The following is a 57,671-nucleotide window of genomic DNA, read 5'->3' on the forward strand; positions in this document are numbered from 1 at the left end:
GCTCTCCCGCGTTTTGGGACTGAAAGTATATAATATTCCTACCCTCTTGTCAAGAGTTTTTTCCTCTTTTTTAGGAAATTTTATGAAATTTTTTTGAAAATTAACATTAAACGCCGAAATCTGGGAGTTTTTCTTTGAAGAAAATTTTTAAAAATTAATTACATTTACTTTGAAAGACTTCACCACTTGGAGTAATATTTAATCTAATACATTCATTACATACATTATCTCTACATAAATCAATTTTTATATTATTTGTTACTAATACTCTTTCATTTTTATAAAGAGGATATTCATTACCTACATGGTTTATATTTCCTTCACTTAAAAATAAATTACCAAAATTATCAAATAGGATTCTTTTTGAATTAGTTGAAGAAGAAATTACTGTGCCATTAAATTTAATTAGTTTTATTCCATAAGTTTTGGTTAAATTTAATTTTTTATTAGCAGTAGGAGTATTATAATTACCATCCAAATATTTATGGGTAAGCGGATCTCTAGCAAATTCGCTTACAGGGTTCCCAATATGATCGAAATAAGTAGTGCTCTTAGTTGAATCGCTAAATATTTCATAAAAATATTCATTATTACTATTTACACTAAATCTTATTTGCCACCACTGCATAAACCAAAATTTACTTTGATTAGTATCAGCAGATGAAGTACTTTTAGGGAAAGGTTGATATTTATCATCTTTCATCGCAAGTGATTCTGTATAACGAATATGATTTTCAACTTGGTCGGCAGCGACTTTGAGATTGTTGTCGAAGAAATTGAAATTTATCGTATAAGCGATAATTCCAATAATTATTATTACAATGATTAATTCAATAATAGTAAAAGAAGGCTTAAGAGCCTTCATATTAAAGTTCTTCCGCTTTGTCAACTTGGTAAAGAATGTCATCCCATGGATGTCTATACATTGGCATACCAAGTCTTTTTTCATCAAGGATATGTCCGATAAATCCGATACTTCTTCCTAAGATAAAGAATGCGTTAAGAGTACCTGATTCAATAAATTCTTCGATTTCTTTTTCAGAATATCCTAACGCTCTCCACATATCAACCATTAAAATTCCGATAGTACCGTCAACGTTAAGAATTAAGTTTTCTTTTTTAGAAGTTGTTTCTTTTTCAACTTCTAAAGCATAATCAAGTAATGGTGTTGCAGGGAAGAATTCAGCCGCATATTTTTTAAGACCTTCAACCCTTTTATCAGGATTTCTTACAGATTTGATTCTATGTCCGATTCCAGGAATTGGAATACCTTGTTTTTTCATATATGCTAGGAATTCTTTCGGACTCATTCCGTTATCATGAGCATATTTGAAATATTTAGCTGCACCGTCAATCGCTCCACCGAATCTCGGTCCGATTGTTAAAAGTCCTGTTACAAGAGATTCAACAACAGATTTTCCAGCTCTTGCAGTAACTTTTGCATTGTGAGCACCAGATACCGCAGGACCATGGTCTGCAACAGTTTTAATTACAGTTTCGATGAAATCAGTTGCCCATTTAGGATATCTTTTTTTGAACCATAACAATGTAATAACATCACCGATACTATATCCTGTATCTGGAGTAGCAACTTGTGAAATTGGAATACCTGCATATACTGCCTCTTCACCTCTATCATCAGAAATAGTACATACGAAGTTTCTTGGTTTTCTAATTTTTCCTTTTGCAAGTGCTTTTGCATAATCTTCAGGAATAGTAGGTACTTCCGGTTCTTCGATATCTTGAATTACACCTTCACCTTTAAGTTGTTCATAAACTCCTCTAATTACATGCGGTAAGTCGTTGAAGTTATCTGGTACGTGAATTCCAGCTTCTTTCATAGCTCTGTTTTTAGCTTCCGCTGTTTCTTCTTCAGCATTTGCACTCGCACCTGCGTGTCCGAATTGTACTCCGCTTGAGAAATGTTTAGCAATTGTACCGATACACCATCCGATTACAGGTTTTGTAATTTTACCTTCTTTAATTGCTTCAATAATTTTGTATTCTTCTCTACCACCAACTTCACCAAGTAAAATCATATATTTAACTTGAGGGTTTTTCTCCATTCTAAGCATATGATCGATAAATGTAGAACCTACGAATCTATCACCACCGATTGCAACACCTTCGGCAATACCGTCAGCATTAAGTGCAACGATATTTGAAAGTTCGTTGAAAAGACCACCACTTCTTGTTACAAGTCCTGCACTTCCAGGTCTATGAAGTTTTGATTTTACGATATTTTCAATAGTACCACCAATGTTCGCAACTTTGAATGCACCCGGAGTAATCGCACCAACAGTTGCAGGTCCGATAATAGTTACACCTTTTTGACGAGCTTTTTTATTCATAAGTCTAGCAAGTCTCTCAGGAATACCCTCAGCAGTAATCATAATTACTCTGAACTGATCCATATCAAGAGCTTCGTTTGTTACGTCATAAGCCGTTCTGAATGATGCAAAGTTTAGAAGTACGTCAGCATCCGGATGATTTTTTACAGCTTCTGCAGTACTTCTATAAATAGGAATCATAACTTCGTCAGTTCCGAAAAAGAATTTTTCGAATTTATTGCTGCTTGTAGGAGCTACGATAGCAGCAATTGACGGTTTTTCTCTTTGAATTACATAATCATAATCAAGCATTCTTTGAATTGCAGATTTATTATTATTCCAGAAAATTGCTTGTGTATCCCTCGTAAATAGTGCGTTACTCATTATTTCGCTCCTTTTTTATCATCTTCAAGTGCCATTCTTACGATATCAGTAATATGTGTTTCCGGTCCAAATACTTTAATCGGAAGACCAAGTCTCTCAGCCGCTTCTTTAATATCTTTTAGACCTTTTTCGTAGTTTGGTCCACCTCTTCTTACGTAAATTCTCACACCAACGTCTTTCATTTTATCAGCGTATTTTTCAAATGCTTGGATGATACCTGTAAATGTTTTAGCAACGTCAGTAAAGTTCGCAATAGCCCCACCGATAATTAAAATCTTATCTCTACCTTTAGGGTCTTTTTCTCTTGTCATTAAATCAAGTACCGTTTCAGTATAAAATCTTGTTTCATCAGTTGTAGGACCACCTGAATATTCTCCGTAGTTCGCAAGGTCTTCAACTCCACCTGCAAGGTCGGCAATAGTATCAGCATATACAACCGAAGCACCACCACCCGCAACAAGTGTCCAAATTCTACCTTTTGGATTAAGTACCGTTAATTTTAATGATGCACCTGTTTTAGCGTCTGCTTCAGCAATTGCTTTTTCTTCAGGTGATTTTTCAGGCATACCGAATGGTGTAGGGAATTCGATATCACCCCATTTGTCTTTCATCATAAATCCAGCAGTATCGTCAAGTCTTGCAACAAGGTCAAGAAGATATACGTTATCACCAACGATAACTACCGGGTTAATTTCAAGATATGCAAAGTTTAAGTCTCTAAAGAATTTATAAAAGTTAATTGCAAATTTTTTATATACTTCTTTTTTATCCGCCGGGATATCAGCAGGAATATTTTCAGAAATAATTTTTTCAATTTCTTCATCAGTCGCATCGATAGGAATTTTAACTTCAGTTACTTTATCCCAATTTTCTTCAACTTCCATACCACCGTGCGCTGACATATAAAGTACGTCATAGTTTTCATCAAGAGTAGTAGCAGCAATATAATATTCTTCATCTTCTGTATGCGGTGTAAACGGTTCTACGATAAAATGAGTCAGTTCACCTTTTGCCCCGCTTAATAAAGTAACTTCACCGCTTCTTTTTTCATCAATCCATTTAGCTGCGTCTTCAAGCGTAACGTCACCTGGTTTGTTTACTTTGAAAAGTACGAGGTTGTTTTTACCTCTTTTACCGAAAAGCATATCAGGTTTTGCAACAAGAGGTTTTTCCTTTAACCACTCGTATCCTGGTTCGTTTGCTTTTGCTTTTAATTCATCTCCACTTGTTACTAAAACACTTTCAAATGGATAATTTAGACCTTCAAAATATTTATCCCAATTTTCTTTGAAAAGTCTTTTTCCGTCATATTCGCGTATTGGTTTTTGAGCCATTAATACTCCTTAGGATTTTTATTTTAGAAATTGTAACATTTTGTATAAATTATTATTCTTTTTGTTATAAAATTTTTTTATAAAGTGTTTAAATTCGAAACATTAATTTCATAAATTTTTCTTTTTTTGTGAAAAATCGAAACTTTTTGTTCACTTTTTGAATATTTCAGATAAAACTCTTCGCCTTTATTTATTCCGTAAAAGTACAAACTTTTACACAAATATTTATTATTGCAAGCTATATAATCTATCTTTTTATCTTTTAAAATTTTAACAATAGGCTTGATAAAATAGAAACTGTTACTCAAATTTTTAGCGGGAGTATATCTGTTTAAAAAGATTGCAATATCAAAAAGAATCAAACTACCGAAAAGAAAAGAAAATATTATTTTATAACCTCTCCTAAATTGAGGAAGTCTTACTCGATATGAATTCAAAAAAATTTTTACCATATAGATAATATAAATAAGAGCAAACGGAGCATAATCATCTATACGAATATGTTGTCTAAAAGATAAAAGTATCGATAATAAAAAAGTGAGAGCCGAAATATAATAAATTATATCTTTTTGTAAAAAAGCACCTTTATATAAAGTATAAACATAATAAACAAATACAAAAGGAGAAAAAATCAAAAAATACGTTCCCAAAACATCTAAAAAATAACCTCTTGGTTTACCGCCTATTTCATAATTAAAAATATTTGCATTTATTGCAAAAAGAAACAATACGAAAAATAAAAACTTCGTATCTCTTTTATAAATCGCATAAAATATTAATGCAAAATATAAATTTATAAACGCATAATCTATAAAAGCATATGAAAAAAGCAACAGATAAGAAAACAATTTATTCTTTTTATATGTATAAACAAATATAATTGTCAAAAAAATTAAAAAAATAGATTTATTTACGATTAAAGATGAAATTATAAAACCCGGTATCAAAGAAAAAATAATTACATCAAACTCCAAATCTTTTTGTTTTTTAAAATAATTCTTGGAAAGTAAATAAAAAATAATTACACTTAAAATACTAAAAAAAACAGGAACTATTCTTAATGTAAGGTCATTTTTACCTAAAAAAACGAAAAAAATTTCATAAATATATTTTAAAAACCAAACTTTTTCATAAGATTGAACTTCTACTATTGAAAAAGATAAAAAATTCACTCCATACCATAACAAGAAAAGATAATAAAAAAAGAAAAAAAGAAGAAGTCTCATAACTCTAAAAAGTTTTTAATAATCTCTTTTCCGTATTCACTCATAATCGATTCAGGGTGAAATTGTACTCCGTAAATAGGTTTATCTTTTACACGCAGAGACATTATCTCTTTGTCATCTTTCGAAAAAGAGGTAGGAATAATATTTTTAGGCAAATTTTCAGGATTAACTACCAAAGAGTGATATCTTGTTACTCTGAATTCATTTGGCAAATCTTTGTAAATATCGTCTTTTATTGTAATATGAATATCACTTGTTTTGCCGTGCATCAAATTTTTAGCTCTTATGATTTCGCCACCGAATGCATAAGCAATTGATTGATGTCCCAAACAAACACCCAAAATCGGCTTTTGTATTTTTTTTATCACCTCGACACTAACACCGGCTTCTTTAGGAGTGGAAGGTCCGGGAGAGATAATTATTTTTTCCGGGTTTAACTTTTTTATCTCTTCCACACTCAATTCGTCGTTTCTGATAACCTTTAGATTAGCTCCTAAATCAAGGCAATATTGAACGATATTATAAGTAAAACTATCGTAATTATCAATCATTAAAATCATAAAGTGCCTTTTTTAGAGCTATTTTATCAAATTTTTTTAAGCTTTATATAGCCTCATAATCGAATCAAGTTTATTTACAGAGTTATCCAAACTTTTAATAGCCATATTAATTTCTTCAATACTTTTCGTATTATCAAGTGAAATTTTTAATAAATTATCCATTTTTTCACTAACTTCTTGAATTAAGTTAGTAACTTCTTCAAAATCTTCTACTAATACTTCGACTTTTGAAGTAGAACTTTTCATCTTATCCAAACTACTTAAAATTTCCTCTTTTGTTACATGAGTTTCATCTGACAAACTTACGATTTCTTTTGAATTTTCATTTATATCTCCGCTCGCTTCTAAAACAGATTTTACTATTAAATTTAAAGTAGCATCAATTTCTGTCAATGAATTTTGAGTCTTTTCCGCAAGCTTTCTTACTTCATCTGCAACAACGGCAAACCCTCTTCCATGCTCTCCTGCTCTTGCCGCTTCAATAGCCGCATTTAAAGCTAAAAGATTTGTCTGGTCTGCAATTTCACGAATAACATCCAAAATAGATTTTACGTTTTGAGCTTCTTGACTTAATTGTTTTATTTTTTCCGCTAATTGACTTTCTTTGTCAGAAATTATCAAAACTTTTTGAGACAATTTATCAATTTGATTACTTGCATTATCCAATTCATCCTGCGTTGAAATAATATCGGTTTTTGTTGAAAGTGCGAACTCTTTTGAATTTTCCACTTTTTCTAAAATGGCTTTTAAAGCATTATCAATTTTTTCAATATATTTTGATTCTTCTATAATTCTTTTTTCAACTTTAGCAGAATTATCAGCTAATGCATTAGCCGTACTTGCGTTTTGATTACTTAAATTTTTAGTCTCAAGAATAGTTTCTTGAAGTTTTTCAATAAGAAGATTCATATTTTTTGCAACTTCACCTATTTCATCATTACGTTTAATTTCGATTCTTTTCGTTAAATCCCCTTCACCGTTTACAATATTTAAAATATTTTTATTTAATAAATCAAATGAATTCATTAACCTTTTATAAATATAAATCATAGCACCGCCAATTAACAATAACAATATCAAAAATAGTACAGAAATAACTATAGTCGTATTCAACACTTCATTATCTACTTTTTTTAATATATTCACGAGTTTAACTTCATGCTTTTTAATAAACTTATTTAAAAAACTTGTTAGTTTTTCGGCATATATATCTACTTGTTCCATAAGCTTATTTTTTGTTTTTATATGTCCTTGAATGTAAACATTTACCATTTGAAGGCTCAATTTATAAAATTTATCCAAATCTTTTTCAAATTGTAACAACAACTGATAAACTTTTGGATTATCAACTTTATGAACTTTTTGAAGCTTTTTAAGAATTTTTTTTGCATTTAAATAATGCTTTTGAGCCTCTTGCAAACTAGTTTTGTCGTTAGTTAATGCCGCATCCGTAGTAAACTGTTGTATTTGGACAATATTGTCTTTTAATGCATAAAAACTCAATAACGAAGGAATCACATGTTCGATTGAAACATCAATTTCTTTTTTTACATTTGAAGAAAGAGTGTAAAGAAATACACCGCTACCCACAATAAAAACAAACACTACAGCACCTACTGTCTGAAAAAATCCTCTGATACTCATCACCAACCTTTTTCTTTTTTTTACATAAGTCTTACATATGTTAATATCGTCATTTAGATAATTTTTTTTATAAACTTTTGGTAAAATTTTAAGAAAAAGGCAATTGATGCTAAAAGAGAAGTTGAAAGACAAAATAATTACACTAGAAACAACCCCGCCAAAATCGCCGACTCTTAATGAAATGCTAAAAAAACTCGAAGATTCAAAAGCATACGAATACATTGACGGCTTTTCTACTACGGATTGTCCTTTGAGTAAATTAAAATATAATTCGATAATTGCAGCTTACAGACTACAAGAAAAGTTTAAAAAACCCGTAATTGCTACTATGACTATGAGAGACAGAAATAAAATCGCTCTTCAAAGCGACCTCTTAGGAGCAAACGATTTGGGAATAACCAATATTTTAGCACTAACAGGAGACCCGGCAAAAATGTCTGACCAGCCGAATGTAAAAGGTGTTGTGGAAGGTAGTAGCTTATTACTGCTTGAAATAATTAGAGCTTTTAATAACGGAATGGATTACGGTGGAAAAGAATTCAAAATCAAACCAAAGCCAATAACTCCTTTTGCGGTTAGCAATTCATACGCAAAAAACTTCTCGACTATCGAAAGAAAAATATTTAAAAAAGTAAAAAATTACGCCGTTGGTATCATTACTCAGCCTGTATATGATATTGAAATAGTTGATAAAATGATAGGAATAAGAAATAAAGTCAGAAAAGAATTTGAAGATGAAAGAAAAGAGTTTGAAATTATTTTCGGATTTTTCCCAATTACAAGGCTTAAAACCGCACAATTTTTACATTCTCACGTTCCGGGAATATACGTACCCGATAAATGGATAGAAAAACTTATAAAAGCACATAAAATAAGTGAAGAAGAAGAATACAAAGTAGGACTTGAACTTAGCAGAAATCTTTTTCAAAAACTTTTAAAAATTCATCCTAAAATTCATATTATGACTGCAAACAGATTCGAAATCGTAAAAGAGCTTTTTTAAAAAGCTCTTGAATACGATAATAAATAAACTGCTGAATTCACATCAACACCGTCTTCTTTAAAACTTGAATATGTAAATCCTACACCGAAAGTATTTACTTTATCCCATGTATATTTTACATTTACTCCGAAGCTGTTTTTATATTCTTCTCCAAGATTATATACCACAAAACCGCCGTTTTCTACTCTATAAGCACTTTTTCCAAAATTAGCACTAAGTGTTGTAGTCCAGTTTTTAATGTAATTACTTAAAGTAATATTATAATTTCTATAATTTTGTCTTCCTGTAACACCTTTATCTGTAATATGAATTAGATTTGCTTGAAATTTTAAATAAAAACTTCCGCTTGGCGAATAATAATTTCCAAAATTAAATCCGACATAAGGAGAAACTTGCTTAACGTTAAATCCATCATAATAAGAAGCATAATAATCCATTCCTGCATTATATTTTAGATATTTATAATATTCTAATCCCACAATATATACATTATCAAAACTATCATTATTGTTTTTTTGGTCTATAAACATCGAATGAGCACCTAATTTAAAAGCAAACTTATCACCTAAATAAAAATTTATAATCCCAGTAATATCATTTTGATTATAATCGTTATTATTATAATCAACATTTGCAATAGAAATTTTATTATTTCTTGCATATTTTGCATATGACTTATAAGTAATATACGTATGTTCCGCGTCAAGTTCAAGTTTTATTTTATTAAAAAATTTACTGGCATATACACCGCCTACAAAACCGTAATCTTTAGCCGCTTCTTTTGAATAATCAATATAAGCCCCGTATGGCATTACAACTGTTCCTGCAGCAAATACACTACTCGCAAGTAACGCTGTACTTAAAATTAGCTTTTTCATCATTTACTCCTTTAATTTATATCCTAAATTTTTTACGTTTTCTATTTCAAATCCTAATTTTCTCAAATTCGAAATTATCACTTTTATCGAATTAATACTATCGATACTCTCACTCATAGCCGATATATCTTCTTTTGAGAGATATTTATTTCTATTTTTTATCAAAATAGCCAATACATCACTTTCAGCTTTTGTAAGTCTTAAAGGTTTAGAGTTTTCATATAATTGATTAGTACTTAAGTTAAAAATAAATTTTTTATATTTAAAAACTCTCGATTTTAATTTTATTACTTTTTTTTCTAAATATTCAAGTCTTATCTTAAGTTTATAAAGTTCATCATATGAATAACAATAATTCGCTACACTTAAAGCTTTTTTATAAATAAACTCATCACAAACTTTACAAACGAATATAATTATAACATCATCAGCTAAAAATTTTTTAATTTCGACTAAAGAAGGATAAAAATCAAAATTTAAAATAATTACGTCATATTTTTTTTCTATTACTCTTGTATAAAAATCGTCTTCGTTATTTACAAACTCTTTTTCAAAATCATAAATGTCCGTATAATCGAATACCAGTATTCTCATTTTTTCAAATACTCTTTCGCTATAACGTTATTCGGATCTAATATAAGAACGTCACTAAATATTTTTTTAGCCGTATCTTTTTTACCCATATACCAATAGTTTTCCGCTAATAAATTCAAAAACAATACGCTTGTAGGATATAGCGTAAGCATTTTTTGAGCAAGCTCGGAAGCTACTTTATAGTTTTTTTTACCCATAAGCGCAACTATTTCATAATAATTTCCGTAATAATTATAATAGTCGGTTTTAAGCAAAGAATTTCCGATTTTCAAAGAATTATCATAATCTCCAATAGTATTATAAACTCTCATAAGACCGAGTTTCGGCTCTACAGAATAAGGCAAAATCATTGCTGCTTTTTGATAATGTTTTATTGCGTTTTGATAGTTTTTGTTTAAATAAAAAAGCCAAGCAAGTCTAAGATTTATCGTATATCCGTCCGGATATTTTTTATATACGGGAATCAATACTTTAATAGCGTCTTTATAATCTCCCATTTTTTCATAATTATACGAAGAATAATACGCCTCTTTTATATCAAGTGCAAATAATGATAGTGTCAAACTAATAATTGCTATGATTTTTCTCATTAATTCTCCTTAGTTCAAAATTTTTTCCTTTAATTAGTGAAAACCCTTTTTCATAAAAAGAAAAATGTACTTCTCCGTACTTAGAAAAAACTTTCAATTTTTCTTTCGTATATTCCACTTTTTGGTTAAAAAATTTATGATTAAAAGAGCTTATAAACTGCATAATAGCAAGTTTGTGTAAACGAAACCTAAATTCTAAAGGTAACACATCAAAATATTTTACATTTTTGTTTATTAAAGGCAATTTCGGTAACAATTTAAAAAGCTCTTTTAAATACGACTCTCCACCTTTATAGTCGTAAAAATAAAAAAGTCTCTCGGCCGTATAAAAATAGAGCTCGTTTTCTCCATCAGTTAAGAAAAACTCACCTTTATCGTTCATTTTTACTTTAAAAATCACTTCTTTATTATTCGAATCCCTATATTTAAATTCATCATCCAAAATAAAATTAACTCTAAGTTTCATAGAATTATCAAGTACCGGTGCTTCTATACTTTCATATTCTTTTGGCAAATCATAATAATACAATTTTCCGTTTTTTATAAAATCCACAAACTTAAAAGGTAAAGTTTCACTTCCTAAAACCGCGTATTTTTGGACTTGGATATGAATATGAGGTTCGGGTGAATAGCCGCTATTTCCGCATTTTCCTATAATATCCCCTACTTTTACGTAATCTCCTACATTTACATTGATAGAATTTTGCATAAGATGAGAAATTTCTACATAATATCCGTAATCGCTTTTTATAATTATATAGTTACCCCAATTATTCACTCTATCTACGTTACCTATAAAATTATCGGGCAAATCGTCTCTTTTTGCAACAACATATCCGTTAACGGGTGCCAATACCGGTTTGCCAAAAGCATAATAATCTTCTAAAAAAAGGCCGTCGTTTTGGTATGTTTTTCCATTCTTTTTTATTACGAAATCATAAGCGTATTTCCATTTTCCTTTATGAGTCCATTTCCCTTCAAATCCTTGATATACAAACCATTCTCCCGAAAATGGAAGATAAATTTTTATTCCGTCTCCTCCGAACCTATAAATTTTGCTCAAATAATAACTAAGCGACTTTTCAGGAGTTTCCTTTATATAATAATTAAAATATTTATATCCGACCCAATAAAGCAAAATCAAAAACGAAACCACAATAATATTAAAAGGAAGCGTATAAACAGGCAGTGAGTAGATATTAAAAAATACTTGCATCGCATCTATAAAAACGACACTTATAATCACTCCTATTAAAGCTAAAAGGTAGTTTTTCGGATGTGGAATCAAAAATATTCCCCCAAGAGCCATAGCTATAAGAATAAAATTAAAGTTATAAATAGAACTCACCGCTTCGTAATAAGGTACGAAAATAGCATGTGTGTAAACACCGACTACAAACCCTAAAACAGCCATAAAAAACATTATTCTCGATATTGAAAAAATAATGATAGAAATTACAACTCCCGCTATTACATAAGGCAAAAACAGTATCGTTCCCATCGATTTAAAAAAAGAATCTATAAAAACATTATGGAAACTAAAATCGATAAAAGGAGTTCGGTGAAGTAGATTTGATAAAAGATTGGTGTATTTTAAACTCGCAAGATAAAAAAGCATACTTACTACCGCAAACGGAAAAGATAAAATCGGCACGTTAAACCAAGAAAAAAATTTGTTTAATGAAAACGAAAATAAAAAAGTAATAATTGAAAGTAAAATAGTTAAAATTATAGCCGCATAACTTATATCAAAAAAATATCCTACTCCCATACCTACAAGTAATGAGTTGTATAAATAAAATCCGTATTTTAAATATTCCTCTCTTATTCCTACGATTTCCGCAAAAGCAATAGTCGAAACTATTGAAATAATCGCATAAAAACCTACACTCGGCAACAAAAAAGATAAAATAAAAAGAAAAATCCCCACCCACCAATAATTTAAAAAAATTATGGCTGAGTAAGGTTTAAAAAAGAGTTTTATCTTCTCCATTTTACTTCAAATACTCCGGAAGCACTTCTTTTTCAACTACATAATCCAAGTCATCAGCTTCTCTTATGAGATGAGGCGTTCCGTTCGTATCTATCAACACGGCTCTTGGTCTGTATCTAATAAACTGCATAGATTGTGTAATATTATAAGCCCCAACAGGCCAAATAGTAAGAACACTTCCTCTATCAAGCGGAGGTAAAGTAATATTTTCCGCTATAACGTCAATATTCATACAAAGCGGTCCGTTTATTTGGCTCGGTTCGTTAAGACCTTCGTATCTTTTATCAAGGAAAATATTAAAGTTATACCAAAACGCAGTATATAATAGATTCACACCCGCATCAACGATATAACTTTTCTTTCCGTCAGGCAATCTTTTACTCGCAAATACTGTTGTCAATAAATATCCCGCTTCATCAATCAGAGCTCTTCCGGTTTCAAGATATAGTTTCGGAAGTTTTCCTTCGTTGTATTCGTAAATCGCGCTTGTAATAGCTTCCGCATACTCTTCGGCAGTAGGCACTACCACTTCCGGAGCTTGATAAACTCCTTTTAATCTGTTTTTACTTGCAAAACCACCGCCTACGTCGATGTATTCTATTTCATATCCGAAATCCTTTTCGACTCTGTTTTTGAGCTGAATTAATTTTTTCGTTTCGTTTTTGTATGCTTCGGCACTCAACATAAATGTTCCGATATGAGAATGAAGACCGGTTAAGATTAATTTTTTACCCTCATAAATTCTTTTTACGGCGTCATAAGCTTCGCCGTTATCGATATTAAACCCGAATCTACTCCAAGCAGGATAAACTCCCGTATCCATATTGCATCTGATAGCTACTGGAATTTCCATTCCGAGCTCATCCGCTATCTCCTCAAGGTCGTTAATCTCATACCAATGGTCGATATGAATTTTCGCTCCCTCTTTTACGGCAACTTTAAGTGCATCTTTAGGTTTATACGGTCCGTTGAAAATAATATCTTTTCCTTCAATACCAAGACGTCTTGCTTTTTGATATTCAAATTCGCTAACCACCTCGGCTTTACTTCCCAATTTATGATAAATCTTACAAATAGCGTCAAGATAATTGGTTTTATAACTCCACCAAAATTCAACTTCAGGATATCTGCTTGTAAATTCTTCTTTGAATTCTTTATATTTCTCTTCAATCACTCTTTGTGAAAAAACAAAAAGAGGAGAGCCGAATTTTTCAGTCAATTCGTGAACGTCCACTCCGTCTATTTCGCTTTTTATTCTTTGAGTTTTAAGAGGACTTCCGTATTTACTCGCAAGTGCGAAATCCACTCTGTTTATTGTTGGTTTTTCATATTTCATATTTCAGCTCCTTATAGCTCTTTTGTTGATAATAATTTTGAAAAATCACTAAAATCTCTCACAGTCTCTTCTACATATCTTACATACATTTTCTCAACCGGATACTCAAGATTCGGCGTTACTTTTTCGCCTTTTATAATATCCACCATCATTTTAGGAAGATTAATTCCAAGCATTGTCGCAAAATATACCCAAGCCGGAAATCTCGGATTAATTTCTATCAAATATACGTCGTTTCCGTTTGCTATAGCTTCAAGCTCGAAAGCTCCTCTCCATCCGGTAACTTCGACGAATTTTTTCGCCATTTCCAAAAGTTTTTCGTTTTTAATACTAACGGCACTCCAAACTTTTCCAAGGTCCGTAGTCGTTAGTTTTTTAATACCCACACCACCTAAAAGCTCTGCGTTTGCAAGTCCTACGTAGTTTATCTCTATACCGCTGACAACTTCTTGAACCAAAAGAGGAAAACCCCATTCGTTTGAAATTTTGTAATAATATTCAATCGCTTCGTCAAGATTATAAGCGATATAAGCTTTATAATAATTTCCTTTTACCATTACAGGAAAACCAATCTCTTTTGTCGCTTTTATCAAATCGTCAAGTGAAATTATTTCGATTGTTTTCGGGTGTTTTACACCGAGTTTTTCACTAAATTCGGGAAGTCTTTTTTTCTCCCTCATCTCAAAATTCTCAAGAGTCGGTAAAAAGGTCTTTATTCCCATTTTTTCAAGTTCGTTTTGATACTTAATATACATCGGAAGTTCGGCATCAAGATTCGGTATTAAAATATCAAGTCCGCTTTTTTCTTTTATTTGGTTAAGTCTTTGTTTCGTATCTTCCCAGCCGACACTCGGAAACGGCATTAAATAGACTTTTTCAAAAAGTCCTTGATAAATACCCGGTTCGTTCGGATCGTAACTCAAACCGATTAAATCATACTCGCTTAAACTTTTGGCAACAGGTACTCCGGGAGCGGGGTTGTCCGTGTTATTAAGACCGCTAAGTGCTATTTTCATTGAATAAGTCCGTAAACTTTCAATTTAATAAAAAAATCCTCGACATCAATATAAACTTTTCTCCAATCCTCCCCGCTCTCTTCGGATAAAATCTTAACAATCTCCTCTTTTGTTTTTCCCTCTTTTATAAGCTCAACTATTCTTTTTGCCGTTGAATTCAACTGAAAGCTCGTTCCCAAAGACGGAATAAATCCCATATTATTCTCGTCGATTACCATTTCGTTAATAAGCATAAACGCTCCTTTGTTTTATTTAAGGATATTATAAGAAAAAAAAGTAAAGAGAAGGTAAACGGCTTAGGCTTTTTGAGCTTTTTGCCAGAAGAAAATTACCGCCCATATCACCAAACCGATAGCGTAAGAGACGTATTCGTTAGGCAAATGTAAATATTTCACCATTAAATTAGGCAGCATAAAAAGAGGAACGGCTGCTAAGAAAAGAAGTCTTTGGATGATATTGATTCTTTTTAGGAAATAGCCCTGAGTTGCGGATGAGAAACTAAACATACCAAGAAGAGCCGTTATGAAAATAATTGCGATTTTTATCGGGTCGCTTATAAAAGTAAATTCGTTGTAATCCCATTCGTTTGTAGATGCTATAAGTAAAAGTTCCGTATTAAAGAAAAACATAAAAGGTAAAATCGCCGTTCTTATGTCATACGCAAAACCTTGAAGTCCGGTTTTTATAGGGTCTGCTTTTGCAATCCCCGCAGCCGCGTATGCCGCAATACCTACAGGAGGAGTATCGTCAGCTAAAATACCGAAATAAAATACGAACAGGTGTGCAGCAATTGCAGGAATCAAAAATCCGTTATCTTGAGCGAGTTGCAACATAACGGGAGCCGTTAAAGACGCAACTACGATATAGTTTGCCGTAGTTGGAAGCCCCATACCCAAAATCAAAGAAATAAACGCAGTAAGTAAAAGAACGATTAAAATATTTCCGTTTGATAGAGTGTCTATTACGTCAAGAAGCACTTGACCGATACCCGTAAGTGTAATACTTCCCACAACAATACCGGCAATAGCCGTTGCAAGTGCGATAGGCACCATATTTCTTGCTCCGTTTACCATTCCATGGAAAATATCGATAAAACCTTGGATAAAGTCTTGTTTTTGAAGTTTTCTTTTTTCGATAAATAGTGCATAAAAAGGATATTGAATAATCATAATCACCATCAAAAGCCAAATTGCGCTAAAAGCCGCCATTTGAGCCGATTGTCTAAGAACGATAAGTACATACATCAAATAAACGACAGGAATCAAATAATGAAGACCGCTTATAAACGTTTTAAGTTTCGGCGGAAGATTTCTCGGGTCTTCACCTTTTAGACCCAATTTTTTAGCTTCCAAATGAACGATATATAAAAGCGCTAAGTAACTCACAACCGCTGGAATTGCAGCGGCTATAATCACATCCGTATAAGCAAGTCCCAAAAATTCCGCGATAATAAACGCTGCAGCTCCCATTACAGGCGGCATAAGCTGTCCGTTTGTAGAAGCGGCGACTTCTACGGCCGCAGCTTTTTCAGGTGGAAATCCTGCTTTTTTCATAAGAGGAATTGTAAATACACCCGTAGTAACTACGTTAGCCGTAGAACTACCGCTGATAATCCCGGTAAGTCCGCTTGCAACGACACTCGCTTTTGCCGGACCTCCGCTATATTTACCCAAAAACGCATACGCAAGCTTGATAAAATATTCACCTGCCCCGGCTCTCTCAAGCAAACTACCGAATAATACGAACAAAAACACGAATCCCGCCGATACGCCAAGAGGCACGCCGTAAATACCTTCGGTAGTCAAATACATCTGAGCTACGATTTTTTCGATACTCGCTCCCTTATGAGAAATAATCTCCGGCAAATACTGACCGAATTTATCATAAAGCAAAAAGACTATAGCCACGATACTTAAAGCCATACCGATAACTCTTCTCCCCGCTTCCAAAAGAATAATTATAAAAATAACTCCGATAACGATATCTCTTGTCAAATAATCACCGGGTCTATTAGAAAGACCGACATAGTCAATAGCAATATACGCAGCCCCAAGACCCCCGATTATCGCTAAAATCCAATCCCACCATTGAATGTTTTTTAGAAATTTCGGTTTTTTGGCAATAGGATAGATTAAAAATGCCAAAACCATTGCAAAAGCCAAGTGAATACTTCTGACAATAGTAGAATTTACAGGAAAATAACTGACGTAAAGTTGATATAAAGACCATGCGAAAGCTATAAGCGCAATCAACCAATAATAAACACTTTTTGGAGGAAAGTTTCTTTGACCTTCAAGCTCGGTTAATATCTTCTCTTCCAAATCCTTATCGACTTTACCCTCTTTAAGAGCTTCTTTTTCTACTTCGTCCACCTCTTTTTCAAGATTAGGATCGGCATCGAAAACTTCAGGTTTTGACATGGCTACTCCTTTTAAATTTGAAAAAAATAAAAAAGGCTTTTACCTTCTTTATTTTTTTCAAAAAAAGAAGGGGAAAAATTATAGAAGTCCCGCTTCTTTGAATGCTTTTACTGCTCCAGGGTGCATCATATTATGATCGAAACCTTTTAGTAAGTCTTTTTTAGTTAAGTTTTTATATGCAGGGTGCATTTTTTTGAATTTGTCAAAGTTGTCAAGAATCGCTTTTGTTAGATAATATACGGTTTTTTCATCCATTTTGTTACTTGTAACAAGGATAGCTTTAACTCCGTATGTTTTTGTAGGATGATTTACACCTTTGTACATTCCAGCAGGAATCACTCCCCATGCATAATAAGGTTTTTCAGCTACAAGTTTTTGAGCCGCAGGTACGTTATCAAGAGAAATCAAATCGATTGCCACTGAGTTTGCCGCGTCTTTGATATTTGCAGTTGGATGTCCTACCATATAGAAATATCCGTCGATTTTTTTATCTTTAAGAGCGTTCGGACATTCAGCCGCTTTTAGTTGCTCTACTTTGATATCTTTTAAATTCATTTTTTTGCAGTAATCAAATAATGTTTTTACAGCAGCTTCGTTACCGCTTCCAGGGTTTCCGATATTGATTCTGTGACCTTTTAAGTCAAAAAAGTTTTTAATTCCGCTATCTTTTCTAACTACAAGAGTCAAAAGTTCAGGGTGAATTGACATAACAACTCTTAAACCTTTAAACGGTTTACCTTTAAATTTTCCCTCTCCGTTGTATGCTTGATATACTACGTCTGATTGAGCGATACCGAAATCAAGCTCACCTTTTTTAATAGCGTTGATGTTATATACGCTTCCTCCCGTACTTTCTACAGTACATTTAATACCTGTTTGTTTTTTCATCTTGTTCATAATTCTACAAATTGCTCCACCTGTCGGATAATATACTCCCGTTACTCCACCAGTTCCTATCGTGATGTATTCATAAGCAAACGCACTCGTTGCTAATACTGCCGCAGATAATGCGCCTATAACCAATTTTTTCATTGGCACTCCTTTTAAATAAATTGTTATTCATTTTATTATATCGAAAATTTAACATATATTAAAGAAAAATTAAGATATAAGTAAAAATAATGAAAAAGAGGGAAAGTTATAAGTTTTATTGATGATAGTTAGGAGCCTCTTTTGTGATAGTAACGTCGTGAACGTGAGATTCTTTAAGTCCTGCGCTTGTAATTTCCACGAATTCCGCCACTTCTTGGAATGTAGGAATATCTTTTGCACCGCAATACCCCATAGATGCTCTAAGCCCGCCGATTAATTGATGAATTACATCGGCAACTTTTCCTCTATAAGGTACCATTCCCTCAATTCCTTCCGGTACCAATTTATCAGCAGCAGTTCCCTCTTGGAAATATCTATCGTTACTTCCTTTTTGCATAGCGCCGATACTTCCCATACCTCTGTAAGATTTGTATTGTCTTCCTTGATACATAATAGTTTCACCAGGAGACTCTTCAGTACCCGCAAGCAAGCTTCCTATCATTACGCTGCTCGCACCTACAGCCAATGCTTTTGCGATATCACCGGAATATTTGATACCTCCGTCTGCTATTACAGGTACTCCGTGTTTTTTAGCTTCTGCGGCACATTCGTCAATCGCACTGATTTGAGGCACACCAACACCAGCAACGATTCTTGTCGTACAGATACTTCCTGGACCGATTCCAACTTTTACAGCATCCGCTCCGGCTTTGATTAAGTCTCTTGTAGCTTCTGCGGTAGCAACGTTTCCGGCTACTACATCAACGTCAAATCTCTCTTTTATAGCTTTTACCAAATCCAAAATTCCTTGAGAATGTCCGTGAGCCGAATCGACAACGATTACGTCAACTCCGGCTCCTACAAGTGCTGCCGCTCTTTCTATTCCGTTACCGACTCCAACAGCCGCCGCAACTCTTAATCTTCCGAATTTATCTTTGTTTGCATTAGGATATTCTTTTTTCTTTTGGATGTCTTTAATAGTAATAAGACCTTTTAAATACCCCTCATCATCAACAATCGGAAGTTTTTCGATTTTATGTTCGTGTAAAATATCTTCGGCTTCTTCAAGAGTAATTCCCTCTTTTGCGGTTACAAGAGGCATTGGAGTCATAAGCTCTTTAACTTTTTTAGAGTAGTTTTTTGCAAATCTAAGGTCTCTATTTGTTAAAATCCCTACAAGTTTTCCGTTTTTATCAACAACAGGCACACCTGAAATTTTATAAGTCGCCATAATATCAAGAGCTTTTGCAATAGTGTCATCCGGAAAAACTTTTACAGGATCGATTATAATTCCACTCTCGCTTTTTTTAACTTTTTCAACCTCTTTTGCTTGAGTAGCGATATCCATATTTTTATGAATTACCCCGATTCCTCCGAGTCTTGCAATAGCAATAGCAGCCCTTGCTTCCGTAACTGTATCCATAGCCGCCGATACGATAGGAATATTAAGTTCGACGTTTCTTGTGAATTTTGTTTTTAAATCCACTTCTTTTGGTAAAACGTTTGAATATTTAGGTACTAATAATACGTCTTCGAATGTCAGTGCTTTGTATTTGATTCTCATTTGCTTTCCTTTACGATGTTTTCTACTATTTTTGCTCCGTCAAATAGAGTTTGTTCGTCAAAATGTTTTGCGATAAGTTGCAAGCCTATTGGCATATTGTCTTTATCTTTTGCGATAGGAAGAGAAATTGCAGGTACTCCCGCTAAGTTTACGCTAATAGTATAAATATCGCTTAAGTACATTTCAAGCGGGTCTTTTTTGCTTCCGAATTCAAAAGCCGTAGTAGGAGTTACGGGTGTAAGTACCAAGTCCGCTTCGGCAAAAAGCTTATCGAATTCGTTTTTGATTAAGTGTCTTACTTTTTGAGCTTTTAAATAATATGCGTCGTAATATCCGCTTGAGAGAACGAAAGTTCCGAGCATAATTCTTCTTTTTACCTCTTCACCGAATTGCGCTCTTGTTAATTTATAAGTTTCTTTAAGGTCTTTTCCTTCGATTCTATGTCCGTATCTCATTCCGTCGAATCTCGCAAGGTTCGAGCTAGCTTCGGCTGTAGCTACGACGTAATAAGTCGCAACGTCGTATTTTGAGTTCATAAGAGTTTTGTGAATTATAGTATGCCCCTCTTTTTCAAGCTGAGCTATAACGTCTAAAATAGCTTTTTTGATATCTTCGTCCGCTTCTTCTATGTAGTTGTCGATTACGGCGATTTTAAGTTTTCTATTTTCGTTAATTTCTATTTTTTTGTTTTCTACAGGAGCTGAAGTCGAATCTTTAGGGTCGTGTCCTGCGATAATATTGTATAAAATAGCCGCATCTTCTACGTTTTGGGTAATAGGTCCGATTTGGTCAAGAGAGCTTGAAAACGCAACAAGTCCGAGTCTGCTAACTCTTCCGTATGTAGGTTTCATCCCCACAACACCACAAAACGCGGCAGGTTGTCTGATAGACCCACCCGTATCGCTTCCAAGAGCGGCAATAGCAAGCCCTGCTCCTACAACTGCAGCACTACCACCGCTACTACCACCCGGAACTCTATTTGGATTATGAGGATTTAGGGTTTTTCCGTATTGGCTGGTTTCTGTCGAACTTCCCATAGCGAATTCGTCCATATTACATCTACCGTACGGACTAAGCCCCGCGCTTAACATTTTCTCAATTACCGTCGCGTTATATGGAGCAACATATCCTTGAAGAATCTTCGAACTACAAGTAATTTCCCAATCTTTTACGTTGATATTGTCTTTGATAGCGATAGGCACGCCATCACCCGCTTCGCTTAAATCAACACCCAAAAACTGCTCGATATATCCGCCCAAATTTTTATTTTCTTTTGCTTTTTTATTAATCTCTTTTTTTATTTCTTTTAATTCTTCTTTTGGTAAATTTAATGCTTCTTTAAGAGTTATCATTCTCATCCTTTATATCTATTTTTAAACTTTTAAGCCACAAATAAATCAAATAACTACCGCCTACAAGTACGATAATCGTAAATAGGACAAACCAAAAAGGTACAGGTTTATCCATTAAGAGCCTTTTGACATCTCTCACAAAGCTCGTTTTCTTCTTTTGATAAATATCTCCAACATCTCGGACATTTGTGAAGAGGAGATTTTTTAACTTTCACTACGAATTGCTCATCTCCCACATGGAATTCATCAAGCGTTTCACCCTCTATATTGTCACAAATCATACTTACGTTAAAAAATTCAGCCATTTCATCTACCAATAGTTTATCGTAATTAGTCTCAATAGCAAGCTCAAGAGTGTCTTTTATTACTTTTTCTTTTTTGAGTTTATCTACGATTTCGTAAAATCTTCTTCTGATTTCCAAAATATCCTCATCAATAGGATTCTCAACAGCCGCAAGCGGAGTATAGATAAAATCGAAAATATCACGTGCGTCTTCTTTAATTACTTTAGGAGCATGCTCTACCGCTTCGTCCATAGTATATGTAAGCACAGGCGCTAAAAGCGGCAGCATCTCTTTTAAAATAATCGCCATTGTACTTTGTGAATTTCTTCTTTTTGGCGAATTTAGAGGTTCACAATATAATCTGTCTTTACATACGTCAAGATAAATAGCGCTAAGTTCCGTTACGATGAAGTTATTTAGAATATTAAACGCTTTTGAAAAATCATATTTTCCGAAAAGATACACAACCTCATCAAACACTTCTTTCGTTCTGCTTAAAATCCATTTGTCAATCATTGACGGATTATCAAGTTTTATCTCTTCAAGGTCGTTTACGTTAGCAAGCAAGAATCTTATTGTATTTCTTATTTTTCTATATTGTTCCGCCACTTGTTTTAGAATATTCTCACCAAGTTTGATATCTCCGCTATAATCGCTCGTAGCAACCCAAAGTCTAAGAATTTCGGTACCGAATTTTTTTGCCACTTCGCTCGGAGCTACTACGTTTCCTTTGGACTTACTCATTTTTTCACCTTTTTCATCAACGGTGAATCCGTGAGTAAGAATGGATTTATAAGGAGCTCTGTTTTCTACCGCTGTAGATACTAAAAGCGAACTTTGGAACCATCCTCTATGCTGGTCGCTTCCCTCAAGATACATACTCGCAGGATATTCACCGGCGTCGTATCTGCCCGATTTAAGCACAGCAAACCAAGTCGAGCCGCTATCGAACCATACATCAAGAATGTCGTTTACTTTTTCAAGATTAGGAGCAAGAGATTTTTTTGATTCCGGCAATAACTCTTCAATACTCATATCATACCAAGCATCGGCGCCTTTTACTTTAAAAATATTATAAATATGCTCGATAATCTCATCGTCTATTAAAAGCTCTCCCGTTGTTTTATCTCTAAAAAACGCAATCGGCACACCCCAATCTCTCTGACGGCTTACACACCAATCAGGTCTGTTGCTAACCATCGTAGATAGTCTGTTTTTACCGCTTGGAGGTGTAAATTCTACGTTTTGAATCTCTTTTAGGGCTTTGTTTCTTAAAGTATCGCCCTCATACTCTTTATCCATTACGATAAAAAATTGTTTGGTCGCGCGGAAAATAACAGGATTATGACATCTCCAACAGTGCGGATAGCTGTGTGTGAATTTTGAAGCTTTGATTAAATTTTCACCTAAAATCTCTAAAATTTTTTCATTCGCTTCAAAAATATGCATACCTACGAAATTCTCAGGTAAAAGACCTTCTTTTACGATAATAGGAGAATATTTTCCTTCATCATCAACAGGTTGTAAAATCTCTTCGTATCCGTATGCTCTCCAAACTCTGTAGTCTTCTTCACCATGCCCCGGAGCCGTATGAACGCATCCCGTACCGCCGTCCATTGTTACGTGCTCTCCAAGAAGAATTACCGATAATCTATTGTTTAGAGGATTTACGGCTTTTAGTCCTTCAAGCTCTTTAGGATCGAATTCTTTTACGATTTCGCCGTTTACCACACCCTCTTCTTTTAATCTCTCATAAAGAGGTTTTGCAACTATAAAATTATCACTCGTTAAAACATAAGGAGTTTCAGGATTCAGAGCAATTCCCATATTCGCAGGAAGCGTCCATGGCGTAGTAGTCCAGATGATAATTTTCGCGCTTTTAGTCCCGAGTGCTTTGTTTGCTTCTTTGCTTAGAGGAAACGCTACGTAGATTGAATAATCTTCTTTGTCTTCATATTCAACTTCCGCTTCCGCAAGAGCGGTTTTATCGTGCATACACCAAAATACAGGCTTACTTCTCTCTATTAAAAGACCTTTTTTGGCAATTTCGGAGAGTGCTTTATAAATGTCGGCTTCAAATTCGAAATCCATAGTTTTATATGGATTTTCCCAATCACCGATAATTCCCAACGATTTAAACTCTTCTTTTTGAATTTCGATAAATTTCGCGGCGTGTTCGCGGCATAGTTCTCTGATTTTTGTTTTCGGAAGGGTTTCTTTTTTCTCTCTACCAATCTTTTTTTCCACTTGTTGTTCTATTGGCAGTCCGTGACAATCCCAACCAGGTACGTATCTGATATCGAATCCTTGGAAATAGTAATATTTATTAATAATATCTTTTAAAACTTTATTAAGTGCGTGACCGATATGAATATGTCCGTTTGCATACGGAGGTCCGTCGTGTAGATTGAATTTGTCGTTTCCGCGTCTATTTTCTTTCATTCTTTCATAGACGTTTTGACTAAACCATTTTTGGTATCTTTTAGGCTCGTTTTGTGGAAGATTCCCGCGCATCGGAAAAGAGGTTTTAGGCAAAAGGAGAGTCTCTTTATAATCCATTCAATTGTCCTTTTTACGCAGTATTATATCAAAATTATCCGGCGTTTGTTATAACTTTTACTATGTTCGGGTCGGCTTCGTAAAAATATTCTTTGTCAGGATAATCGAACTTGCTTAAAATGTATCTTATGACGTTTATTCTCGCTCTTTTTTTATCATTCGCATCCACTTCAACCCATGGAGCATATGGCGTAGCGGATAAATCGAACATCTCTTGTTTATATTTTTGATAGTCCTCATAATGCTTATAACTCTCCCAATCAAGAGATGAAAGTTTCCAATTTTTAAGAGGGTCGTTTTCTCTTGCTTTGAGTCTTTTTTTCATCTCTTTTTTTGAAATTTGAAGCCAAAACTTAATAAAATATATCCCCTCATCCACAATCAAATCTTCAAATTTAGGCACTTGTCTTATGAATCTGAGATACTCTTCGTGAGTGCAAAAATTAAAAACCCTCTCCACAGTCGCACGATTGTACCAGCTTCTATTAAAATAGACCATCTCTCCACCTGCCGGAAAATGAGGCACGTATCTTTGAAAATACCACTCAGTCTTTTCTCTGTCGCTCGGTTTTGGCAGTGCTACGCTTCTGGCTACTCGAGGATTGAGATGCTCTAAAATTCTTTTAATCGTGCCGTCTTTTCCTGCGGTATCGACTCCGTCGAAAGTTACCAACATTCTTTTTTTATTATTTACTATCCAAGCTTGAAGTTTTACAAGTTCTACTTGGAGTTTTAAGAGCTCTTTTTCATAAAATTTTCTTTTTAACTTTCCGTTGCTTTTAAAAACTTTCTCTTTTGGAAGTGTGTATTCGGGTAGTTTTGTTTTCATAGCAGCTCCTTTTGTTATAATTATTATAACACAAAGGAGAGAGCATGGAAGTAATTTTTGTCGGTAAAGAGTGGAGATTCAAAAAAGCGCTAAAAGAAGAGCTTTTCAGATATATCAGCTTTGACGCGATAAAGTATATCGATAGTTTCGATATCGATTTTAGACCGAGCAGCGATACGTTAATTGTCACAAACCAAAAAACTTATCCTTTGGTTACGAGAATAATCGCAAGGCTTGCAAACCAAAACATAGTGGTAAAAAACGACATTTTAGTACCGGAAAAAAGTAAATTTTCTAAAAACAGCTTTTTAGTGGAGCTCGGTGGTAAAAACGTAAACGTAATATTGTTGGAAAAAGAGGTACCGGAAATATTTATAATAACCCCGTCTTTTGAGAGAATAAACGTATTCAAAATGGACAAAGATACGGCTTTAATGTTTTTGGAGCCTATTTTAAACGCCCACAAACTCGATTATACCATATATGAAAACGAAGGAGGATTTGTAGAAATCGTCACAGAACCTTTAAGCGATACGATAAAAAAAGAGATAATTTCGACAATTCCTTATGTTGTCTTCGGAAATCTTTTCGAACATATCGTTAAAACTCTCCCTCCTAAAAAAATCACTTTTGCCGAAAGCTGCACGGGAGGGCTTATTGCAAGTCATCTTACTAAAATAAGCGGCTCAAGCAATTGTTTTGACGGAAGCGTAGTAACATACGCAAATAGAATAAAACACGAATGGCTCGGAGTGGAAAACTCAACTCTCGAAAAATACGGAGCAGTTAGCGAACAGACGGTAAAAGAGATGCTCTTAGGAGCTATAGAAATCAGCAAAGCCGATTTTGCTATTGCCGTTAGCGGAATAGCCGGGCCTACGGGTGGCACTCCGACAAAACCGGTAGGTACGGTTTATATAGGAGTCGCGGATAGGAAAAATCTTCAAGTCGAACTATTACACTTAAAAGGCGATAGAAATTACATTCAATACCAGGCTATGATGAATGCTATCAGACTTTTTATAAATTTCGCAGGGCTATACGAAACTAATTGATAGTTTCGTTTTTGTCGTATTTTCCGTCATTATTCGTATCCAAATACAAACTTAATTTTCCATTTTGATAATTCGCAAGTCCGTTTGAATTGTCAAATAAAAATTTATTTTCGAACTCCACCAATTCTCCGTTTTGAGACAAAAAGTCTTTTGTAGTTTCGGAAATTAATGCATAAGTGTTATCATCAAAAATAATTCTTCCTCCGTTATATTTCCAAGTAACGTTAGAATCGTTTATTTGAGAAATTATATTTGCATTTTCAAGTTTATAGCTGTTTGAATTCTTTAAAAAAGTTACATTCTCATTTAAAGAAAGATTCGTTATATCACAATTATCATTAATGGTATTTACCAAATCGATAGTCGAATCTTTTGAAAAAATAGTATTATCCAATTTAAAATCACTCAAAAAAGTATATTTTTTATCTGTACAAATACCACATACGTCGCAATTACTAGCATCTACTGACAACGTTCCGTCTAAAAAATGAGAATTTAATTGACAATTGTCATAATTTATCACATATCCGCTTGTAGTTTTACTAATCTGTGCCAATCCTCCGTTATCACACGCAATATTCGAAGAAACTTTCGTAGATAACGTAGATGTCGATAAAAGGTCACTATTAATACTCTGTAGAGTTATAACGTCAGTAACATCGTTGTTTTCCAATGTTTCGGCACTTTGTTGAACTTTTTCCAATGAAGCGTTTGCCATTTGCGTCACCATATCGACACTATTACTCGAACTACCCCCACACCCAATCATAAAAACACTAAACAATCCCAATGTTGATGTTATTACATTATTCACCCCGACCCCTTTTTTTTATGAGATAATAAACTATATAAATTATGCAAAAATGACAAAAATTTCTAAAAGTATATATTTTGATAAAATTACGAAAAAAAGGCCTTTGATGTCAGAAGCAATTGAAAGAGTTAAACAAGCGATCGAAGATATAAAACAAGGCAAAATCATAATTATGATTGATGATGAAGATAGGGAAAACGAAGGCGATTTGGTATATGCCGGAGTGTTTTCGACTCCTGAGAAGGTAAATTTTTTAGCAAGTAAAGGAAAAGGGCTTATTTGTGTGAGTATCACCAAAGATATCGCAAAAAGACTCGAACTAAACCCGATGGTTCCTCAAAATCAAGAGAGTTTTTCGACGGCTTTTACAATAAGTGTTGATGCAAAAGAGTGCAAAACGGGAATAAGTGCTTTTGAGAGGGATTTGACTATCAAAAAACTCTCATCCCCTACCTCAAAACCGGATGATTTTGTAAAACCGGGACATATTTTCCCGCTTATCGCAAAAGAAGGAGGCGTGCTTGTCAGAACCGGTCATACCGAAGGAAGCGTAGATATCTGCAAACTTGCGGGCGTATTCCCAAGTTCCGTAATATGCGAGATTATGAACGAAGACGGCACGATGGCAAGAAGAGACGATTTGAAAAAATTCGCAAAAGAGCATAATCTAAATATCGTCTATATCTCCGACATCGTAGAATATAGAATGCAATTTGAAAGCTTAGTCGAAAAAACGGCTGAAGAAGAAATAATCCTAAACGACGTCAAATTTAAAAAAATAGTCTTTAAAGACCATTTGGGACAAACTCACTACGTAATAGCCAATAATCCAAAAGAAACAACAAACGTTAAATTTTACAAAGTCACCAAAAACGTAGATTTTTTACTAAACGATTCACTGATGAAAGAGTATCAAAAAGTGCTCGAATATATAAAATTCAACAACGGAGTTATCGTATTTATCGATTCTAACAGCAAAGACAATAAAGAATTCGGAATCGGAGCGCAGATATTAAAATCTTTGGGTATTAAAAATCTGAATCTAATATCAAAACACAAAAGCGAATTAAACGCTCTTAAAGGTTTCGGAATCAATATCAAAGATTACGTGGAGATAAAATGAAAGCGATAATACTACACAATATGGGAGGGGCCAGAAGCGAAAAGGAGCTTAAAGAATTTCTTTATAATATGTTTAAAGACAAAAGAATAATCAACTCTCCAATCCGTCATATCTTAGCTCCTCTTATCTCAAATATAAGATACAAAAAAGTATGGAAAAACTACGAAACAATTGGCGGTAGCAGACTTCACAAAGTAACCGAAAGTTTATGTGAAAAAATGAAAAACGAAAAATACGACGTAATTTATGCTATGAGATATACCGCTCCTTATTTAAAAGATTCGATTCATAAATACGATGAAATTATTTTTATTCCGATGTACCCTCATTACTCTTTTACGACAGTAGAAAGTGCTCTGGATGATTTGAAAAACACCAATTTCAAAGGTAAGGTTAAAATAGTAAAACCTTTTTATCAAAACGAAGAATTTAATGAAATTTTAAAAGAAAATATATTAAATTCCGTTGAAAATCCGAGTGAGTGGAATTTGATATTTTCAGCTCACGGACTACCTAAAAAAATAATAGAATCCGGAGATAGCTACGAAGAAGAAGTAAAAAAACACGTAGAAATTTTAAAAGAGAAACTGCCTCAATTCAAATCGGTCAGTTTGGCGTTTCAATCAAGATTTGGCAGAGGAGAATGGTTACAGCCTTATCTTGATGAAAAATTAAAAGAATTTAAAAATGAAAAAGTGCTTATTTATCCGATATCTTTTATGATAGACAACAGCGAAACAGATTTGGAATTGAAAGTGGAATATAAACATTTAGCGGATGAAATAGGAATAAAAGAGTATAAAGTTGTAGAATGCCCTAATGATAGTGAAAAAGTGGCCCAATTTTTATTAAAACTTGCGGAGGAAGCATGAAAGCGGTAATCCAAAGAGTAAAAAAAGCAAGTGTAAGCGTTGAAAATAAACTCATCAATCAAATAAATGAAGGAATTTGCGTACTTATTGGATTTGAAAAAGAAGACACCGAAGAGAAACTTAAAAAAATGGCGAAAAAAATTGCAAATTTAAGAATTTTCGGTGATAGATTCGAAAAAAGCGTTATCGATATAAATGGTGAGGTTTTACTCATACCGAATTTCACAATCCCAGCAATTACAAAAAAAGGCACAAGACCGAATTTTCAAAACTCGATGTCACCAGAGAGTGCAAAAGAATTTTATGCTAAAATGATAGAAGAACTTAACCGATATATTCCGACAAAAGAAGGAGTTTTCGCAGCTCATATGGAAGTCGAAATCTTAAACGACGGACCCGTTACCTTAATCTTGGAGGTTTAAATGAAAAAATTACTCTTAACTTTACTTGCGGTAATCGCTTTTGCTTATGATATTAAAGAGTTCGTAACTTGCAAAAAAGTGGTCGATTTAACACCTCAACAAATTACCGACACATTTACGACAAAAGACAAAAAAGTTTATGCTTTTGCTTATTTTACCAATATTAAAGAAAACAGACTCATCGACTTTGTTTGGGAAAAAAATGTAAACGGCGTTTGGAAAATCTATGCCGACGTTCAATTACCTATATACACCGGTTCGAGATGGAGAACATACTCAACTATCAATATTCAACCGTGTTTTGTCGGAAAATGGAGAGTAAGTATCGTTGATAACGATCAGGTAGTCGATTCTAAAGAATTCAATATTACAGATGAAAACACGAGTGAATAAACTAAAACAAGAAATTTTAACTTTAATTAACAAAAAAGCAAACGTTGAAATTGCAATAATAAAACTTTATACCATACAAAATAATGACATTGAAATTTCATATTACGAAGATTGTGAAATTAATGGGATGCTTAAAGCCTTAAAAATTATCGATGAAAAAGAGTTTTTATCTTTTTTAGAAAATCTCTCGAAAATGAAATGTAAAATTTTCACTAAAAATTATCCTGTTTGCAAAATTGAAAAAGAAAAAGTAGAAATTATAGACGCGGATTATTTGCCGTTTTAAAGGACAACAATGAAACTTTGCGATGAAGCCAAAAAATTAAATATTCCGGATTGGGTAAGACCGACTCCTTTTTTAACGGTTGACGGAATTATAAAAATCTTTAATCCCGATTTTAAAGGAATAGTACTTATAAAAAGAAAAAATCCTCCTCTCGGATATGCACTGCCGGGAGGTTTTGTAGATTACGGCGAAAAAGTTGAAGAAGCTCTTATTCGTGAAATGAAAGAAGAGACGAATTTGGATGTTATGATTGAAAAAATTTTAGGTGCATATTCAGACCCCAACCGCGACCCGAGAATGCATACCGCAAGTATCGTTTTCGTTTGTCACGCTTTTGATTATCCGAAAGCCGGAGATGACGCTAAAGAAACGTTTGTCGTTAAACTCGAAGATATTCCGTGGGATGAACTGGTATTTGACCACAAAAAGATTTTAGAAGATTTTATAAAAAACTAAAAGAGGAATTATCTCATTCCTCCTCCGGCTCCAGCGAACCAATACCAATTTCTGTATTCTCTACCGATTCCTCTTTTGAACGGATAATTTTTACACCACTCTTTACTCATCAATTCACACGCTGTTTTACCGGTTAAGTTTTTCAATGACCAATTAAAAGCATTATAATGATTATAGCTTCCCGCTCTTAAAAATTTAAAAAGAGCTATAACATCAGGAGAAGTTGCCGTTTTTAGGTATTTGTCCAAATCATCAACATCAGTCACCTCTACCATAATTCCGGCTTTTAAAGCATCTACCGGAGATTTTTTACCAAGAGCTATTAATTGATTATAAAGTTTTTGCAAATGAGGATTTGTAAATTTCCCTATTACATCTCCTCTTACAGGAAGAGGAAGATTATAATGTTTCATAACATTCGCAACACTTGTTTCATGCACTATTTCGGCATTATATATTCGATTAAATACGCTTAAATTCGGATACATTTTGCCTAGAGTATAATATACGTCTTTTGCGAGTTTTTCTTCTTCATACATATAACTCAAAGCTTGTTTTTCATTATTCGTAATCGTTACTTTTTTACTAAACGCAAACAATGATGTAATTACAAATAACATAGAAAGTAAAATTTTTTTCATTTTTATCCTTTAATTAAAATTTTAAGTGCCGGTAAAAAAACCAGCGTAAAAAACATAAGCAACATAAAACCGTAAGTGAATCTTTTATCAGCACTCATTTTCCCCTCCTTATTTGACATATGTTTATAAAATTATACAAAACTTTCTAACATATGTCAAACTATTGAGAGGCTATCTCAGCTATATCTATAGGAGTTAAATTGTTTTTAAAAGCAATCTCCCTTAAAGTCATCTTTTTATCAGCTTTTATTCCTCTTTCTTTGAGATTATATATAGCTTTATTTATATCAATATGATATTTCTTACAAAATTCCTCCAAACTCATTCTTCCCATACCGCTTCCCGGCATAAATTTCGGTTTTATAGTTGGTTCTTTTTTCAAGTTTTTAATCATTTGATAAATTTCAACGGGAGTTTTATTGTTTTTTTGCGCTATCTCTTTTAATGTTTCATCAAGCTCAGCACTAATTCCGTTCTTTTTTAATGTTTTTAAAGCTTCCGTTTCATTTATTCCCAATTTTTTACAAAAATCGTTTAAGGTTAAAAGCTCACCGTGAGCTATGGGAATCTGATATTTGTTTTGTGGCCATAAAGATTTTACATATTCTTCAAAATCGCTAACGGCTTTAAACGGTTGTAAATTATTTACCGTTCCGAAAATAATAAAAACAACAATCGCCAAAGAAAACAGTGATTCTTTGGCAATTAAATATTTTTTTAAAACCTTCCAATTTACAACGATATGCCAAATAGCTACTATCACCATTAAAATACCGAAAATAACGTGCAAATTATCCCATGCGTCTTTTCCAAGACCCAAAAACGTCCAACCCGTAAAATAAGCAACCCTTCCGTGAGGCATAATATATAAAACAATTCCGCTAAAAATAATCATTACGGTTGAATAAAACAAAAACAGATCTATCCATTTTCGTTTCATTTCGCACACCTTTTACTTCTTGAAATATACTCAAATCCGCTTGTTTTATCTTCTAATTTACAAACAATAAAACTATACATTCCCTGATATCCTTCAATCTCGACTATATCTCCAGCTCTAACGGCAACCTCAGGTAATATCCATGTAGGAGCTATAGCGACTCTTATTGTTTTATTTTTAGTTTCAACATCCATCATCCACCAAGTAACGCCTTTTCTAAGTCCCGGTAATTGATAAACTTTTACTACTTTTCCATAAATTTCACTAAGCGCGTTATTAAACCCGAACGCTTTTCCTTTTGAAGACAAAATATTATCGAAATAAGATTTTGAGATATATTTAGGCGTATAATCGCTACCGTAACTTCTAAGGAGTCTTACAAATGCCCTCATATGATTTTCACTACCGTGTCTTAAAGCCGAATATACGAATTTTATATCTTTATTATCCGTATCTCTTATTGCTCTATTCAAATCGTAAATATCCAAATCCTCAATCAATGCTCCGACTTTCAAAGCGGCAACCGGACTTTTTTCACCCATTGCAACGAGTTTATAATAGAGATTTTGTAATTTTCTATTTTCAAAAACTCCCACTTTATCTCCGATTTTTTCAACAGGATCGGGAAGATTGTATTTGTTTAACAAAAGTTTAATCATATGCATATGCCAGCTTTCACTTTTTGAGATATTTTTAAATACCGGCAAATGCCATTTACTATAGAGCGTAATATAAACGTCTCTTGCAAGTTTTTCTTCTTCTCTCATATGCATCAAGTCTTTTATTTCCATACGTGAAAGAGCTTGTTTAGGCATAGAAATTACATATTTTTCAATCGGTTTTTGTTGATAGTTGCTTGCAAAAAGAGTTGTCATAGCAACTAAAGACATTGCAATTAATCTTTTCATTTTTCCCTCCTTAAAACTTTTAATTGTATTTTACACCTTGTAAATAAACACAAAATAAACAAAAATGAATAATTATTCAGATTTAAAATTAATGGAGACCTTTACGAAGTTTTCCTGATTTTTTATCTCGAAATCAAAACCGTATCTTTTGCAAATCTCTTTAACGATAAAAAGCCCAAGCCCGAATCCGCCTTCACTACTATTTTCTCTTACAAATTTTTTTGTTATCTCTTTTAAATTTTTTATTTCGCCTTCGTTTACTACGCTAAATACGCCATCTTTTAAATTAATAAATATTTCCTTATTCGGAGATGAATATTTAATTGCGTTTGATAAAATATTGTCAATTAACCTAGTTAAATCCTCTTTGTCGATTTCAATAATCTCATTATGAAGATTTTTTATGATTTTTATATTTTTATTTTCTATTTGAGTTTCAAACATTACAAGCCTATTTTGTATAAACTCGGCCAAATCCACCTTTACGATATCTCTTTTTTGCTGATGATGAAGTCGCACAAATGTAAGGTCTTTAAAAATCTTAGATAGTCTAAAAGCCGCGTTTTCGATTCTTTTTAATTCTTTTGAAGGGACGTTTTTCATCTTTAGAATTTCAATATTACTCAATATCACGCTTATAGGAGTATTCATTTCATGAGTCGTATCTCTTATGAAACTTTCAAGATTATTAATCACATCTCTCATCGGACGCAAAAAAATTTTTCCTAAAATAAAAGCGATAATACAGACAAACAAAAAGGCAAAAACGGCAAATACCAAAAGCTCTTTTTTTATATTTTCGACCTCTTTTTTTATACTTTTTTCAAAAATTATCTCAATTTTTCCCCATCGTTTAAATAAAATTTTTTTATAGTAAAGTTTATTATCTTTTACTAAAAAAGGCTCGTTTATATTTTTATTAAAATCTCCGTACATAAATTCTCCGTTTACGAAAACGGCGTATTTGGTATCGTCAATTTTAAAAGGAACTTGTCGGTCTATTAAAAGTTTGAATTTTTTATCTTTCAAAAAATTACTAAGCTCTTTTTGAATAGTCATAATATCGTTTTTGATAACGGAATGAAGTGCTAATTTATAATAAAACCACTCCCCTACCGCTATCAAAAACATAGTAGAAAGTATATAAACAAGCAAGAATCTCTTAAGTGATTTTTTTTCAGCCAACAAATCTATATCCTCTATCTTTTAATGTTTCGATACTATCTTTTCCTAAAATATTTCTCAAATCTTTAATAAACACTCTTAAAGAATTTTCATTTACCTCTTCGTCATAATCATAAATTGCATTAAAAATTTCATCTTTGCTAACAACCTGATTTTTATTTTTTATAAAAAATTTCAAAAGTTTTGCGTGTTTTGGCTTGAGATGTACCTCTTTTCCGTCTTTATACAAAGTCATATTTTTCAAATCGAATTCAAAATCTCTGATTTTAACTCGTTCGCTATCCCCATAAACTCTTTTGATAATAGCATCGATTCTAAGTTTTAATTCTTTCAAAGAAAAAGGTTTTCTTATATAGTCGTCTCCTCCGCTTAAAAAACCTTTTTCAACGTCTTTTTCACCGTCAAGAGAAGTTAGAAAAATTATAGGAACTTTGCTAAATTCTCTCACTCTTTTTGCCACTTCAAAACCGTTCATTTCAGGTAATTTTACATCCAATATTACAACATCAAAATCTTTTTCGTAAATTTTCTCAACCGCACTTTTACCGTCAAACGCACTATCACATTTAAAACCTTGAAGTTCTAAAAAATCTTTTATAGTATCATGCAAATCGTAATCGTCTTCTACGATTAAAATATTCATATTTTCCCTTTTTTACAAAGAATACCCGATAAAAATAAACAAAACTTAAACTAAAATTCTTTAATCAATTCTTTTTTTGTAAATTTAGGAGGCTTTCTTACGAAATACGTCCAAGCTTTTACGCTTTTACCGTTTATTTTAACACAAATTTTTTTGCGGTAGTAGTAATTGGGAGCTTCTTCTATTTTATCGAGAATTTTTAAGAGTTTCGGAGTGATTTTATAAACTTCGCCTTTTATTTTATATCCGCCTTTTTTTTCTATCAGATACGGATACCAGCCGCTTTTACTGACTATTAAAGGATAAGGCCTACAAGTTACACCCTCACCCAAAAACTTAGCGCTTTTCAAGTAAGAGTGCAATCTTTTGCCTCTTTTTAAACTTCCGTATACGAATACGATCATTTACATTTATAAAATACGATTAGTTGTTTAGGCACAACAATCAAAGCCGCATTATCGCTTGTAGTGTTTTTATCAGGCATAAAAATAAGCGCACCGCTTTTTGAAACGTATTGATTATAGTTTTTCCATTTTCCTCTGAATTTTAAAACTTCCGATTTTCCGTTTGCACTTAAACTCAAATCTTTACTATCTTGAAGTTTTGCTTTTACACTATAAATATCTCCAAGAGCTTTTTTAAGTGCCTCTTTTGTTTTATCGTTTGCAGGAATATTTCTCGTTTGATTACCTTCTTTAAAAGAAATACCTACAGTTTGACATTGATATGTTTTCCCAACTTGCATATTAAATGCAAATAATACTGCACCTGAAATAGTTGCTAATAGTAATTTTTTCATAAATCACCTTTCTTTTGAAATCGAAAAATTATATCATAAATATTGTGAAATCATTGTTAATGCCTCTTTGGCACCTTTCTTAATCTCGATATCGGCTCCGTCACTTTCTCGTGGATTTATCCTTATAAGTTTTGCTTGGTACATATCTTTTATTCTCTCACTCATATGCCTAACGGTCGGTACCGCTTTTCCGGCCCCTATTTCCACAATTACGAGTTTATCGTCGATTTTGCTTAACCAACGATTAAAATTCTCAAGCTGCCTATCCACTCGATTTTCAACAAATCTAAAATCTCCGAACATCAAAATATTCGGTCTTGCGATTTTACCGCACTCTTTACAATACGGAAAATTCAAAGCCTCGAATTTTTCCATATCTATTTCGATAATTTCGTTATTTTCCCATATTTCGTCACTACACGGCTCAGTGCATTGTAAATAGTGAATACTTCCGTGAATTTCCACTATTTTATTTTCACTAAAGCCGGCTTTTTGAAACTGCCCGTCGACGTTTGATGTGAATACGAATTTTTCATGAGGCATATTCAAAAGGATTTTAAACCCTTCATGAGGAGTCGTACTTCTGTATAAATTAAGCCTATGCCCGTAAAACGCCCAAGCAAGACGCGGATTGATATCAAACCACCTCGGATTTGCAAGTGCTTGAAAATTAAGACCCAATTTTTTAGCTATAGGATAAGCTCTCCAAAATCCCTCATCTCCTCTAAAATCGGGCAGCCCGCTATCCACTCCCATACCGGCACCTGCCGTTATGAGTAGATATTTCGCTTCTTTAATAGCTTTTGCCGCGGATTTTATCTCATTCATCAACTTCCCTTGCATAAAATACGTGAACTATATAAACATCATCGTCAATCTCAATTTTTACATCCAAAATATCGATATCTTGTGTCTCTTTTTCAAGAATTTTTTCTCTTATAAGCTCTTCGATTCCATCGATATCGATAGTCCTAAAACTCAACATTCCCCAATTTTCGTTTTTTCTGTATTTGATTTTCATCTTATCCCCTTGCCGCTTTTTTCATCCTCCGCTTATTTGTTTTTATACTACATTTCACAAACTCACCAAAATTCTCCATTGTCAATTCTTCATTATCCATTTTTCCATTAAAAAACTATCCCCCCGTTTCCCAAAACGCTCTGCTTGAAACTTCCTCTTCTTGCCAATCGTTCTTTTCAGGTTTGTTTTTTACCACCTCTCTTAAAATTTCGGCGGCTTTTTTAATATCACCTTTTCTTATCGCTTCTTTAATATTATAACTTTCCGTAAAGAAAAGACAAGGAATCAAATACCCCTCCGCCGTCAAACGAATCCTATTACAACTTTTACAGAAATCTTCACTATGAGGCTCTATTATTCCGAATACATATCCGTCTTCAAGCTCGAAATATTTACTCGCACTGTTGTCTTTAGGTAGCTCTTTAAAATTATATTTTTTAGAAATTTCTTTTAATATCTCATCCGAAGAAACTCTTTTTATTCCTGGGTACGCTCTCTCATTTTCCATAAACTCTATAAACCTGATAGTCATTCCGTGTTTTTTCGCCCACTCGAGCAAATCCAAAATTTCTCCGTCATTTATACCTTTCATCACAACGGTATTGAGTTTCACCAAAAGCCCCTCTTTTTTCGCCTCCAAAATCCCTTCAATTACTTTATTCAAGACATCTTTTTGTGCGATTTTCGCAGCGACTTCCGGTTTTAGACTATCAAGTGAGACGTTTACTCTTTTAAGCCCGGCTTTTTTGAGTTTTTTTGCATATTCTTTCAAATAATACCCGTTTGTAGTTAATGCCAAATCAAGCTCGGGCTTGTAATCATGAAGCATTTTTACAAATACATCCAAATCTTTTCTAAGAAGAGGCTCACCCCCTGTGAGGCGTATTTTTTTAACACCCTCATCTATCGCAAGACGCAAAAATTCAAACATCTCTTCATAGCTTAAAATATTTTCGTGAGGTTCCCATTCAAAAGGAGTATTCGGCATACAATAAAGACACCTGAAATTACATCTGCTTGTTACGGATACGCGGATATAATCTATTGTTCTGTTGAAAGAATCGATAAGCATAGGAAAATCCCTCTTTTTTTTAGAGAGATTATATCAGAAAATATTAATTAATAACATTGAAATACTGACTCAGTTTCTAAACACTCAAAACAAAAAAACACATATATCATACCTACATCGCCGAAAATATACTCTGCTTCTTCTGTCGGATAACCGTTATAATCGAATGAATCAATCTGTGAAACAAAAACCATCTTGTTTTTACATTTTGGACATATTGGAGTTTGATCATTTTGAATCCATTCAGGGTCACCACCAAATTTGGTTCTCTTACCTAAATTTTCAGGATAATTTAATTTTTGATAAGTAGTAAATTTAACTCCTAATTCTCTTAATTTCATTTTTCTCCTTTCGCATTAATTAATGGATTCTTCAATAGACTCAATAAATCCAAAAATGATTCCTATTGTACCTAAAAACCAAATCCATAAATCTGGATAAATATAACTTACATATGCAGCGATTGATATAAAAACTACAACTGTTATTAGTCCTATTCCTGCAGCTGTTTCAGAACTCACTCTTAAACCAAACATACTAGCAACAGCTGAACCCAACCATACTAAAAATACACTTATTTTACTATTTGCACCGAAAATCTTTAAAATTAAACTCCCGAGTCTTGCAAAGATACCAAAAAATCCACTCCCGATTAATTTTAATTCACCTACAGGTTGTTTAGTTCTATAATCGTATAATTTTATTAATCCTACAAATCCTCTTTTTCTTAGCATTTTTTCTACTTGATATAAAATTTCACTTTTTGTAGCATTAGGGTGTTGTCTTATCCATTCATACCATTCTCTATTCCATTGAGTTTTGTGTAATGCCAGATTCCCGGTTCTATGATCTTTCTTAGTAATTGCAATAGTATATTTATCAACATCTATACCTTTTTGTAAAAACCAATTTCTAAATTGCTGTGGAAAAATATGATGATATTCAGTACTAGAATCACTACAACCACTAAAAAATAAAATCACAATAAGACTGAAAAATATTAACAGTATTTTTTTCATTCTTTCTCCTTTAAATTTTTCTTCTAGTATCATCCTCCAGAAGCCCTACTCTGTAAAAAAAATCAATTAAAATCAGTGTAATTACAAAAAGCGCAATCCCCTCACTTACACTTTCATTTATAAATATATATACCGAAGTAACCCCCAAAAACATTACAAATGCAGTTATAACCTTTTCCATCCTTTCCCCCTTTTTTTAGTATTTCAAAAAAATTAAATACAAAAAACCTTTCAGTTCTCTTTCACTTTCGCTAAAATTACGAAAAAAGGGCAAAAATTAAGCGAGTTGTATTTTTGATCAGTCTTTTGATTTTTGTTTTTTTGTTATCTTTACTTTTTATCGGAACCGCATATATAAAAATTCAGAACAAATACATAAACTCCCAAAAAGAGCTAATTTTTTATAAAATTGAATATCTTTCAAACAATTTCCTACAAGAAATACTCAAAGAATACAACCTGAAAAAAAAAGAGATAATAAAAGCCCACAAATATCTACTATCACATTTAAAAAAAGAAGACATACAACAAATCAAAAAAAAACTTGGTCCTAATTTTCATATATTCGTTACCAACAAAAATTTCGTAATCACACACACGACATTTAAATACGACCAAAACTTCTCGCTAGCCTTTGTAAAAGACCTCTTAATGTCTCATAAAACCATTCATGTCTCACCACCTATATGTGAGCCGGCTACAACAAACTTTATTTCATTTAGTGACGTATATAAAAACGGGATAGTTACGCAAATAGGTTATATTTATAAAAATCCTAAAATAAACTATTTCAAAGAACAAATAAAAAAAATAAAACAGAACAATCCTTTCATAAAAGAAATCACCCTTTATTTCATACATCCCAAAACAAAATACGCCCAACAATGCAACATAATAACGCCTCTATATAGAAAATACACACTAAAAGAGATGAAAGAAGCAAGAAAAGAAGGTATGAAACTTTACAGGGCTCTTTTAAAGAAAAACCCTATAATTACAAAAAACGCAATGTATATATTAAGCTATAACCCGTTTGAAAAAGAAAGTTACGTTATCTTAAAAATAGATATTAATTATGCAGTTTTCAGTGAAAGAATAAAAAAAATGGCTGCCATTTTGATTTTTACTTTTATTATTATTTCACTTATAGGTACAGTAATAGTACTTTTGATAAACTCCACACTTAAAACCCTTGAGAGTTTTACACAGTCAATAAAAAATGAAACCGTTTTTAAAAATAATGTTGAGGATAAAAACTTAAAAGAAGTAATTACGGCATACAACAATACACTTAAAAAACTTCAAGAAGCTATAAAATCAAAAGATGATTTCATACATTTTGCCCTCCACGAATTGGCAACTCCTATTAGTATTTTAACTTTATATATGGATGATTATGATGAGCTCAAACCTGCCATTAAAAAATTATATTCATCATACAAAAATATGAGTTATTACATTGACAAAAACCATAAAAGAGTAAAAAAAATAAATTTAAAAGAGCTTGTTTCAAAACGAATTGAATATTTCAAAGACATAGCAAAAAGCGAAAATAAAAAAATAATAGCATCACTAGAGGATTTTTATATCTGTGCAAACGAAGAAGATATGGAAATATTAATAGACAACAACATAAAAAATGCCCTTAAATATTCTACATCCGAGGCAATACGTATAAATCTGAAAAAAAACGTTTTGAGTTTTGAAAACGGCGGCATAATTTCCGATAAAGAAAAAATCTTTAAAAAATTTTATAGAGAAGAAAACGTAAAGGGCGGTTTTGGTCTTGGGTTGTATATTATAAAAACAATCGCTGAAAAATACGAAATTAAAATCGATGTATTATCAGAAAATAAAACGGTAAAATTCATATATACTTTGAAGGAGAGCAATGAAAATTGCAGTAATTGAAGACGATATTTCTCTTAACCGACTTATAGTAAAAACCCTAAAAGACAACGGATATGACGCAAAGGCATTTTATGATGGGGAAAGTATATTAAAATCCAAAGAAAAATTCGACCTCTATCTTATAGATATAAACTTACCTAAAGTAGGAGGGCTAGACCTACTTGATTACCTTTCTCCGGCAGTAGTAATATCAGCCTACATCAAAGGCAGCATAATAGACACTGCTTTTAAAAAAGGTGCTATAGACTATATAAAAAAACCTTTTGTCAAAGAAGAACTTCTTCATAAACTTAACAAAATTTTTCCAAAAGAAATAAAAATAAAAAACTATACTCTAAAACCTTCCCAAAGAGTCCTAATTTCAAACAACACTTACTCAATCCTCACAAAAAATGAAGTAAATTTTTTAATGCTCTTCAAAAATAAAGACTTTGCCACTCTTGATGAGATAATAAACGCTACGGGAAAAGAAGGAAATTCGCTTTATATTTTTATTACTAGATTAAAGAAAAAAACGGGAATAGAATTTGAAAATATAAAGGGATACGGATACAAAATAAAAACTTAATTTCCGTATTTTTCCAAAAATTTCATAACTTTATGTGCTACGACATACGCACAATACGGCTGATTTGGATTTTTGGCGAAGTAGTTTTGATGATACTCCTCCGCTTCGTAAAACTTCTCAAGAGGTTTTACTTCCGTCACTACGTTAATGCCTTTATTTTTTAGCTCTTCTATTTTTTTAAGCGCTTTTTCTTTTTGCTCATCGTTTAGATACAAAATAATCGAGCGATACTGTGTACCCACGTCGTTGCCCTGTCTGTTTAATTGAGTCGGGTCGTGGATATCAAAGAAAATATCAAGAAGTTTATCGTAAGTAATTTCGTTTTCGTCGTAATCTATCATCACAACTTCCGCATGCCCGGTAACGCCAGTGCATACCTGCTCGTAAGTCGGATTCGGTCTTCTGCCTCCGGCATATCCGACTACAACGTCCTTAACTCCTCTCACTCTTCTAAAAACCGCGTCCAAACACCAAAAACACCCTCCCCCAAATACCGCTTTTGCCATTATTTATCCTTTTAAGTTAATATTTAAATCTCTAATCCCAAACTCCCCTCTTCTGCCGACAGGATATCCGAGCGGAGAGCTAAGAAACCTAACCGTATCGTAATAAAAATCGTGAGCTTGATGACAATGTCCGAATATCCAATATTTTACATTATTCGCAAACAAATCGTATCCGTAGAATGTATAAAAGCTATTCATAAGCACATCATCAAAACATTTGATATAAAGCGGAGGTACGTGAGTAAAAACGATATCGGCATCATAAATAAAACTTCTGATTTTTTCCTTTTCAAAAGATGAAAAAGTAGGAGGGTCGATTTTCGGGTGGATATATTTGGCGTCTCTCATTATAACTTCCCACTGCCCTCTTATCACTTCAAGAGAAATACCATGCCTAACCGCATAGCTAAAATCATACCATCCTCCGGCACCCAAAATCTTCATCCCCGCAACATCGGCGATGTCTCCGTCCAAAAAATAAACCCCTTCGATAAAACGGATATACTCTTTCAGCTCGCTAAGTCTTGCGTGGGATGTTTTGTATTTATTAAGAGATTCCTCATCCAAAAGATAAAGGTCGTGGTTACCGAATGTCACCAAAACAACGCCGTAATATTTTTTTATCTCTTCTAAAAAAAGGGCGTTTTGTAAATTGTCATGCCCCAAATCGCCGGCAATTATTAAAACATCCGCAGTTTTGGGAAAAAGAATGTTTTTTATAAAATCTTTGATTTTATTTCGGTTTTTTTCTTTTACCCAAAAATCAAGGTGAATATCGCTTTTATACGCTATTTTCATCGGCTATTTTTTCCGCTATACTCAAATAATCCACACCCAAAAATCTCTCGACCTCATCGACACTTCCGTGCGGTATGAACTTATCAGGATATTCGAAGCTTTCGATTTTAACGTTAAGGTTTTCTTCGTTTGCGAAACTATCGAGCATTTCGGCAATTCCGCCCTCTTTTGCGTTGTCGCTTATTACATACCATTTTTTAGCTTTCAGGCTTCTTAAAAGCTCTTTATCAAAAGGTTTTACAAACCTCAAATCCAAAATTCCCGTTTTTATACCTCTTTTTTCAAGCTCTTTATGCACTTTGTAAGCTTTTCCTACTCCGTTGCCGTAGGCTATAAGCATAATTTCATCGTTTTGAACTAAAATTTCACCTTTTCCAAGCTCGAAAACGCTCGCTTCAAAAACCCCATCAGGCAATACAAACGCACCTCTTGGATACCTAAACGCACTCGGTCCTTTGTCGAAGTTATATGCAAATTCGACAGCTTTTTTGAGAGTTTCGAAGTCTCTTGGCGCAAAAAGAGTGATATTAGGCAAGATTCTTAAATATCCGATATCGAAAACTCCCTGATGAGTCTCTCCGTCAGCCCCGACTATCCCCGCTCTATCAATAGCGAATCTAACGGGATAATTATCAAGACAAACGTCATGAATAATCTGGTCGTATCCTCTTTGCAAAAACGTAGAATATATAGCAACAAACGGCTTAAACCCCTCTTTTGCCATAGGAGCCATAGAGGTTACGGCGTGTTGTTCGGCAATTCCTACATCCCAAAATCTATGCGGAAACGCTTGCATAAGCTCTTTCATCCCGGTACCGCTTGGCATTGCGGCCGTAACTCCTACCACTCTTTCGTCTTTTTTTGCAATTTCAAGAAGCTTTTGCGCATACACTTTCGTAGCGCTTAAAGACGATTTTTTAAGAGGCTCTCCCGTTTTCAAATCAAAAGGCCCGACTCCGTGCCAATGTTCGTAATACCCCTCGGCTTGTTTGTAGCCTTTTCCTTTAATTGTTTTTGCATGTACTACGACAGGCTTTTTAAGCTCTTTTGCAATTTTTAAAGTTTCGATTATCTCTTCTAAATTATGCCCGTCGATAGGACCGATATACTCAAGCCCCATCTCTTCAAACCAAATTCCGTTAACACTAAAAAACTCTTCGACTTTTTTTGCGGTGTATTTCAAATCTTCAGGTGCGGCTTCAAGGATTTTTTTGAATTTTTCTTTGAAATTTTGATAAAACTTTCCGGCTTTTAGACGAGTTAAATATTTACTGATAGCCCCTATAGGCTTTCCGATACTCATTTCGTTATCGTTTAAAATAATTACAACCGGCAGTTTCAAATATCCAAGCTCGTTTAGAGCTTCATAGACCATACCCGCACTCATAGCGCCATCACCGATTAAAACGACAGGCGTTCTATCCTCTTTTTTAAGTTTGATAGCTTTTGCGGCTCCTACCGCTATAGAAATAGACGTAGAAGAGTGCCCCGCACTAAAATAGTCGTATTTACTTTCACTCGGCTTCGTATATCCACTAATGCCTCCGAATTGTCTTAAAGTATCGAATTTTTCCCATCTGTCGGTCAATAGCTTATGAGCGTACGCCTGATGAGAGACGTCAAAAATAAAAGGGTCCTTTTCAACGTCAAAAACATAATGCATACCGATTATAAGTTCCACCGCTCCCAAAGTCGAACTTAAATGTCCTCCTTTAGCGGATACGACTTCCAAAATTCTTTTTCTAATCTTTTCAGCTAAATTTTCAAGCTCTTGCAAACTATAACTTTTTATATTCATTCATTCCCTTCTATTGCTTCTTTTAGTGCTTTAAATCTCTCATGAATATTCCCGTCTATATTTCCTATATCGCTCAAAATCACAACACCGCCCTCTTTAACGGCTTCATCCGGAATTATCTCTATATTATCAAATTTTCCTTTTAAAAATTCCGCATTTTTCGGATTTACTTTTAAAGTAATTTTACTTGCTTCTTTTAAATCCTCCATTAAAGATTTAGCAAGTGCATGAGCTACGGAGTTTGAATCTTTGCTAAGCTCTTTTTGAATAATCTCTTTTGCCATATCAAGAGCTACGGATGTAAGTTCTTTTTCCAAATTATTAATTTGCTCTTCAAATTTTTTATTCACTTCCTGAAGTTTAGCAATAGAATCTTCATATAATTTTTTCGTTTCATTTAGCATAGCCTCACACTCGGCTTTTGCTTCTTGCTTTGCTTTTTCATAGACTTCGTTATAAATTTTTTGTTTTTCTTCCTCGCACTTGTTATAACAGTTTTTTATCTCTTTTTCAAATTCCATTTGAGATTTGATTATATTATTCGAAAGTTCTTCTATCTTTTCAAGAAGTCTCTCGACTACTTCGGAATCTGGTGCAGGTGAGTTTTGGGTAACAGAAGGGTCGTTTTCTTCTTGAGGTTTTTTGGTTTCGGCTGAAAAATCAACCTTTTTAAATTCGTTATCCTCATTTTTAACATCATCAAGACTTTTAAACTGGTACGGTTTCACAATATGTCTATCACTTTTTCCACCATTTACTATTCTACTCAATTACCTCTTCCTCCGCTCCGATACTTACTTTACCTTCTTCGGCAAGTTTTTGAACTATTTCTATAACTTTTCTTTGAGCAGCTTCAACTTCTTTTACTTTAACAGGCCCTAAAAACTGCATCTCCTCTTCAAACGCAGCTGCCGCTCTTTGAGACATATTCGCTAAAAATTTTTGTTTAAGCTCTTCAGGCGCACCTTTTAAAGCCACCATAAGAGTGTTTTTATCAACCTCTTTTAAAATTTCGCGAATAGCTGTGTTGTCGAGTTTTAGAATATCTTCGAAAGTAAACATCTTTTCTTTAATCTCTTCTGCCAAGTCGTTATTTAGCTGCTCGATATATTTAAGGGTTGTTTTAGCCGCTTTTTGACCTAAGCGGTTAAAAATTTCAGCAACGAATCTAACTCCTCCGATTTCGACTTTATAGCCTGTTAGAGATTCGAGTTTGGTTTCTAAAATAGCACTAACTTTTTTAATCACAGCCGGCGAAATATCTCCTAAATTACTCATCCTCATCAAAACTTCCGCTCTTACTTCATCCGGAAAATAACTAAGCGTCTCAGCCGCGCTCGTAGGGTCCATATGCGCTAAAATAAGTGCGATTGTTTGAGGGTGCTCGTTTACGATAAAATCCGCAAGCTGTTGAGGTTTGACTTTTTGTAAAAATCCGAAAGTCTGTTCGCTTTGAAGAGATTTTGCAAGTCTGTCAAGAACTTTTTTCGCTTCTTCAGGCCCCAATGCTTTGTAAAGAATCTCTTTTGCATAATCAAGACCGCCGCTTGCAATATATTGATTTGATTGGAAAATGACATAAAACTCTTCTAAGACAGCTGCGGCCACCGCCTTATCTATAGCTTTTGCCGTTGCGATATATTTTGAAATTTCCGTTATCGCCTCGACATCCATATATGAAAAAATCTGCGCCGTTAAATCTTCTCCTAATTGAATTAACAAAATAGCTATTTTTTCAGCCATTGAAAGTTCGTCTAAAATTGCCTGTTGTTGTGGTGAGAGCGCCATTTTATGTTCCTTCCGGATGTTCTTCTTTGATTAAGTTTTCAAGTACTTTCGCAACTTGTTCGGTGTTTTCTTCTACCATTTTCGTAATTCTCTCAAGCAATACTTCGTATTTTAACTCTTCTTCGTTTAAATCGCTGCTAATACCGAGCTGTTGCTCTACTTTTTCTTTTAGTTCTTTTATTTTATCATAAGTAGTCTCAAGTTCTTCTTCGTTTATTTCAAGTTCAGGTTTCGGAAGTTCTTCTTCTTCGACTTTAACCTCAAGCATTTTTTGAGTAAACGGAGTAATTACTTTTTTGTAAAAAACAAACAACACGATTGCCAAAAACAGATACTTAAACACCGGTGCAAACGGTCCTAAATAATTTTCCATAATATACATAATTTTTCCTGTAGGAGTCGTATTGGCACTTGCCGTGGTTTTTGCAAATTCAAAACTGCTAACGGTTACGCTATCGCCTCTTTTCGGGTCGTATCCGATAGCGTTTTTTACTAAGTTTTCAATGTTTTTCAGTTCAAGCGGGCTTAGAGGAATATATTTTTTAGTACCGTTTACGTCTTTATAATGTCCGTCCACTACGACGGCTGCCGTAATTCTCTTAATCTTTGCAAAAGGCTCTTTTACGTCTTTTATCGTCGTTGAGATTTCATAATTGGTAGTAGTTTCGCTTTTATTGTATTTATCTATAACCTGTCCGCCTTTTGTTCCTTGTACGGGACCGATATTACTCACAACTCCGGGCACTCCGCCCACTTCTTTAGGCTTCATACCCACACGGCTCTCTTCTAACGTCTGTTCGCTTCTTACGACGTTATCGGGTGAATAGATAGTGGATTTTGATTTTACTTGTGAAAAATCTATATCCATAGAAACTTTTGCAACTACTCTATCTTTTCCACCTACAATTGGCGCTAAAATCGATACGATTTTATCTTCAAGAGCTTTTTCCATTCTTTTTCTATAAAGCATTTCGGTTTTTAAAAGTTCGTTATTTTGAGTCAGCTCGTCATTTTCTCCAAGAGGATTTCCGTATTGGTCGACTATTTTTACATTATCGGGTTTTAATCCGGGCACGGCCGAAGCCACAAGCCATTTGATTCCTTGAATCTGTTTTGGAGTAAGTATCATATTCGGTCTGAGTTTTATCAACACCGAAGCCGTAGGAGGCAGCTGTTTATCTACAAAAACCGAAGGTTTGGGAATAGCGATATTAACTTTGGCTTCTTCCACTGCCGCTATCGATTCGATAGTCCTTGCAAGCTCACCCTCAAGAGCTCTTAGATATTTTATCCTCTGCTCGAAATCCGTTGCCCCGAACGAACTCTTATCAAAAAGCTCGAATCCCACTTTGCTCGATTTCGGAAGCCCTTGAGCGGCTACGTCAAGTCTTACTTTTTGTACCATCTCTTTAGGTACTTCGATAACTCCGTTTTGAGGGATTTTATAAGGAATCTGTTTTTTATCGAGATATTGCACGATTAAAGCGGCATCTTGAGGTTTTAGATTTTCGAATAAAATAGCGTATCCGGGAGTTTTTTTAGAAGAGGTGGTGTTAAAAACCACCAAAAAGGAGATTATCGCAATTACGGCGACAATACTACCGATAATAATATATTTTTGAGTTTTGTTAAGTCTATTGAAAAAATCTATTATCTGCTTAAAAAGAGCCTCAAAATTCAACTAATCTCCCTCAACGTATTTATTACTTTGTCGTTTTCCTCAGGTTTTCCTATCGTAATTCTCAGTGCATCAAATCCGTAACTCGCCATATTTCTGACAATAATACCTCTTTTTAGAAGTTTATCTGCTATTTCAGTCGATTGTGGAATGTATAAAACGATAAAGTTAGTAAAACTATCTATATAATTAAACCCTTTTTCTCTCGCAAAATCAATATATTTTTGCATTTCTTTGAAATTATTTTCAATTCCCATTCTCACCCACTCTTCATCTTTTAACGCTTCAAGAGCCGCTTTCAAAGATAAAGTGGTAATATTAAAAGGCGGTCTTAGTTTGTGAAGATTTCTTATAATCTCTTCGTTTGCTATTCCATATCCAACTCTCATTCCGCCAAGTCCGTAGGCTTTACTAAACGTCCCCGTATATAAAACATTCGGATATGAAATGAGTCTTTTAACATCAAGTGCTTTTTTTGCGTCTTTATATGCCGCAAACTCTTGATAAGCCCCGTCAACTATCACCAAAGTGTCGTTATCTATTTTTTCTATAAAATCATACACCTCATCGGCATCCAAACATTCTCCAAGAGGATTGTTCGGTACGCACAAAAAGATAATTTCAGGCTTCTCTTTTTTATAAATTTCCAAAAATTCATCGAGATTATGCATACTTGAAGGTGTTTTTAAAATTTCGGCGCCTACTTGTTTGGAATAAATCTCATACATTGCAAAAGTAATACCCGCCATCAGTACTTTTTTCGGAGCTACTCCGTGAATTGCGAATTCAAGTACTTGGTCGCTTCCTGCACCTATTATAAAATTTTTATCCTCCAAAGAAAATTTTTTAGCAAGCCCCTCTTTGAGCTCGAAAAAACTATCATCAGGATATCTATGCATCAAATGAGCGATATTTTTTACCGCTTCTATTACTTTAGGAGACGGGCCGTATGGATTTTCATTGCTTGCAAGTTTGATAATTTCATTAGGCTTTATTCCGAATTCTCTTACAACAAGCTCTATCGGTTTTCCGGCTTCATAGACTTTTAAATCTTTTAGTTTTTCAAACATATCCTCACCTTTTAATATTTTTCATCCAACAAACTCACAATTTCACTACTCCACCACTTCACCTCTTCACTACTCTCTATTCCTTTTCTCTTACTCTTTTCCCTATTACCCTCAACAATCCCTAAGATAACTACCAAGCCAAATCATATTTTCCGATTCAATCAGCTCTTTTACTTTTTCATCGTCAATATGACCCTCGAAATCTATATAAAACCAAGTATTAAATGTATCGTCTTTATTCGGGCGTGATTCTATTTTTAAAAGATTGATGTTTTTGTCTTTGAATTTTTTTAAAAGCTCAAACAAAGCCCCCGTTTTATGAGATGTTTTTGCGATTACGCTCGTTTTGTCGTTGCCTGATTTTTGAGTTTTGAAATCGCTGATAATAATAAAACGGGTTCTGTTTGATTTATTGTCTTCAATTTTTTCAAAAAGCAAAGGCACGTTGTATAATTTCGCCGCTATTTTAGAGCAAATAGCTCCTGAATTTTCATCGTTTTTTGCAAGTTCGGCAGCTTTTGCCGTAGATTCGGTAGGTATGAATTCCACATCCAAAAGTCCGTGAGTTTCCAAAAACCCGAGACATTGATTATAAGCTTGAGGATGAGAATAGATTCTTTTTATTTTTTTCAAATCGTCTTGCATAGAAGCAAAAGAGTGATGTATCTCCATGCAAATTTCGGCTACTATTTTCACTCCGTATTTTTTCAAACTATCAAGAGTAATACCCACAACCCCTTCGGTATTGTTTTCAATAGGCACTACTCCGTATTTTGATTCCTTATTGGCTACCGATTTAAAAACCGCTTCGATATTAAGAAGTGAGAGATATCTTGCGTTCGCTCCGAATCTACTCTCGGCCGCTTGGTGAGTAAATGTCCCCTCAGGTCCTAAAAAGGCGATTCTCTCTTTTCTCTCAAGTGAGCGGGAAATTGCAAAAATCTCTAAAAATATGGCTTTTATCTCGTCTTCACCCAATACTCCGTTTTGCTGTTTGCTTAAATTCGTAAGCCTTTGGATTATCTCTTTTTCTCTTTCGGGTCTGTAAATAGGGGCGTTTGTGTTGTTTTTTAGTTCACCGACTTCCTTTACGATTTCCATTCTTTTATTCAAAAGAGTTAATATTTCGTTATCTATTTCATCAATCTTTTTTCTAAGTACTAAAAGCTTCTTTTCAAGTTCGCTCATTTATCACTCCGTTTCTTAAATAGTCTTCAAGATTTTTATATATCTCATCCGGTTTTTTTGTTATCTCTTCAGGCGATTTTATTTTTCCGCTTAAAACAAGCACGCTTTTCATTCCCAAATCTTTTGCCGGAAGCAAATCTCCGTACAAATCATCGCTTATAATGGTTATTTTATCATAATCAAACCCTAAAATCTCTTTGGCTCTGTTAAAAAACGTAGCACTTGGCTTTCCGACCACTTTGTAATCTTTATTTACGGCGTATTTTAACATCTCAAGAATAGCCCCAAGTCCCGGATATCTTTTGTCACCTTTCGAATATAAAGAGGTCTTATGCATTCCTATAAGTTCGGAACCTCTCAAAAGCATTTCGATAATATCCGCAAACTCCTCATTTGAAAAAAGCTTTATTCCAAGCACCACCGCATCCGAATTTTTATAATCAATTTCATATTTTTTCATAAGCTCTACGAATTTTTCATTCCCGTAAGGCGCTATTTTTTTACCTTTTACGTAATCGTCCAAAACCATTAAAGGGTCGAGATAGTTCTCAAATTCAAATCCCAAGTTTTTCAAATAATCAATAAACTCTTTTGAATCTCTTTTGGTGTTATTCGTTAGTAGAATAAAAGGAATTTTTTTTGAATTTAGGTATTTTAAAAATTCAACGGCCCCCGGAAGAGGCAAAAAATTTTTATCGTCTATGAGAGTGCCTTGAATGTCAATAAAATAGCCTCTCATTTTAACTCCTCGAATTTAAAAATTTATCGCTCAATTCTTTAACTTCTTTTTCACTAAAATTCAAATAGTAATGTTTTCCTAAATTTTCAGCCGTTTTTTTCAGATTTTCTTCTTTTATAGGATATCTGATATCCTTGGCAATCATAAAATCCTTAAAACATTTCTCTTTTTTGTGTTTTCTTAGTTCTTTAGAATCCAAATCAAAATCAAAAACCAGATTATCAAGCTCGACTATTCTATTTTTCATAAAAAATATTTTGTAATATTCTCTACTTAAAACGCTTTTAAACGAAAGAATAAAAAAATCTTTTCGATAATTGTGAGAGATAAATTCAAAAAGCGGATAATAATCGATATCACCGGCTAAAATAAAAATTTTACTAATATTTTCATTTTCATGAAGCAAATCTTCCACAACTCCCAAAATTAAAGCCCTATCGGACATATCTTTATATCCTCTGACATAAGGAGTTATCGTTTGAATCCCTTTTCTTCTTAAAAAATCAATTATATTAAATCCATATTCTTTCATCTCTTTTACGGCATAAAGATTACTAAAATCCGCATAAGCTTTAATAAATCTAACTTGGGTTTTATATTTGTCGTTAATTTTTTCAATCAAAAGATCAATTTTTTCATCAAGAAATTTTTTGATAAATTCAATCGTTTTTTGATTTTTTTCTTGGCGAATTCTTTTTTCTTCTTCCGTTTCGTCTTTTTCTTCGAAATCATATCTGCTTAAAAAATCTTCAGCAAAATCCAAAACGGAATACCAAAAATTTTCAAAATCAATATAAACTCCGCTATAACCGCTTAGATTTTTAATTTTTTGATCTATATGAGGAAAAAAATCGTTTTTAATAACCTCAAAAAATTCCTCATCACTTAACAAATCCAAAAGATTTTTTTTATCTCCTTTTTCCATATCTCCCTCTTATACCAAATAATCAACTTCGCAAGCGATTAAATCTTCAAAAGTTTCTCTTCTTCTGATTAATCTGTCGTTTCCGTCTTCAATAGCAACTTCCGCGGCTCTTGGGCGGGTGTTATAGTTGCTTGCCATCGTAAATCCGTAAGCACCTGCGCTATGTATCACTATCAAATCTCCCGGATTCGTTTTAGGTACGTCGATATCTTTTGCAAAAAAATCTCCGCTTTCACAAATCGGACCAACGATATTGGCTTTGCTTATTTCTTTATTGTCGTTTAGAACTTCGATTTTGTGATATGCGTTATATAGACTCGGTCTTATCAAATCGTTCATAGCCCCGTCAACAATAACGAATCTCTTATCTCCGTTTACTTTCTCGTAAAGCACTTTTGTCAAAAACCATCCGCCGTTTCCTACCATAAACCTACCCGGCTCGCAAATAATAGTCACGTCAAGTCCGCTAAGAGTCGAGAGAATCGCTTGAGCGTAGTCGTAAGGTTTAATCAACTCTTCGTCTTTATACTTAATACCAAGCCCGCCACCGATATCGAAAAACTTAATATCGACGTTAATAGCTTTTAAACTTCTAACAAGATTAGCGACTATCTCACTGGCTTCTCTTATAGGCTCGAGTTCCGTAAGCTGGCTTCCGATATGAAAATGAATACCAACAGGATTTAGATTTTCGCTTTTTTTAGCAAAAATATACATCCCCTTAGCAGTTTCGATATCCACACCGAATTTGTTTTCGTGAAGTCCGGTTGAAATGTAAGGGTGAGTTTTCGGGTCGATATTAGGATTTACTCTTATAGAAATTCTTGCTACTTTTCCAAGTTCTTTAGCGATTGCATCAACTCTTTTTAGCTCTGCTTCACTCTCTACGTTTATCATCAAAATATCTTTTTGAATCGCTTCTTTTATTTCATCGTCTCTTTTTCCCACGCCTGAGAATATTATTTTGTATTTATCAACACCTGCCAAAAGCGCTCTTTTTACCTCTCCGATACTAACGCAATCAGCACCGCTTCCCAAATTTGCAAAATGTCTGATAACCGAAAGATTGGAATTGGCTTTTACCGCATAAGCGATAATACTTTTTCTTGCTTTAAAAGCGTTTTTAAGTGCGTTATACTGCTGCGTAAAATGATTAAAATCATAAACGTATAAAGGCGTATCGTATTTTTGTGCTAAATATTTAAAATCAATCATAACTTCTCCTTATTACTAAAAAATCTATTACAACAATCGCCAAAAACGGCACTGCTAAAGTCCAAAACGGTAAAATTCCCTGTTTTGCGAATTTAAAAATCAAAAGTTCACCCGCCCATAAAAGAACCGAAAATGTGACGGATTTTATCATAAAAAGAGAAACGTTTGAAATTCTGACATGTATCGGAGCTGTGAAAAAAAGATATATTAAAAAAGCTATCATTAAAAGCGGCGTAAAGATTTTAAAAAAGACTATGGATAAAATCATATTCAAATCTATATCTTTAAAATATCTGATGGTTATATACGCGTCATAAAATGAGATATTATCAAGCGTTTTTAAGTTCGAAAGGATTTTGGGGGTAAAATTTTCCAAAAAAACGAGCGGTTTTTGCTCTTTTTGCCAAACGTTTTGTTTTAAAGTCATAATTTCGGCGTTTTTAGTTTTCCATTTGTCATTTTCGAAAACGGCTCTTTTTGCATAAATAACTTTTGTGATTTTTCTGTTTTTTATCTCAAAAACTTTTATACCCCACGCCATTTTCGAAAAAGGATTGATACTTTTTATATATACGATATTATTTTTATACTTCAAAAAAAGATTATAGGTTTTATAGTTGAAATTTTCTTTTATCGATGTAGCGTATTGGTTTGCATAAGCAAGTTTTGAAGATTGCAAAAGATACATCAAAGCGGTAACCGATAAAGCGAAAATCAAAAATGGTTTAAGAAGTTTTTTGGGTCTGAATCCCAAAGAATAAAAACTGACGAATTCGTTAAATTTTATCATCGACGAAACACTAAGCAAAAATCCGAAAATTATCGCAAGCGGAAAAAGAGTGTATGAAGCGTATATAAAAACATAAAAAGCATATAAAACCTGAAGATTCGAAGAAGACGGAAGTTTTGCGTAATTAAACATAAAATCGACTATTACGTACAAAAAAGATAGTCCTATAAAAACAAGCATAAAACTTTTAAAATATTTTTTTAACAGATATCTAAAATACACTAACACCCTTTTTTAGAATAACGACTCGGGGCGTTTTTTATATCTTTTATCGCTTCTTTGATTAAAGGAAATAGTTTTTCCAAACACTCAAGCTCTTCATCTTCAAAATCACTAAGTACGTAACTAACCACCATCTCTTTTCTCTCGGGTCTTCCGACACCGATTCTAACTCTCCAATAATCATTTCCAATATTAGCATCAATCGATTTTAATCCGTTATGACCTCCGCTACCGCCGCCTTTTTTGAATCTCAATGCGCCCAATTTCAAATCTATATCATCATGAATTACGATAATATCGTCATTTTCTATCTTATAAAAATCTTTAACAAGCCTAACGCTCTCACCGCTTAAATTCATATAAGTTGTAGGTTTTAAAAAAAGATATTCGTCGGATTTATAAAGTTCGCCTTTGAATTTGGAAGAAAGTTTTGTAGCGTTAAATTCTTTTATAAGATAATCAACTGCCAAAAAGCCGATATTGTGACGATTTTTTTCATATTTAGAACCGGGATTTCCAAGACCTACGATCAGTTTCATACAACCTCTTTAAAACTCGCCAAAAAAGCGAGAAGCTTTTTTGGGATTATTTAGCCTTAATAACACCTACAACCGGAATTGAAGGGTTTAGATAGCACTCAACACCTTCTGGCATTTCGATATCTCTAATTAAGATGTTATCACCAACATCAAGATTGCTTACGTCAAGTTCGAAGTAATCAGGTAAGTTTTCAGGCGCTGATTTAACTTTGATTCTTCTTCTGTGATATACAAGTACACCTTTGTTTTTAAGACCGATAGGAGTACCTTTTAGTTTAATCGGAACGTAGAAGTATTGTTTTACTCCTGGTTGAGCCACAAGTAAATCTACATGTAAAAGTTCACCTGTAATAGGGTCTTTTTGATATTCTTGCACTACAACGTTGAATTCTTTATCTCCAACTTTTACCGGGAAGATTAAATGTTCTTTGTTTTTTAGATATTTGATGAAATCACCTGTTTTAAATGCTGCATTTACGTTTTCAACACCTTTTCCGTAAATGTTAGCTATCAGATAACCATCTCTTCTAAGCTTTTTAGTTGCAGACTTAGAAGTACTCTCTCTGATAATTCCTTCAAGCATAATTACTCCTTAATTTTTTTCGAATTGGAATTATATCTAAATTTTTTCAAATTTATAATAAACCTGATTCCGTTTTTGATATTTTGAGCTTTTATATCGCCTCCGTATTTATCCAAAATCATTTTCACTATATATAGTCCGATACCGCTGCCGCCGGTTTTTGAGTAGTTAAAATCAAAAATTTTCTCAATATCACCCTCAACACCTCCGGCATTATCTTCATATATTATTTCATAATCTTTTGCCGTTATTTTTATAACTCTTTCATCAACATTTCTTTGATTAAAAATTTTTATCGAATTGTCTATTAGCGATAACAAAATATGCTCGAAATCATTTTTTCGGCCGTATATTTTAAAATTTTTTATTTGTGTTTCTAATTTTACATTATTAATAATCAACAAATCTTTAACCAAATTTTTAACACTCTCAACCGCTTCGCTTATCAAAAACTCTTCATAATTTTTGGTATTCAAAAAGTTTCTGAAATTATCCAAAGTTTCGTTTAAGTGATTAACATATTCCTGAATATTGTTTATCGATTTTTTAATCTCATCGTCAATACACCCTTTTTTCTCGATTATCATCTTCAAAAGCCCGCTCTCAAGCATAATCGCACTCAAAGGCACTTTCCACTGATGAGCCACCGCATCCATCATCTCACCCATTTGGATGTATTTTGATTCTCTTAAAATCAACTCTTCTTGTTTTATTCTTTTCTCACTCTCTTCTTTTACTCTTTTTTCGAGATTTTTATTCATCTCTTCGAGTTTTTCGTTTAAAGAACAAATCTCTTCAAGATGTCTTTTCTCTTCTTTTACAAGCCTATAATAAAAAAACGCAATCATTAGAGCAAAAATATCGACAAGCCCTAAAATGGAAAAGAGTTTTATTTTATATTCGTCAAAACTTTTCTTTATATCGCTAATTTTTAAATCCGCACCTATTACGTATCTGCCGTATTTAGAATCTATCGGAATCAAAATACTTCTAAAATATCCCCACCTATCTTTTGATTCTTCAAAAGCGATTTTTCCGTTTTTAAATACGTTTTTTAAAGTTTCGGTAGCTTCCGGATATTTTTGCATATATGCATAAATATCTCCGTTTTTTATATCTTTTTGAGTCAAGGAAGAAGCCAAAAAATATACCGAGTTATTTTTGTCAATCATAGAATAAACATATGTAACACCGGCATTTTTTGCAAATTTTGTCAGTAAAAACGAGTAGTTTTCATCATCATTTTTAGATAAAGTGCCTAAAAATATTTTTTTATAAAATTTTTCACCTAAAACGAACTCGTTTGCATTCATAGCGGCGGAGAAGAGTTTTGAATCCGTATATTTATAAAAAAATTCTTTAAAAAATAGATAACTTTTCACTCCGGCTAAAACACTCAAAAAAATAATAAACCCGACAAGCAGGTTTTCTACTAAAAGTTTTCTTTTAATTTCATTATCAAGATTACTTATCACCGTCACCTTTAAGAGAAATCACATCTTCATCGGTACCTGCTATACCTTTTTGGAATTTTTCTTTTTTAAGTTTTAGTAAGAAATCATCCGGACTAGTAGCAAATTCGATTGCTCTTTCTTCACTTACTTTTCCTTCAAGAACCAAATCCACTAAATGCTGATCGAAACTTTGAGTACCGTATACTTTTTTACCTTCTTCGATTGCGTCTTTGATTTCTTGGTCTCTGTTTTGAAGAATAAGCTCTTTTATTCTTGCGGTTTTAAGCATAATCTCCATAGCTGCTACCCTCTTTCTATCCACTGTCGGTACAAGTCTTTGAGAAATAATACCCTCAAGCACGGAAGCTAAAACAAGTCTGATTCTCGGCTGCTCATCAGGCGGGAAAATACCAATAATCCTATTAAGTGTCTCTTTTGCATCAAGTGTATGCAACGTAGAAAATACTAGATGCCCAGTCTCAGCAGCGTGAAGCGCTATTTCCATTGTTTCTTTATCCCTCATCTCACCGACCAAAATAATATCCGGGTCCTCACGAAGTGCCGCACGAAGAGCACTTGAGAAACTCAGAGTATCTTCTCCTAAACTTCTTTGATTGATTAAAGCCTTTTTCTCTTTGTGAATAAACTCTACCGGGTCCTCGATAGTTATAATATGTTTTGGTTTTTTTTCATTAATTTCGTTAATCAACGCGGCAAGAGTAGTAGATTTACCACTACCCTTAACTCCCGTTACAAGTACAAGTCCTCTTTCCATCATGGCAAATTTTTTTACGACTTTAGGAAGTCCGAGTTCTTCTATTGTTGGAATTTTTATAGGAATAACCCTAAACACTATAGAAGGGCCGTCAACCTGAAAGAATGCATTGACCCTAAAACGATAGTTTTCATCCAATTTATAAGAAAAATCTATCTCTTTTTTTTCGACTAATTCGTTAAATCTGCTTCTTAAAAGTTCTTTGAGAAGGTTTATAACACCTTCTCTCGTAAGTTTAGGTGATTCGACTTTGTGCAAAATTCCGTGAATTCTAACTCTTATACCACTACCGGCTTTGACGTGTAAGTCTGAGCCGTGATTTTTAATTAAAGCATATAAGTATCTATTTAATTCTTCTCTTACCATTTTATTCCTTTATAGAGTTAAGCATCCCTTCAAAAGCTTCTTCAAACGCTTTAACTCCTTCATCAAACAACTCTTGATATACTTTTTGCATATTAATCCCTGCCGGTGTCAAAAAGCTCATAAACGCATCGATATGTTTCGTTTGAAAATGAAACGACTCTTCAAGTTCTTTATCTTTTAT

General features: G+C 33.5%; 61 protein-coding genes (1 of these 61 running past the window's edge). 10 read left to right on the forward strand and 51 right to left on the reverse strand.

The genetic code is table 11. The annotated features are described in order from the left end of the window. Positions 1 to 154: 154 nt before the first annotated feature. The 6 genes from EDC58_RS03680 to EDC58_RS10065 form a co-directional block, all read right to left on the reverse strand. Positions 155 to 865: a hypothetical protein gene (locus tag EDC58_RS03680; protein ID WP_123352162.1), complete on the reverse strand. Its 711-nt coding sequence runs from the start codon at positions 863 to 865 to the stop codon at positions 155 to 157. A 1-nt stretch (position 866) separates the two neighbouring features. Further along, on the reverse strand, positions 867 to 2,714 hold the full coding sequence (locus tag EDC58_RS03685; RefSeq protein WP_123352163.1) for a citrate/2-methylcitrate synthase: 1,848 nt from the start codon (positions 2,712 to 2,714) through the stop codon (positions 867 to 869). After that, the gene (locus EDC58_RS03690; protein WP_123352164.1) at positions 2,714 to 4,048 is read right to left on the reverse strand and encodes an ATP citrate lyase citrate-binding domain-containing protein; all 1,335 of its coding nucleotides are present in this window, start codon (positions 4,046 to 4,048) and stop codon (positions 2,714 to 2,716) included. The genes EDC58_RS03685 and EDC58_RS03690 overlap by 1 nt, the downstream gene beginning before the upstream one ends. A gap of 77 nt (positions 4,049 to 4,125) precedes the next feature. After that, positions 4,126 to 4,896 carry a hypothetical protein gene (locus EDC58_RS03695; protein WP_235823170.1) on the reverse strand — a complete coding sequence of 257 codons (771 nt, stop codon included), beginning with the start codon at positions 4,894 to 4,896 and terminating at the stop codon, positions 4,126 to 4,128. A 374-nt stretch (positions 4,897 to 5,270) separates the two neighbouring features. Beyond that, positions 5,271 to 5,834 (reverse strand): anthranilate synthase component II, encoded by a 564-nt coding sequence (locus EDC58_RS03700; protein WP_123352166.1) that lies wholly within the window; start codon positions 5,832 to 5,834, stop codon positions 5,271 to 5,273. A gap of 36 nt (positions 5,835 to 5,870) precedes the next feature. After that, positions 5,871 to 7,478 (reverse strand): methyl-accepting chemotaxis protein, encoded by a 1,608-nt coding sequence (locus EDC58_RS10065; RefSeq protein ID WP_123352167.1) that lies wholly within the window; start codon positions 7,476 to 7,478, stop codon positions 5,871 to 5,873. 106 nt (positions 7,479 to 7,584) lie between these two features. Between EDC58_RS10065 and EDC58_RS03710 the strand changes: the two genes are divergently transcribed. After that, entirely contained in the window at positions 7,585 to 8,481 is an 897-nt protein-coding gene (locus EDC58_RS03710; RefSeq protein ID WP_123352168.1) for a methylenetetrahydrofolate reductase, read from the forward strand. On the opposite strand, the gene EDC58_RS03715 is transcribed toward EDC58_RS03710, so the two are convergent. From EDC58_RS03715 to ppk2, 14 genes are all read right to left on the reverse strand, one after another. Further along, positions 8,478 to 9,359: a hypothetical protein gene (locus tag EDC58_RS03715; protein WP_136779787.1), complete on the reverse strand. Its 882-nt coding sequence runs from the start codon at positions 9,357 to 9,359 to the stop codon at positions 8,478 to 8,480. The two genes, EDC58_RS03710 and EDC58_RS03715, sit on opposite strands and share 4 nt — an antisense overlap. A gap of 3 nt (positions 9,360 to 9,362) precedes the next feature. After that, positions 9,363 to 9,953: a winged helix-turn-helix domain-containing protein gene (locus EDC58_RS03720; protein WP_123352170.1), complete on the reverse strand. Its 591-nt coding sequence runs from the start codon at positions 9,951 to 9,953 to the stop codon at positions 9,363 to 9,365. Beyond that, positions 9,950 to 10,543, reverse strand: a complete 594-nt coding sequence (locus EDC58_RS03725) for a tetratricopeptide repeat protein (RefSeq protein ID WP_123352171.1) — start codon at positions 10,541 to 10,543, stop codon at positions 9,950 to 9,952. Before EDC58_RS03725 ends, EDC58_RS03720 begins: the two co-directional genes overlap by 4 nt. Next, positions 10,518 to 12,536, reverse strand: coding sequence for an urea transporter (locus tag EDC58_RS10355; RefSeq protein WP_123352172.1), 2,019 nt, complete (start codon positions 12,534 to 12,536; stop codon positions 10,518 to 10,520). Before EDC58_RS10355 ends, EDC58_RS03725 begins: the two co-directional genes overlap by 26 nt. A gap of 1 nt (position 12,537) precedes the next feature. Further along, positions 12,538 to 13,872 (reverse strand): alanine racemase, encoded by a 1,335-nt coding sequence (locus tag EDC58_RS03735; protein ID WP_123352173.1) that lies wholly within the window; start codon positions 13,870 to 13,872, stop codon positions 12,538 to 12,540. An 11-nt stretch (positions 13,873 to 13,883) separates the two neighbouring features. Then, positions 13,884 to 14,888 (reverse strand): ATP-grasp domain-containing protein, encoded by a 1,005-nt coding sequence (locus EDC58_RS03740; RefSeq protein WP_123352174.1) that lies wholly within the window; start codon positions 14,886 to 14,888, stop codon positions 13,884 to 13,886. Then, positions 14,885 to 15,121: a PqqD family protein gene (locus tag EDC58_RS03745; RefSeq protein WP_123352175.1), complete on the reverse strand. Its 237-nt coding sequence runs from the start codon at positions 15,119 to 15,121 to the stop codon at positions 14,885 to 14,887. Before EDC58_RS03745 ends, EDC58_RS03740 begins: the two co-directional genes overlap by 4 nt. Before the next feature lie 63 nt (positions 15,122 to 15,184). After that, positions 15,185 to 17,308: a TRAP transporter permease gene (locus EDC58_RS03750; RefSeq protein WP_123352176.1), complete on the reverse strand. Its 2,124-nt coding sequence runs from the start codon at positions 17,306 to 17,308 to the stop codon at positions 15,185 to 15,187. A gap of 78 nt (positions 17,309 to 17,386) precedes the next feature. Beyond that, positions 17,387 to 18,340, reverse strand: a complete 954-nt coding sequence (locus EDC58_RS03755) for a TAXI family TRAP transporter solute-binding subunit (RefSeq protein ID WP_123352177.1) — start codon at positions 18,338 to 18,340, stop codon at positions 17,387 to 17,389. 115 nt (positions 18,341 to 18,455) lie between these two features. Then, the gene (gene guaB, locus EDC58_RS03760; RefSeq protein WP_123352178.1) at positions 18,456 to 19,904 is read right to left on the reverse strand and encodes an IMP dehydrogenase; all 1,449 of its coding nucleotides are present in this window, start codon (positions 19,902 to 19,904) and stop codon (positions 18,456 to 18,458) included. Further along, positions 19,901 to 21,256 (reverse strand): Asp-tRNA(Asn)/Glu-tRNA(Gln) amidotransferase subunit GatA, encoded by a 1,356-nt coding sequence (gene gatA / locus EDC58_RS03765; RefSeq protein WP_123352179.1) that lies wholly within the window; start codon positions 21,254 to 21,256, stop codon positions 19,901 to 19,903. Before gatA ends, guaB begins: the two co-directional genes overlap by 4 nt. Continuing rightward, complete coding sequence (locus EDC58_RS03770; protein ID WP_123352180.1) at positions 21,243 to 21,371, reverse strand: glutamyl-tRNA amidotransferase; 129 nt, start codon at positions 21,369 to 21,371, stop codon at positions 21,243 to 21,245. The genes gatA and EDC58_RS03770 overlap by 14 nt, the downstream gene beginning before the upstream one ends. Beyond that, complete coding sequence (gene ileS / locus EDC58_RS03775) at positions 21,364 to 24,099, reverse strand: isoleucine--tRNA ligase (protein ID WP_123352181.1); 2,736 nt, start codon at positions 24,097 to 24,099, stop codon at positions 21,364 to 21,366. The genes EDC58_RS03770 and ileS overlap by 8 nt, the downstream gene beginning before the upstream one ends. Before the next feature lie 34 nt (positions 24,100 to 24,133). After that, on the reverse strand, positions 24,134 to 24,928 hold the full coding sequence (gene ppk2 / locus EDC58_RS03780; protein ID WP_123352182.1) for a polyphosphate kinase 2: 795 nt from the start codon (positions 24,926 to 24,928) through the stop codon (positions 24,134 to 24,136). A gap of 44 nt (positions 24,929 to 24,972) precedes the next feature. On the opposite strand from ppk2, the gene EDC58_RS03785 reads away from it, so the two are divergent. Beyond that, complete coding sequence (locus tag EDC58_RS03785; RefSeq protein ID WP_123352183.1) at positions 24,973 to 25,983, forward strand: CinA family protein; 1,011 nt, start codon at positions 24,973 to 24,975, stop codon at positions 25,981 to 25,983. On the opposite strand, the gene EDC58_RS03790 is transcribed toward EDC58_RS03785, so the two are convergent. Beyond that, the gene (locus EDC58_RS03790; protein ID WP_123352184.1) at positions 25,976 to 26,797 is read right to left on the reverse strand and encodes a hypothetical protein; all 822 of its coding nucleotides are present in this window, start codon (positions 26,795 to 26,797) and stop codon (positions 25,976 to 25,978) included. The two genes, EDC58_RS03785 and EDC58_RS03790, sit on opposite strands and share 8 nt — an antisense overlap. Positions 26,798 to 26,903: 106 nt before the next feature. On the opposite strand from EDC58_RS03790, the gene EDC58_RS03795 reads away from it, so the two are divergent. Genes EDC58_RS03795 through EDC58_RS03820 form a run of 6 tightly spaced genes read left to right on the forward strand, consistent with a single transcriptional unit; the run spans position 26,904 to position 30,349 of the window. Next, positions 26,904 to 27,920 (forward strand): bifunctional 3,4-dihydroxy-2-butanone 4-phosphate synthase/GTP cyclohydrolase II, encoded by a 1,017-nt coding sequence (locus EDC58_RS03795; protein ID WP_123352185.1) that lies wholly within the window; start codon positions 26,904 to 26,906, stop codon positions 27,918 to 27,920. Further along, positions 27,917 to 28,792 (forward strand): ferrochelatase, encoded by an 876-nt coding sequence (gene hemH / locus EDC58_RS03800; RefSeq protein WP_123352186.1) that lies wholly within the window; start codon positions 27,917 to 27,919, stop codon positions 28,790 to 28,792. The genes EDC58_RS03795 and hemH overlap by 4 nt, the downstream gene beginning before the upstream one ends. Next, positions 28,789 to 29,214: a D-aminoacyl-tRNA deacylase gene (gene dtd / locus EDC58_RS03805; RefSeq protein WP_123352187.1), complete on the forward strand. Its 426-nt coding sequence runs from the start codon at positions 28,789 to 28,791 to the stop codon at positions 29,212 to 29,214. Before hemH ends, dtd begins: the two co-directional genes overlap by 4 nt. Next, positions 29,215 to 29,607 (forward strand): DUF2914 domain-containing protein, encoded by a 393-nt coding sequence (locus EDC58_RS03810; protein ID WP_123352188.1) that lies wholly within the window; start codon positions 29,215 to 29,217, stop codon positions 29,605 to 29,607. Continuing rightward, positions 29,588 to 29,893, forward strand: a complete 306-nt coding sequence (locus tag EDC58_RS03815) for a hypothetical protein (protein WP_211325226.1) — start codon at positions 29,588 to 29,590, stop codon at positions 29,891 to 29,893. Before EDC58_RS03810 ends, EDC58_RS03815 begins: the two co-directional genes overlap by 20 nt. A 9-nt stretch (positions 29,894 to 29,902) precedes the next feature. Further along, positions 29,903 to 30,349 (forward strand): NUDIX domain-containing protein, encoded by a 447-nt coding sequence (locus EDC58_RS03820; RefSeq protein ID WP_123352190.1) that lies wholly within the window; start codon positions 29,903 to 29,905, stop codon positions 30,347 to 30,349. Positions 30,350 to 30,357: 8 nt separating this feature from the next. Here EDC58_RS03820 and EDC58_RS03825 read toward each other — a convergent pair whose 3' ends face one another. From EDC58_RS03825 to EDC58_RS10070, 13 genes are all read right to left on the reverse strand, one after another. Then, the gene (locus EDC58_RS03825; protein ID WP_123352191.1) at positions 30,358 to 30,990 is read right to left on the reverse strand and encodes a ferritin-like domain-containing protein; all 633 of its coding nucleotides are present in this window, start codon (positions 30,988 to 30,990) and stop codon (positions 30,358 to 30,360) included. A 160-nt stretch (positions 30,991 to 31,150) separates the two neighbouring features. Next, entirely contained in the window at positions 31,151 to 31,930 is a 780-nt protein-coding gene (locus tag EDC58_RS03830; RefSeq protein ID WP_123352192.1) for a DUF4405 domain-containing protein, read from the reverse strand. Beyond that, complete coding sequence (locus EDC58_RS03835) at positions 31,927 to 32,838, reverse strand: DUF2202 domain-containing protein (RefSeq protein ID WP_123352193.1); 912 nt, start codon at positions 32,836 to 32,838, stop codon at positions 31,927 to 31,929. The genes EDC58_RS03830 and EDC58_RS03835 overlap by 4 nt, the downstream gene beginning before the upstream one ends. Positions 32,839 to 32,910: 72 nt before the next feature. Further along, on the reverse strand, positions 32,911 to 34,026 hold the full coding sequence (locus tag EDC58_RS03840) for a sensor histidine kinase (RefSeq protein ID WP_123352194.1): 1,116 nt from the start codon (positions 34,024 to 34,026) through the stop codon (positions 32,911 to 32,913). Beyond that, positions 34,016 to 34,666 (reverse strand): response regulator transcription factor, encoded by a 651-nt coding sequence (locus EDC58_RS03845; RefSeq protein ID WP_123352195.1) that lies wholly within the window; start codon positions 34,664 to 34,666, stop codon positions 34,016 to 34,018. The genes EDC58_RS03840 and EDC58_RS03845 overlap by 11 nt, the downstream gene beginning before the upstream one ends. A 50-nt stretch (positions 34,667 to 34,716) precedes the next feature. After that, positions 34,717 to 35,070 (reverse strand): gamma-glutamylcyclotransferase family protein, encoded by a 354-nt coding sequence (locus EDC58_RS03850; protein WP_123352196.1) that lies wholly within the window; start codon positions 35,068 to 35,070, stop codon positions 34,717 to 34,719. Beyond that, positions 35,067 to 35,465 (reverse strand): hypothetical protein, encoded by a 399-nt coding sequence (locus tag EDC58_RS03855; RefSeq protein ID WP_123352197.1) that lies wholly within the window; start codon positions 35,463 to 35,465, stop codon positions 35,067 to 35,069. Before EDC58_RS03855 ends, EDC58_RS03850 begins: the two co-directional genes overlap by 4 nt. Positions 35,466 to 35,498: 33 nt before the next feature. Next, the gene (locus EDC58_RS03860; protein ID WP_123352198.1) at positions 35,499 to 36,293 is read right to left on the reverse strand and encodes an SIR2 family NAD-dependent protein deacylase; all 795 of its coding nucleotides are present in this window, start codon (positions 36,291 to 36,293) and stop codon (positions 35,499 to 35,501) included. Then, positions 36,286 to 36,486 (reverse strand): hypothetical protein, encoded by a 201-nt coding sequence (locus tag EDC58_RS03865; protein ID WP_123352199.1) that lies wholly within the window; start codon positions 36,484 to 36,486, stop codon positions 36,286 to 36,288. The genes EDC58_RS03860 and EDC58_RS03865 overlap by 8 nt, the downstream gene beginning before the upstream one ends. A gap of 115 nt (positions 36,487 to 36,601) precedes the next feature. Further along, positions 36,602 to 37,558 carry a GTP 3',8-cyclase MoaA gene (moaA, locus tag EDC58_RS03870; RefSeq protein WP_123352200.1) on the reverse strand — a complete coding sequence of 319 codons (957 nt, stop codon included), beginning with the start codon at positions 37,556 to 37,558 and terminating at the stop codon, positions 36,602 to 36,604. Between the two features lie 47 nt (positions 37,559 to 37,605). Next, a complete protein-coding gene (locus EDC58_RS03875; RefSeq protein WP_123352201.1) occupies positions 37,606 to 37,899 on the reverse strand; it encodes a hypothetical protein in 294 nt (97 codons plus the stop codon). 15 nt (positions 37,900 to 37,914) lie between these two features. Further along, positions 37,915 to 38,577: a DUF2380 domain-containing protein gene (locus EDC58_RS03880; protein WP_170151111.1), complete on the reverse strand. Its 663-nt coding sequence runs from the start codon at positions 38,575 to 38,577 to the stop codon at positions 37,915 to 37,917. Between the two features lie 10 nt (positions 38,578 to 38,587). Continuing rightward, positions 38,588 to 38,758: a hypothetical protein gene (locus tag EDC58_RS10070; protein ID WP_170151112.1), complete on the reverse strand. Its 171-nt coding sequence runs from the start codon at positions 38,756 to 38,758 to the stop codon at positions 38,588 to 38,590. Positions 38,759 to 38,883: 125 nt separating this feature from the next. Here EDC58_RS10070 and EDC58_RS03885 point away from each other — a divergent pair, with 125 nt between their 5' ends. Both EDC58_RS03885 and EDC58_RS03890 read left to right on the forward strand, forming a co-directional pair. Continuing rightward, complete coding sequence (locus tag EDC58_RS03885; RefSeq protein ID WP_136779786.1) at positions 38,884 to 40,488, forward strand: sensor histidine kinase; 1,605 nt, start codon at positions 38,884 to 38,886, stop codon at positions 40,486 to 40,488. Beyond that, a complete protein-coding gene (locus tag EDC58_RS03890; RefSeq protein WP_123352204.1) occupies positions 40,469 to 41,056 on the forward strand; it encodes a response regulator transcription factor in 588 nt (195 codons plus the stop codon). Before EDC58_RS03885 ends, EDC58_RS03890 begins: the two co-directional genes overlap by 20 nt. Here the strand turns inward: EDC58_RS03890 and msrA are convergent. The 17 genes from msrA to EDC58_RS03975 form a co-directional block, all read right to left on the reverse strand. After that, on the reverse strand, positions 41,053 to 41,562 hold the full coding sequence (gene msrA, locus EDC58_RS03895) for a peptide-methionine (S)-S-oxide reductase MsrA (RefSeq protein WP_123352205.1): 510 nt from the start codon (positions 41,560 to 41,562) through the stop codon (positions 41,053 to 41,055). The two genes, EDC58_RS03890 and msrA, sit on opposite strands and share 4 nt — an antisense overlap. Positions 41,563 to 41,565: 3 nt before the next feature. After that, positions 41,566 to 42,360 (reverse strand): metallophosphoesterase family protein, encoded by a 795-nt coding sequence (locus EDC58_RS03900; RefSeq protein WP_123352206.1) that lies wholly within the window; start codon positions 42,358 to 42,360, stop codon positions 41,566 to 41,568. After that, on the reverse strand, positions 42,344 to 44,158 hold the full coding sequence (gene dxs, locus EDC58_RS03905; protein ID WP_123352207.1) for a 1-deoxy-D-xylulose-5-phosphate synthase: 1,815 nt from the start codon (positions 44,156 to 44,158) through the stop codon (positions 42,344 to 42,346). Before dxs ends, EDC58_RS03900 begins: the two co-directional genes overlap by 17 nt. Then, positions 44,155 to 44,928: a flagellar assembly protein FliH gene (gene fliH / locus EDC58_RS03910; protein WP_123352208.1), complete on the reverse strand. Its 774-nt coding sequence runs from the start codon at positions 44,926 to 44,928 to the stop codon at positions 44,155 to 44,157. Before fliH ends, dxs begins: the two co-directional genes overlap by 4 nt. Beyond that, the gene (gene fliG, locus EDC58_RS03915) at positions 44,921 to 45,946 is read right to left on the reverse strand and encodes a flagellar motor switch protein FliG (protein ID WP_123352209.1); all 1,026 of its coding nucleotides are present in this window, start codon (positions 45,944 to 45,946) and stop codon (positions 44,921 to 44,923) included. Before fliG ends, fliH begins: the two co-directional genes overlap by 8 nt. A 1-nt stretch (position 45,947) precedes the next feature. Further along, complete coding sequence (gene fliF, locus EDC58_RS03920; RefSeq protein ID WP_123352210.1) at positions 45,948 to 47,627, reverse strand: flagellar basal-body MS-ring/collar protein FliF; 1,680 nt, start codon at positions 47,625 to 47,627, stop codon at positions 45,948 to 45,950. After that, positions 47,624 to 48,694 (reverse strand): histidinol-phosphate transaminase, encoded by a 1,071-nt coding sequence (gene hisC / locus EDC58_RS03925; RefSeq protein ID WP_123352211.1) that lies wholly within the window; start codon positions 48,692 to 48,694, stop codon positions 47,624 to 47,626. Before hisC ends, fliF begins: the two co-directional genes overlap by 4 nt. Positions 48,695 to 48,805: 111 nt before the next feature. Beyond that, positions 48,806 to 49,882 carry a prephenate dehydratase gene (pheA, locus tag EDC58_RS03930; RefSeq protein WP_123352212.1) on the reverse strand — a complete coding sequence of 359 codons (1,077 nt, stop codon included), beginning with the start codon at positions 49,880 to 49,882 and terminating at the stop codon, positions 48,806 to 48,808. Then, positions 49,869 to 50,621, reverse strand: coding sequence for an HAD-IIA family hydrolase (locus tag EDC58_RS03935; protein ID WP_123352213.1), 753 nt, complete (start codon positions 50,619 to 50,621; stop codon positions 49,869 to 49,871). The genes pheA and EDC58_RS03935 overlap by 14 nt, the downstream gene beginning before the upstream one ends. A gap of 1 nt (position 50,622) precedes the next feature. Then, the gene (locus tag EDC58_RS03940; protein WP_123352214.1) at positions 50,623 to 51,546 is read right to left on the reverse strand and encodes an NYN domain-containing protein; all 924 of its coding nucleotides are present in this window, start codon (positions 51,544 to 51,546) and stop codon (positions 50,623 to 50,625) included. Between the two features lie 9 nt (positions 51,547 to 51,555). Beyond that, the gene (lysA, locus tag EDC58_RS03945) at positions 51,556 to 52,761 is read right to left on the reverse strand and encodes a diaminopimelate decarboxylase (RefSeq protein ID WP_123352215.1); all 1,206 of its coding nucleotides are present in this window, start codon (positions 52,759 to 52,761) and stop codon (positions 51,556 to 51,558) included. Further along, entirely contained in the window at positions 52,754 to 53,773 is a 1,020-nt protein-coding gene (locus EDC58_RS03950; RefSeq protein WP_123352216.1) for an LptF/LptG family permease, read from the reverse strand. Before EDC58_RS03950 ends, lysA begins: the two co-directional genes overlap by 8 nt. Next, positions 53,773 to 54,312 carry an aminoacyl-tRNA hydrolase gene (pth, locus tag EDC58_RS03955; protein ID WP_123352217.1) on the reverse strand — a complete coding sequence of 180 codons (540 nt, stop codon included), beginning with the start codon at positions 54,310 to 54,312 and terminating at the stop codon, positions 53,773 to 53,775. Before pth ends, EDC58_RS03950 begins: the two co-directional genes overlap by 1 nt. Before the next feature lie 46 nt (positions 54,313 to 54,358). Continuing rightward, on the reverse strand, positions 54,359 to 54,895 hold the full coding sequence (locus EDC58_RS03960) for a 50S ribosomal protein L25/general stress protein Ctc (RefSeq protein ID WP_123352218.1): 537 nt from the start codon (positions 54,893 to 54,895) through the stop codon (positions 54,359 to 54,361). 2 nt (positions 54,896 to 54,897) lie between these two features. Beyond that, a complete protein-coding gene (locus tag EDC58_RS03965; RefSeq protein ID WP_123352219.1) occupies positions 54,898 to 56,370 on the reverse strand; it encodes a sensor histidine kinase in 1,473 nt (490 codons plus the stop codon). Further along, positions 56,360 to 57,490: a type IV pilus twitching motility protein PilT gene (locus tag EDC58_RS03970; protein WP_123352220.1), complete on the reverse strand. Its 1,131-nt coding sequence runs from the start codon at positions 57,488 to 57,490 to the stop codon at positions 56,360 to 56,362. Before EDC58_RS03970 ends, EDC58_RS03965 begins: the two co-directional genes overlap by 11 nt. Before the next feature lies 1 nt (position 57,491). Next, positions 57,492 to 57,671, reverse strand: partial view of a transaldolase gene (locus EDC58_RS03975; protein WP_123352221.1) — the 3' end only. 774 nt of this gene lie beyond the right edge of the window; only the last 180 of its 954 coding nucleotides appear in the window; the start codon falls outside the window, past its right edge — the gene reads right to left on this strand; the stop codon is at positions 57,492 to 57,494.

The organism is Caminibacter pacificus, from assembly GCF_003752135.1.
Lineage (GTDB): Bacteria > Campylobacterota > Campylobacteria > Campylobacterales > Nautiliaceae > Caminibacter > Caminibacter pacificus.

Excerpts from the sequence above, each read along its gene's own strand:
- EDC58_RS03890 (WP_123352204.1), top strand. The coding sequence starts at position 40,469 with ATGAAAATTGCAGTAATTGAAGACGATATTTCTCTTAACCGACTTATA.
- EDC58_RS03845 (WP_123352195.1), bottom strand. The coding sequence starts at position 34,666 with ATGAATATTTTAATCGTAGAAGACGATTACGATTTGCATGATACTATA.
- EDC58_RS03770 (WP_123352180.1), bottom strand. The coding sequence starts at position 21,371 with ATGGATAAACCTGTACCTTTTTGGTTTGTCCTATTTACGATTATCGTA.
- EDC58_RS03685 (WP_123352163.1), bottom strand. The coding sequence starts at position 2,714 with ATGAGTAACGCACTATTTACGAGGGATACACAAGCAATTTTCTGGAAT.
- EDC58_RS03755 (WP_123352177.1), bottom strand. The coding sequence starts at position 18,340 with ATGAAAAAATTGGTTATAGGCGCATTATCTGCGGCAGTATTAGCAACG.
- EDC58_RS03935 (WP_123352213.1), bottom strand. The coding sequence starts at position 50,621 with ATGAGAGGCTATTTTATTGACATTCAAGGCACTCTCATAGACGATAAA.
- EDC58_RS03740 (WP_123352174.1), bottom strand. The coding sequence starts at position 14,888 with ATGAAAATAGCACTTAGCGGTCTTAATAACACGGACAACCCCGCTCCC.
- EDC58_RS03715 (WP_136779787.1), bottom strand. The coding sequence starts at position 9,359 with ATGAAAAAGCTAATTTTAAGTACAGCGTTACTTGCGAGTAGTGTATTT.
- EDC58_RS03710 (WP_123352168.1), top strand. The coding sequence starts at position 7,585 with ATGCTAAAAGAGAAGTTGAAAGACAAAATAATTACACTAGAAACAACC.
- EDC58_RS03865 (WP_123352199.1), bottom strand. The coding sequence starts at position 36,486 with ATGAAAATCAAATACAGAAAAAACGAAAATTGGGGAATGTTGAGTTTT.
- EDC58_RS03835 (WP_123352193.1), bottom strand. The coding sequence starts at position 32,838 with ATGAAAAGATTAATTGCAATGTCTTTAGTTGCTATGACAACTCTTTTT.
- EDC58_RS03810 (WP_123352188.1), top strand. The coding sequence starts at position 29,215 with ATGAAAAAATTACTCTTAACTTTACTTGCGGTAATCGCTTTTGCTTAT.
- lysA (WP_123352215.1), bottom strand. The coding sequence starts at position 52,761 with ATGATTGATTTTAAATATTTAGCACAAAAATACGATACGCCTTTATAC.
- EDC58_RS03875 (WP_123352201.1), bottom strand. The coding sequence starts at position 37,899 with ATGAAATTAAGAGAATTAGGAGTTAAATTTACTACTTATCAAAAATTA.
- EDC58_RS03970 (WP_123352220.1), bottom strand. The coding sequence starts at position 57,490 with ATGGTAAGAGAAGAATTAAATAGATACTTATATGCTTTAATTAAAAAT.
- EDC58_RS03815 (WP_211325226.1), top strand. The coding sequence starts at position 29,588 with ATGAAAACACGAGTGAATAAACTAAAACAAGAAATTTTAACTTTAATT.
- EDC58_RS03825 (WP_123352191.1), bottom strand. The coding sequence starts at position 30,990 with ATGAAAAAAATTTTACTTTCTATGTTATTTGTAATTACATCATTGTTT.
- ppk2 (WP_123352182.1), bottom strand. The coding sequence starts at position 24,928 with ATGAAAACAAAACTACCCGAATACACACTTCCAAAAGAGAAAGTTTTT.
- EDC58_RS03960 (WP_123352218.1), bottom strand. The coding sequence starts at position 54,895 with ATGCTTGAAGGAATTATCAGAGAGAGTACTTCTAAGTCTGCAACTAAA.
- ileS (WP_123352181.1), bottom strand. The coding sequence starts at position 24,099 with ATGGATTATAAAGAGACTCTCCTTTTGCCTAAAACCTCTTTTCCGATG.
- EDC58_RS03720 (WP_123352170.1), bottom strand. The coding sequence starts at position 9,953 with ATGAGAATACTGGTATTCGATTATACGGACATTTATGATTTTGAAAAA.
- moaA (WP_123352200.1), bottom strand. The coding sequence starts at position 37,558 with ATGCTTATCGATTCTTTCAACAGAACAATAGATTATATCCGCGTATCC.
- EDC58_RS03860 (WP_123352198.1), bottom strand. The coding sequence starts at position 36,293 with ATGAATGAGATAAAATCCGCGGCAAAAGCTATTAAAGAAGCGAAATAT.
- guaB (WP_123352178.1), bottom strand. The coding sequence starts at position 19,904 with ATGAGAATCAAATACAAAGCACTGACATTCGAAGACGTATTATTAGTA.
- EDC58_RS10070 (WP_170151112.1), bottom strand. The coding sequence starts at position 38,758 with ATGGAAAAGGTTATAACTGCATTTGTAATGTTTTTGGGGGTTACTTCG.
- hisC (WP_123352211.1), bottom strand. The coding sequence starts at position 48,694 with ATGTTTGAAAAACTAAAAGATTTAAAAGTCTATGAAGCCGGAAAACCG.
- pheA (WP_123352212.1), bottom strand. The coding sequence starts at position 49,882 with ATGAGCGAACTTGAAAAGAAGCTTTTAGTACTTAGAAAAAAGATTGAT.
- dxs (WP_123352207.1), bottom strand. The coding sequence starts at position 44,158 with ATGAATATAAAAAGTTATAGTTTGCAAGAGCTTGAAAATTTAGCTGAA.
- EDC58_RS03750 (WP_123352176.1), bottom strand. The coding sequence starts at position 17,308 with ATGTCAAAACCTGAAGTTTTCGATGCCGATCCTAATCTTGAAAAAGAG.
- EDC58_RS03820 (WP_123352190.1), top strand. The coding sequence starts at position 29,903 with ATGAAACTTTGCGATGAAGCCAAAAAATTAAATATTCCGGATTGGGTA.
- msrA (WP_123352205.1), bottom strand. The coding sequence starts at position 41,562 with ATGGCAAAAGCGGTATTTGGGGGAGGGTGTTTTTGGTGTTTGGACGCG.
- EDC58_RS03690 (WP_123352164.1), bottom strand. The coding sequence starts at position 4,048 with ATGGCTCAAAAACCAATACGCGAATATGACGGAAAAAGACTTTTCAAA.
- hemH (WP_123352186.1), top strand. The coding sequence starts at position 27,917 with ATGAAAGCGATAATACTACACAATATGGGAGGGGCCAGAAGCGAAAAG.
- EDC58_RS03680 (WP_123352162.1), bottom strand. The coding sequence starts at position 865 with ATGAAGGCTCTTAAGCCTTCTTTTACTATTATTGAATTAATCATTGTA.
- EDC58_RS03700 (WP_123352166.1), bottom strand. The coding sequence starts at position 5,834 with ATGATTTTAATGATTGATAATTACGATAGTTTTACTTATAATATCGTT.
- EDC58_RS03725 (WP_123352171.1), bottom strand. The coding sequence starts at position 10,543 with ATGAGAAAAATCATAGCAATTATTAGTTTGACACTATCATTATTTGCA.
- gatA (WP_123352179.1), bottom strand. The coding sequence starts at position 21,256 with ATGATAACTCTTAAAGAAGCATTAAATTTACCAAAAGAAGAATTAAAA.
- EDC58_RS10065 (WP_123352167.1), bottom strand. The coding sequence starts at position 7,478 with ATGAGTATCAGAGGATTTTTTCAGACAGTAGGTGCTGTAGTGTTTGTT.
- EDC58_RS03850 (WP_123352196.1), bottom strand. The coding sequence starts at position 35,070 with ATGATCGTATTCGTATACGGAAGTTTAAAAAGAGGCAAAAGATTGCAC.
- fliG (WP_123352209.1), bottom strand. The coding sequence starts at position 45,946 with ATGGCGCTCTCACCACAACAACAGGCAATTTTAGACGAACTTTCAATG.
- EDC58_RS03785 (WP_123352183.1), top strand. The coding sequence starts at position 24,973 with ATGGAAGTAATTTTTGTCGGTAAAGAGTGGAGATTCAAAAAAGCGCTA.
- EDC58_RS10355 (WP_123352172.1), bottom strand. The coding sequence starts at position 12,536 with ATGGAGAAGATAAAACTCTTTTTTAAACCTTACTCAGCCATAATTTTT.
- EDC58_RS03830 (WP_123352192.1), bottom strand. The coding sequence starts at position 31,930 with ATGAAACGAAAATGGATAGATCTGTTTTTGTTTTATTCAACCGTAATG.
- pth (WP_123352217.1), bottom strand. The coding sequence starts at position 54,312 with ATGAAACTGATCGTAGGTCTTGGAAATCCCGGTTCTAAATATGAAAAA.
- EDC58_RS03855 (WP_123352197.1), bottom strand. The coding sequence starts at position 35,465 with ATGAAAAAATTACTATTAGCAACTATTTCAGGTGCAGTATTATTTGCA.
- EDC58_RS03900 (WP_123352206.1), bottom strand. The coding sequence starts at position 42,360 with ATGAAAATAGCGTATAAAAGCGATATTCACCTTGATTTTTGGGTAAAA.
- EDC58_RS03735 (WP_123352173.1), bottom strand. The coding sequence starts at position 13,872 with ATGAAATATGAAAAACCAACAATAAACAGAGTGGATTTCGCACTTGCG.
- EDC58_RS03745 (WP_123352175.1), bottom strand. The coding sequence starts at position 15,121 with ATGCTTATTAACGAAATGGTAATCGACGAGAATAATATGGGATTTATT.
- dtd (WP_123352187.1), top strand. The coding sequence starts at position 28,789 with ATGAAAGCGGTAATCCAAAGAGTAAAAAAAGCAAGTGTAAGCGTTGAA.
- EDC58_RS03940 (WP_123352214.1), bottom strand. The coding sequence starts at position 51,546 with ATGGAAAAAGGAGATAAAAAAAATCTTTTGGATTTGTTAAGTGATGAG.
- EDC58_RS03795 (WP_123352185.1), top strand. The coding sequence starts at position 26,904 with ATGTCAGAAGCAATTGAAAGAGTTAAACAAGCGATCGAAGATATAAAA.
- EDC58_RS03880 (WP_170151111.1), bottom strand. The coding sequence starts at position 38,577 with ATGAAAAAAATACTGTTAATATTTTTCAGTCTTATTGTGATTTTATTT.